Raw genomic sequence first — 55,418 nt, 5'->3', positions numbered from 1 at the left:
CCAAGCGCGCCTGGATGGGCGAGATCGCGGGCACCTACTCCGACCTGTGCGTCCTGACCTCGGACAACCCGCGCCACGAGGACCCCGAGACGATCATGGACCAGGTCGCCCAGGGCCTGCGGCGGACCGGCACGCCCTTCGAGCGGGTCGGCGACCGCCACCGGGCCATCGCCCTCGCACTGGCCGGCGCCCGCGCGGGGGACGTCGTCCTGGTCGCGGGCAAGGGCAGCGAGGCCTACCAGATCGTCGGCGACGACCTGCTGCCCTTCGATGACATGTCGACCGTGCGCGAGCTCTCCCCGGCCTGATCCCGGCGCCGCCGCCCGCCCCGGGCGCACCCGGGGCGGACCGCGGTCAGATCCGCGCGGCGGCGGCCTCGTCGACCCAGAACAGGGTGCGCTCCCGGCCCCGCGCCCCCGCCACGGGGGCCTCGTCCGTACTGCCTCCGGCCAGCCCCAGCCGGACCGGCTCGGCCTTGCCCTCGCCCGAGGCCAGGACCCACACCTCACGGGCGGACCGCAGGGCCGGCATGGTCAGCGTGACCCGGCGCGACGGCGGCTTGGGCGAGTCGCGTACCGCCGCCACCGACGCCTCGTCCTCACGCACCTCCGGCAGGCCCGGGAACAGCGACGCGACGTGCGCGTCGGGGCCCACGCCGAGCATGCACACGTCGAAGTCGGGGACCGACGCCTCACCGCGGGCGGCCCGCGTCAGCTCGCGCTTGTAGCGCGTGGCCGCGTGTTCCACGTGGTCGCCGTCCATCCCGTCCGAGGCGGGCATGGGGTGCACGTGGTCGGACGGGATGTCGATGTGGTCGATCAGCGCCTCGCACGCCTGCGTCTCGTTGCGCTCGGCGTCCTTGCTGGGCAGGAAGCGCTCGTCCCCCCACCACAGGTGCACGCGCGACCAGTCCAGGCCCTCGCGCTCGGCGGACCGGCGCAGCGACCGCAGCGCCGCGATCCCGATCCCGCCGCCCGTCAGCACCAGGTGGGCCACGTCCCGCTCCGCCAGCGCCGCGTTGGTCCGCTCCACCAGCGCGTCGGCGATCGCGTCGGCCAGGGTTCCGCCGTCGGGGTGGCGGACGACCTCCGGTTCAGTCATCCTTGTCCTCCGCTTGGGGTGAGCGAGGCCCCCAGGTGGCGGGCCGCGCTCTCGTAGGTCTCGTCGGCGTCCAGTCGGCGCAGCTCCTCGGCCAGGGCCTGGGAGGCGCTGCGCCGGGCCAGCGCCACGGTCTGGTCCGGCTGGCCGAACCGGGACAGGGTGGCCACCCGCCCGTCCACACGGGAGATGGTGATGTCCCCGTGCTCGGTGGTCAGCCGCACCTCGGTCAGGCCGGGACCGTGGGAGGACGCCCGCTCCACGGACACCTCCAGACGGTCCGACAGCCACGACGCCATGAGCTCCGCGCTCGGGTAGTAGTCCTCGGCCGTCACCCGGGCCGACGTGACCCACCCGCAGGGCTGGTCCATGGCGCTGGCCAGCAGCGAGCGCCAGGGGGTCAGCCGCGTCCAGGTCAGGTCGGTGTCACCCGGCCGGTAGTTGGCCACGCGGTCGGCGAGGTCGCGCACCGGGTCGGGAGCGCGCAGGGCGTCGGTGATCCGGCGCTGGGCCAGGCGGCCCACCGGGTCCTCGGCGGGGGCGACCGGGCCCACGCCCGGCCACCACGCCACGACCGGCGCGTCCGGCACCAGCAGCGGCGTGACCACGGAGTCGGCGTGCTGGCCCAACGGGCCGTACAGGCGCAGCAGCACGGCCTCGCCCGGACCGGACGTGCCCGGCCGGCGGATCTCGGCGTCGATCGCCGGCTCGGCGTCCGGGTCGCGCCGGATGAGCGCGACCACGCGCGAGGGGTGCTCGTGGCCGGCCTCGGTCGCGGCGCGCACGGCGTCGTAGTGGTCCGCCTCGTCGGTGACGATGACCAGGGTCAGGACCATGTTCATGGCGCCGCCGCCGACGCTGTGCCGCTCGGCCATGAGCGCCTCGGTGATCTGCGCCGTGGTGGTACGCGGCAGATAGAGCGTCATCGAACCCTCCGCAAGGCGATGGTGGTCACGGGCGCCGCCACTGGCGGCCGTCCCTGGCGAGCAGCGCGTGGGCGGACTCCGGCCCCCACGTGCCCGACCCGTACTGCTCGGGTCGTCCCTCCTTGGCCCAGAACTCCTCGACCGGGTCCAGGATGCGCCAGGACAGCTCGACCTCCTCCTGGCGCGGGAAGAGCGGCGGGTCGCCGATCAGCACGTCCAGGATGAGGCGCTCGTAGGCCTCGGGGCTGGCCTCGGTGAAGGACTGCCCGTAGGTGAAGTCCATGCTGACGTCGCGCACCTCCATGGTGGCGCCCGGCACCTTGGAACCGAACCGCAGCGTCACCCCCTCGTCGGGCTGGATGCGCAGGACCAGGGCGTTCTGCCCGAGCTCGCTGACGTCGGTGCGCGGGAACATCTGCTGCGGTGCCGCCTGGAACACCAGGGCCACCTCGGTGACGCGGCGGCCCAGCCGCTTGCCGGTGCGCAGGTAGAAGGGCACACCCGACCAGCGCCGGGTGTCCACCGCCAGCTTCAGCGCCGCGTAGGTCTCGGTGACCGAGTCGGACGGGATACCGTCCTCCTCCAGGTAGCCGCGGACCGAGGCGCCGCCCTGCCAGCCGGCCGCGTACTGGCCGCGCGCGGTCCCGCTCGCCAGATCGTCGGGCAGCGACACCGCGGAGAGCACCTTCTCCTTCTCCGCGCGGATCGCGTCGGCGCTGTAGGAGACCGGCTCCTCCATGGCCACCAGCGCCAGCAGCTGCAGCAGGTGGTTCTGGATGACGTCGCGTGCCGCACCGATGCCGTCGTAGTAGCCCGCGCGCCCGCCCACGCCGATGTCCTCGGCCATGGTGATCTGCACGTGGTCCACGTAGCTGCGGTTCCACAGCGGCTCGAACAGCGTGTTGGCGAAGCGCAGCGCCAGGATGTTCTGGACCGTCTCCTTGCCCAGGTAGTGGTCGATGCGGAACACCGACGACGGCGGGAACACGTCGTCCACCACCGCGTTGAGCTCCTGGGCGCTCTCCAGGTCGTGGCCGAACGGCTTCTCGATCACCACCCGCCGCCACGGCACGATGGAGCCGTTGGTGTCGCGCTCCCGGGGCTCGGCCAGGCCGCTGCGCTTGAGCTGGGTGACCACGGTCGGGAAGAGCTTGGGCGGCAGCGACAGGTAGAACGCGTAGTTGCCGCCCGTGCCGCGCGCGGAGTCGAGCTCGCGCACGGTCGCGGCCAGGCGGTCGAAGGCGTCGTCGTCGTCCAGGTCGCCCTGAACGAATCGGACGCCCTCACTGAGCTGGCGCCACACGTCCTCGCGGAAGGGTGTCCGGGCGTGCTCCCGGACCGCCTCGTAGGCCTGCGCGGCGAAGTCCTGGTGCTCCCAGTCGCGCCGCGCGAACCCCACCAGGCCGAAGCCCGGCGGCAGCATGCCGCGGTTGGCGAGGTCGTAGATGGCGGGCAGGAGCTTCTTGCGGGCCAGGTCGCCCGTCACGCCGAACAGCACCAGGACACTGGGGCCGGCGATGCGTGGCAGGCGTCGGTCCAGGGCGTTGCGGAGCGGGTTGGGTACCGCTCCCGGCATCACCGGTTCTTTCACAGCGGACTCTTCCTCGTCGAGAGCGGCCGGTGGATTCGTGGCTGGAGGCCGAGGGCGCAGAGCCGCGCCCGGGCCCGCTCCAGGGGCGCGGGCCCGGGCCGGTGCCGTGGACGCTCCGGGTCAGGAGAGCGCGTCGAGCTTGGCGGAGAGCCCCTTGAGCAGGCTCTCCCAGGAGTCGACGAACTTGGTGACGCCCTCCTCCTCCAGGAGCGCGAAGACCTCGGTGAGGTTCACGCCCGCGTTCTCCAGCGCGGCGAAGTCGGCCTGCGCCCGCTGGTAGGTGCCCAGGACGGTGTTGCCGGTGATCTCGCCGTGGTCGGCGGTCGCGTCCAGGGTCGCCTGCGGCATCGTGTTGACCGTGTCGCGGGCCACCAGCTCGGTGACGTAGCGGGTGTCCTCGAACGCGGGGTCCTTCACACCGGTGGACGCCCACAGCGGACGCTGCGGCGAGGCGCCGTGCGCGGCGAGGGCCTGCCACTCCTTGGAGGCGAAGACCTCCTCGTAGGCCTGGTAGGCCAGCCGCGCGTTGGCCACGGCGGCCCGGCCGACCAGGGCCTTGGCCTCGTCGGTGCCGATCGCCTTCAGGCGCTTGTCCACCTCGGAGTCCACGCGGCTGACGAAGAAGGACGCCACCGACTGGATCCGGGACAGGTCGTGGCCGTTGACACGGGCCAGCTCCATCCCCTCCAGGTAGGCGTCCATCACCTGGCGGTAGCGCTCCAGGGAGAAGATCAGCGTGACGTTGACGCTGATGCCCATGCCCAGGACCCGCGTGATCGCGGGCAGGCCCTCGGCGGTCGCGGGGATCTTGATCATCAGGTTGGGCCGGTCCACCAGCCACCACAGGGCCTTGGCCTCGGCGACGGTGCGCTCGGTCTCGCGGGCCAGGCGGGGGTCCACCTCCAGGGACACGCGGCCGTCGACGCGGTCGGTCGCGTCGTAGACCGGGCGCAGGGTGTCGGCGGCCCAGCGGATGTCGTAGGCGGTGAGCAGCCGGACGGCCTCGTCCACCGACACTCCGCGCACGCCCAGGTCGTGGACCTGGTCGTCGTAGGCGTCGCCCTCGGCGAGCGCCTTGTCGAAGATGGTCGGGTTGGAGGTGACGCCGACCACGTGGTGGGTCGACATCAGTTCGGCCAGGTTGCCCGTGCGCAGCCGCTCGCGGCTGATGTCGTCCAGCCAGACGGACACGCCCGCCTCGGACAGGGCCTTGAGTGCGTTGGTCATCTGATTCGCGCCTTCCTCACGGGGCGTTGCCGCCCTCTCGCACACAGGGGGCGGGCCCCGCCGGATGCTCCGGCGGGGCCCGCGACGTCAGCGTCCGGCTCGGGCCGCGCTGTCGTGGACGGCGGTCACGACGGCGTCGGCGGTGAGGCCGAACTTCTCGTACAGGGTCTGGTAGGGGGCGGAGGCACCGAAGTGCTCCAGGCTCACCGAGGCGCCGGCGTCGCCGACGTAGGAGCGCCACCCCATGGCGATACCGGCCTCGACCGAGACCCGGGTGCGCACCGAGGGGGGCAGGACCTGCTCCCGGTACTCCTGGCTCTGGGCCTCGAACCACTCCACGCACGGCATGGACACCACGCGGGTGGGCGTGCCGGCGGCCTCCAGCTCCCGGCGCGCCTCCAGGGCGATCGGCACCTCGCTGCCGGTGGCGATGATGATCGCCGCCGGGGTGCCGCCGTCGGCCTCGGCCAGGACGTAGCCGCCCTTGACCGCGTCCTCGGCCGGGGCGTATTCGCCGCGGTCCAGCACGGGCAGGTTCTGGCGGGTGAGGGCCAGCGCGGCCGGCCGGTCGGTGGTCTCCAGGACCTTGCGCCAGACCACGGCGGTCTCGTTGGCGTCGGCCGGCCGCACCACGTCCAGGCCGGGGATGGCGCGCAGCGACCACAGGTGCTCGACCGGCTGGTGCGTCGGGCCGTCCTCGCCCAGGCCGATGGAGTCGTGCGTCCACACGTAGGTGACCGGCAGCTTCATCAGCGCGGCCAGGCGCACGGCCGGGCGCATGTAGTCGCTGAAGACCAGGAAGGTGCCGCCGTAGGGCCGGGTGGGCCCGTGCAGGGCGATGCCGTTGAGGATCGAGCCCATGCCGTGCTCGCGGATGCCGAAGTGCAGCACGCGCCCGTACGGGTTGCCCGGGAACATGGTGCTGGCGCGGTCGAAGGGCAGGAAGGACGGCTCGCCCTTGGGCGTGGTGTTGTTGGAGCCGGCCAGGTCGGCCGATCCGCCCCACAGCTCAGGCAGCACCGGGGCGATGGAGCTGAGCACCTCGCCGCTGGCCTTGCGGGTGGCCATGCCCTTCTCGCTGGCTTCGAAGGACGGCAGCGACTCCTCCCAGCCGGCGGGCAGCTTGCCCGCCTGGAGGCGGTCGAACAGCTCGCCGTGCTCCTCCGCTCCGCGGCGCCAGGCCTGGAACGCCTTGTCCCACTCGGCGCGCGCCTCGCGGCCCCGGTCCAGGGCGCGGCGGGTGTGCTCGATCACCCGGTCCTCGACGGCGAAGGGCTCGTCGGGCAGGTCCAGGATCGCCTTGGTGGCGGAGATCTCGTCGGGGCCCATGGCCGCGCCGTGGATGGCGCCGGTGTTCTGCTTGTTCGGGGCGGGCCAGCCGATGACCGTGCGCAGCTTGATGAAGGTGGGGCGCTCGGTCTCGGCCTTGCCGCGCAGGATCGCCTGGTAGAGGGCGTCGATGTCCTCGGCGTACTCGCCGGTGGCGGTCCAGTCGACCTCCTCGACGTGCCAGCCGTAGGCGCGGTAGCGCTCCAGCACGTTCTCGGAGTGCGCGATCCGGGTGTCGTCCTCGATGGAGATCTGGTTGTCGTCCCAGATCATGATGAGGTTGCCCAGGTTCTGGGTGGCGGCCAGGGCGCTGGCCTCGTGGCTCACCCCCTCCTGGACGTCGCCGTCGGAGCAGAAGGCGAAGACGTGGTGGTCGAAGGGGCTCGCGCCGGGGCCGGCCTCGGGGTTGAACAGCCCGCGCTCGCGGCGCGCGGCCATGGCCATGCCGACGGCGTTGCCCACACCCTGGCCCAGGGGGCCGGTGGTGGTCTCGACGCCGGGGGTGTGGCCGACCTCGGGGTGGCCGGGCGTGAGGCTGTCCCACTGGCGCAGGGCCTTGAGGTCGTCCAGGGTCAGGCCGTACCCGGCCAGGTAGAGCTGGATGTACAGGGTGAGGCTGGAGTGGCCGATCGACAGCACGAACCGGTCCCGGCCGACCCAGTCGGGGGTGGCCGGGTCGTGCCGCATGACCTTCTGGAAGAGGAGGTAGGCGGCGGGAGCCAGGCTCATCGCGGTGCCGGGGTGTCCGTTACCCGACTTCTCGACGGCGTCCATCGCCAGGGCCCGAACGGTGTTGACGGCGCGGAGGTCGAGATCCGACCACTCCAGTGTCTGCGGGGTGTGGGCGTTCACGGACTTGCGTTCTCCTTCTCGGGCACCCGTCGTGCCCTGTGGGCGCGAGGGGCGGCTGTTGTGGGCTTTCGTCGTCGGCGCCGGAGTCCTCCGGCCCGGTGGCCGGACGGCCCCGCGAGGGGTGTGCGGGACACGTCACCGCCGACGCCGGATCCGGGACCCTGCGGTGCCTGCGTCATCAATCCGGACAACAGCCGCGGCGGTCTGGTAAGTCCCGACAGGGACGGCCAACCGCGAGCCTATCGTCCGAGGCTGATGATGTCGTTGCCCGACACCTCTCATTACCGCTGGGTAACCTCGTGGCCGCGGCCGACGGCGGCCCCGTCGGGGGCCCGCGCGGGCCCCCGTGCCCGCCCGGGCCGGGAGCGTGGCAGGCTGGAAGCACGGCGGGGCGTGTGCGAACCTTCTGCTGTGCCCGGCGGTCGAGGGCGGCACGGGGCCGCGGACCGGGCCCTCGCGTTGCGAGGGGGTTGGGGACCGGTTCGCGCGAGCTAGTACTACGATGTGTCGTTGACGGGGTTTTCGCTGATCCTGACGCACTGTCGGTCCGCTCGGCCCCGCGTGGCGAGTGTCGAGTTCCCTAGAGTCATCGAGGTATCCGCGTGTCAGATTCCGAGCCGGTACGCCCCACCCGGGCGCGAGCGAACCGTCCGGCCGAGGGGACGCGGGACTGATGGCCCTCGCAGACAGGGCCCCGCGCACGGACGCCGCCGAACAGACCGAAGCCCCCCGCAGGGCCACCCCGGGCCAGTACGTCCGCGCCTACGTCGCCCTCTCCAAGCCCCGCGTCATCGAGCTCCTGCTCATCACCACGATCCCGGTGATGTTCGTGGCCGCCGGAGGCGTGCCCCCGTTGTGGACCGCGGTCGCCACCCTGGTGTTCGGCACCATGTCGGCGGCCAGCGCCAACGCGATGAACTGCTACATCGACCGCGACATCGACCGTGAGATGCGTCGCACCCGCCAGCGCCCCGGCGCGATGGACCTGGTGACCCCGCGCGGTGCCCTCGCCTACGGCCTGGCCCTGGCGGTGGGGTCCACCCTCGGGTTCCTGCTGCTGGTCAACGTGCTCTCGGCCGTGCTGTCCGTCTTCGCGATCCTGTTCTACATCTTCGTCTACACCATGCTCCTCAAGCGGCGCACGGCGCAGAACGTGGTGTGGGGCGGCATCGCCGGGTGCATGCCGGTGCTGATCGGCTGGGCCGCGGTCACCAACAGCCTGGACTGGGCGCCCTTCGTGCTCTTCCTGGTCGTGTTCTTCTGGACGCCGCCGCACACCTGGACGCTGGCGATGCGCTACCGAGAGGACTACGCGGCCGCCAAGGTTCCGATGCTGCCCGTGGTCGCCAGCGACCGCCGCGTGCTGCTGGAGTGCGTGCTCTACAGCTGGGCCACCGCGATCGTCTCGCTCATCTTCTGGCCGGTCGCCGGGACGACGGTCTTCTACGGCGTGGTCGCGCTGGTCCTGGGCGCGCTGCTGGTCGTCCAGGCGCACCGGCTGCTCAGCCGCTCCCTCGCGGGGGTGAGCGGCGCCCGGCTCAAGACCATGGGCTTCTTCCACCTGTCCAACGCCTACCTGGCCCTGCTGTTCGTCGCGGTCACGGTCGACCCGCTCATCGCGGGCCTGCTGGCCTGAGCGCACGGAACGGACGGCGGCGGCACCCCACCTCGGGGCGCCGCCGCCGTCCGTTCGGGTCTCAGCGCAGTGGGCGGACCTCGGCCAGGAAGCAGCCGAAGACCACCGCGCGCACGTGGACCAGGGCCACCGCGGGATCGGCGAACACCTCCGCCAGGATCCCGTCGACCTCTCCGGCCCGCTCCTCGGGCAGTTCCACGGTGCGCCCGCCCAGGATCCGCCCCTGGGCGCTGTAGGCGCGCAGAACCCGCAGGGGCCCGTGCAGCCCCAGCGGATACCCGGTGCCCTGCGGCCCGTGGCACGGTTGCGCGTGGACGAAGACGGGGCCGACCTCGTCGTAGGGGCCGGGGTCCACGCCCCGCTCCCGGGCCCAGCCCCGCAGCGGGGCGTAGGAGACCAGCATGATGCGCTCGCCGGCCCGGCTCCCGCGCAGGCAGCAGCGCAGCGGGGCACCGCCCTCTCCGTCGGTGAAGCCCTTCCGGGCGCGTCCGGCGTCGTCGCCCGCGCGCAGCCGTTCCAGGACGCGCGGGGTGATCGGGTGTACCTCGTGCGATGCGGTCGTCGCCGTGTTCGTCGCCATGGGTCAAGCGTCGCGTGTTCGCGCCCGCGGTACCGGCGGTCATCGGACGTCGCGTTCCCGCGGCCCCCGGACGCCGGGGCGCGCCGGGGTCGCGGTCCGCACCCGGTGTCCCGGGGCGCGCCGGGGTCGCGGGGCGCGCCGGGGTCGCGGGCGTGGACGGAGGCCGTCCGCCGACGGGCCGGCCGGGTGGGGGACCGCACGGCCGGCCCGCCTCCGGCCGCGGGTCCGGGCCGCCGGCCCCGCTCAGGCGCGCGCCGCCGGGCGGGTCCAGGCCAGCGCGGCCGTCCAGCCGACCAGGCCCATCAGGACCACGGCCAGGGGCACATGGGCCTGCAGCGGCCCGTAGGTGCCCAGGGCCGCCTGGAGGAATCCCAGGGCGAACGCCACCAGGCTCAGCACCGCGAGCCCCAGTGCCGCGCGCCGTGCGCGCGTCCACAGCCACGCGGCCGCCAGCAGCTGCGCTCCGGCGGCCGCGTGGACGCCGAACGCGCCGAAGTAGTGGAACGGGAGCGCCTCGGTGTTGAAGGTCACCAGCTGGCCGGCGGTGGCGCCCTCCCACAGCAGGGCGGCGAGGTGCAGCAGGACGGTGACGCGCAGTGCCGTCAGGGGAGCCCCGGTGGCGGGGCCGGTCGAGGTGGTGTGCGCGGGTCGGTCCATGGAACGGCCTCCAGGTTTGGTTGAGATCTCAAGTATCAGATCCGATTCTGCCCTCCACCACGAGGACACACGACCCCAGTAAAGCGCGGACTCGTCCTGGACGGGGGAAGGCGCAGGCCGGGAGCGGTAGCCGCTACCATCGGTGCCCATGCCCCGACTCGACAGCAAGGCCATCCTCCAGGGCCGCCGTTCGCGCTACTCGATGACCCTCATCCTCGGCACGACCGTCAGCGTCGTGTGCTTGGTCGGGATGCTCGTCTACCTGTGGCTGCTCGCCCTCGCCGGCGGGGAGGCGGCCGGGATCGACGGAGCGACCGGCTTCGCGGTCGCCGTCGCGGCCGCGGTCGTGCCGGTCACCATCCTGGTGCCGTTGATCCTCATGCTCGACCGCATCGAGCCGGAGCCGGGGCAGGTCCTGTTCTTCGCCTTCGTCTGGGGCGCGGGCGTGGCCGTCCTGGTGTCCCTGGTGCTCAACACCTGGGGGCAGGTCAACGTCGCCGTGCCGCTCTTCGGCCAGGACTTGGGCGACTACCTGACCACCTCACTCGTGGCGCCGGTGGTCGAGGAGAGCGCCAAGGGCGTGGTCCTGCTGATCCTGCTGTGGCGCCGCCGCCAGGAGCTGGACAGTCTCACCGACGGGGTGATCTACGCGGGGATGGTGGCCACCGGCTTCGCCTTCACCGAGAACATCCTGTACTTCCTCACCGCGTTCTTCGACGGCACGCTGGTGGCGACGTTCGCCATCCGCGGCCTCGTCGCGCCCTTCGGCCACCCCATCTACACCGCGATGATCGGCATCGGCGTGGCCTACGCCGCGATGCGCACCGGGGCGCTGCGCATGGCCGCCCCCTTCGTCGGATGGGTGGTGGCCGTGGCGCTGCACGGTATGTGGAACGGGTCGACCTACTTCGGCTGGTACGGCCTGGGGGTGGCCTACCTGGTGCTGTTCGTCGTGCTGGTCGGCCTGCTGGTGACCGCCCGCAACGACCGGCGCTCGCAGATCGGGGCGATCAGCCGCTACCTGCCGCCCTACATCCCCACCGGCCTGGTCACCCCCGCCGACATCACCATGCTCAGCTCGATGCAGGGCCGGCGCCGGGCGCGCGACTGGGCGGCCCGCAACGCCGGCCGGCGCGGCCGCGCGGCGATGAAGGAGTACCAGCTCGCGGCCACCGAACTGGCCCTGCTGCACCGCAAGCTGGACACCGGCGTGCCCCGCGAGGACTGGAAGGTGCGCCGCGACTCCTTCCTCGCGCTGATGCACGTGGCCCGCGACGCCTTCCTCGGCCGGGCCCCTCAGCCGGTGGCGCCGGCGTGGACCGAGCGCCCCCACGACTCGGGGTTCCTGCGCCGGTCCGACTTCGCGCACGTCATAGCCCAGACGCGGGCTCAGCAGGACTACGTTCCCCGTCACGGCCAGCCGGGTCCTCCATGGCAGGGTCCGCGCTGAGCGGTGTGCCGGGCGGCACCAGGCGGCTGGTGGCGAAGTACAGGCGCGAGATCGCCACCCACGTGACGGTCGAGCCGAGCACGTGCAGGACCACGAGCGACTCGGGCAGGGCCAGGGCGTACTGCGCGTAGCCCACCACGCCCTGGAGCAGGACCACCGTGAGCAGGGCCACACTGCTCATCCGGACCGGGCGGCGGGTGCCGGTGCGGAAGGCGATCACGGTCGCCGCGAGGGCGCCCAGCAGGGTCAGCCAGGCCAGGGACGAGTGGACGCGCGTGACCATGGCCAGGTCCAGGCCCCAGCGCGGCGCCTCGGCGTCACCGCCGTGCGGCCCGGTGCCGGTGACCACCGTGCCCGCGATCAGCAGCAGGAAGCCGACCACGACCAGGCCGACGCTGAGGGTGTGCAGCATGGGGCCGACGGAGATCCTCGGGGTGCCCTCCGGCTCCTGGCAGCGCACGTACAGCGCCACGGCGAGGAACGTCACCACCATGGACAGCAGGAAGTGCGTGGCCACGGAGGCGGGGTGCAGGTCGGTCCACACGGTGATGCCGCCGACCACGCCCTGGCCCAGGACGCCGAACGGGATGATCACGGCCAGCCGGGTCAGGTCGCGGCGTCGCGGAGTCATCCGCAGGACCGCGATCAGGGTGATGACGCCGACCGCGAGCACGAGGAAGGTCAGTGTCCGGTTGCCGAACTCGATCGCGGCGTTGAGCGCGGCGTGCTCGGTGCCGATCGGGACGAAGCTGTCCGGCGTGCACTTGGGCCACTCGGAGCAGCCCAGACCGGAGGAGGTCACGCGCACGGTGGCGCCGGTGACGGCGATCCCGGCGTTGACGACGATGTTGCCCAGGGCCCAGGCCCGCAGCGAGCGGACGGTGGGGGTCCAGATCGTGCGCGCCAGCACGGCGAGCACCAGGACACCGAGGACGGCCAGGGCGATCTGCCAGCCCCACAGGGGCATACCGAGGAGGACGATGTCCTCGGCCGCGAGAGGGGGAACCGTGGTCGTGGCCGTCGACGCTGCGGCCGGGGATGCAAACATACGACACAGCGTAGTACACGCCACCGGCCGTTTCCGCGTACCCCCGCCGACCGCCGCGACCTGCGCCGACGGCCGAGTCCGAGCACTCGGCGACTCGGGTTCGGCGCCCGCGCCGATCGGGGCGCCGCCGAGGGGCGGCGGGTCGGGCCGGGCCGGGCCCGGGCCTCACCCGTCCCGGCGGGGGGTCCTCTCGGTCTCCTCGCCCTCGCGTGCGCGCTTGGCCGAAGTGCGCGTCGAACCGGCGCTGGCGGCGATGACGCACGCGACCGCGAGCCACTGCCACACCGTCAGCAGTTCGCCCAGCAGGACCAGGCCCACGAGCGCGGCGGCGGCCGGCTGCAGGCTCATCAGGACGCCGAACACGCGCGGCGGCATCCGGCGCAGCGCGCTCAGCTCCAGCGAGTAGGGGACCACCGACGACAGCACGCCCACCGCCAGTCCGAACAGCAGCAGTCGCGGGTCCAGCAATGACGCCCCGCCCTCGGCCACGCCCAGCGGTGCCAGGAGCACGACGCCCACGACACTCGCGATGGCCAGCCCCGACGCGCCGCTGAACCTGCTCCCGGTGGCGGCGCTGAGCATGATGTAGCCCGCCCAGGCGGCCGCGGCCAGGACCGCGAACAGGATGCCCAGCGGGTCCATCTCGCCCGACTCCAGCCCCAGCGCGACCACGCCCAGCCCGGCCAGGCCGGCCCACAGCAGGTCGATGCGGCGCCGCGAGCCCAGGATCGCGATGGCCAGCGGCCCCAGGTACTCGATGGTGACCGCGATGCCCAGCGGGATACGGGCGAAGGCCTGGTAGATGAAGAGGTTCATCGAGGCCAGCGCGACACCGTAGCCGATGACGACCATCCAGTCCCCACGTGTGCGCGCCCGTAGGGCGGGGCGTGCGACCAGGACCAGGAGCACCGCCGAGGTCAGCAGGCGCAGCCACACGACCGCGGCCGGGGGCAGGACCTCGAACAGGTTCTTGGCCACGCCCGCGCCGGTCTGCACCGAGAGGATGCCGACCATGACCAGCCAGGTCGGCGGGATCGCCTCGGCGGCCGTGCGCAGGGAGAACGTGGACGCGGGAGTGTCGCGGGGACTCATCCCGGTCATCCTATGTTTTCCGCGGCCCGGTCCGACTCACCGCCCCTGTCGCCGTTCGCGGCCGCCGCGGCGGGGCCCGCCTCGGGAGCCGTCGCGGCGGTTTCCGCCGGCCGCTGAGCCAGGACCGCCGCCAGCAGCAGGAGCCAGGCCACCACGACCGTGCCCGGTTGGAGCAGGGTCATCGCCAGCCCGTACACCGTCCGCTCGGCCTGGTCGGTGAGGATCTGCAGCGCCATCCACCCGTAGGGCAGTGCCGCGGCGACCAGATTGGTCACCAGCGCCGCCCACACCAGCCCCCGCCGCCGCGGCGGCCGCCACACCATGAGCGCGCCGCCGACAGCGAGCAGGAACAGCGGAGGCGCCAGGTGGCGGACCGCGATGAACCAGGGGACACCGATGAACTCCATGGCCGGACCGTACCCATTCGGTGCGCGGGAGCGGCTCCCGGGCCCCGCCGCCCGTCGCCATGCGCGCACCCCTGGCCGCGGTCCGGTCGTGGGTCCGAGGAATTCGAGGAAGAGGCAGCGGTCGCGCGGGCCCGGTCTGCGCGGAACCCCGACGGCCCTCCGGCCGCAACCGGACAAGACGGGTGCGACCCCCGTGAGCGGGGCCTTCGGGCACCCTCGGCGGCCGACATGCGGGAATCGGTCAAGTGGTGTGAAATAGTCCAGGGCCGCGGCGTACGCGGTCCCGGACCCGTCCCCGCTGGGAGTTCCCCTCATGTCCCGACGCCGCGCACGCGTCCCCCGCACGTACGACGAGGCGTTCGCGCCCCGGTGGCCGATGGTCGCCGGGGCGGCGGCTCTGCTGTTGATCGTGCTCATCGTCGGCTACGTCTCGGGCCGGTTCATGGCGGACGGGGCCGAGCCGGAGGATTCCGCGCTGACCGTGGAGTCCGGCATCCTGGTCGAGCCCCCCGGCGGCCCCGAGGAGGAGGCCGAACCCGAGGAGGAAGAGGAAGAGGAGCCGGAGCCCGCCCATCCGGCCGGGATCGACCCGGAAGTCGTCTACGTCCTGCAGAACGTGCACGGGGACCGCGTCCTGGACGTCGCGCAGGCCGCCACCGCCAACGGCGCCGCCACCCACCTGTGGGACCGCCACGACCAGGAGAACCAGCAGTGGAGGTTCGTCCCGGTGGAGGACGGCTACTACGAGATCGAGGGAGTGGGCAGCGGCAAGGTCCTGGAGATCGCCGCGGGCGGCGGCCCCGGGGCCACGCTCCTGTCCCGCACGGGCGACCCCCACCAGCACTGGGCGCCGGTCGAAGTCGGTGACGGCGTGGTCCGGCTCGTCAACCGGGCGACCTCACAGGCGCTGGAGGCCCAGGGCGGTTCGCCCGACAACGGTACGGCGGTCGTCCAGGCGCCCGACGGCGGCCACGCCCACCAGCAGTGGCGCCTGCTGCCCCTGGGCTGAGGTCCGGGCCGGGGTGCCTGTTCAGGTCAGGAGCGACCGGGCCGACTCCCAGGAGTCGGGGTCGGCGGCGTCGAGCAGGCCCACCCGGTCGTCGTCGGGCCGGTAGACCGAGCCGTCCGGGCGCCGCGCCACGCCGCCCGCCTCGGTGAGCAGCAGCGTCCCGGGGGCGTGGTCCCACGGCAGCGTCCGGTGGAACAGCACGAAGTCCAGACCGCCCTCGACCAGGCGCGGGTAGTCGACCCCCGCGCAGTGCGCCCCCGAGCCCAGCTCGGCGAACCGCGGCTCGGCGGCGGACACGCGCGCACGCGCGGCCGGGCCCAGGAACCGGCTGAGGACGGCGCCCCGCATCCGGGCGGGATCGGTGGGCGCGGGTGCGCGGCGCAGCCTCGTGCCGTCGCACCAGGCTCCGGAGCCGAGCTCGGCGACGTAGGTGCGGCCCTCGGTGGGGCGCACGATCCACGAGGCCACCGTCCGGCCCCGGCGCACCAGCGCGGCCATGACGGCGAAGTCGGTGCTGCCGCGCACGAAGTTCCGGGTCCCGTCCAGGGGATCGACGAGCCAGACCAGGGGCTCGGTGCGCAGCACCTCGACCAGGGAGGGGTCGGCGGACGCGGCCTCCTCGCCCACGACGGGGGCGTCGGCGATCGCACGCAGGCGCGGCGCGATCAGCTCCTCGGCCTCGCGGTCGGCCACCGTCACGATCTCGCCGGGGGACTTCTCCGCCACCTCGCCGTCGCTCAGGGAACGGAAGCGGGGCAGGACGGCCGTCTCGGCGGCCTCGCGCAGCACCTTGGTCACCGCGTCCATATCGATCGCCATGCGCCCCACCCTAGGCACCACCGCCGGGGGCCGGGTGCGCCGGGGCCATCAGTCCCAGCGGAACAGGCGGCCGGCCAGCAGGCCCGCCGCGAGCACCCACACGGCGAGGACCGCGTACACCCCCAGGCCGGGCAGGGAGCCGTCGGTCAGAGCGGTGCGCAGCCCCGAGCTCAGCGCGGTGATCGGCAGCAGCGCCACCGCGTTCTCCACGGGCCCGGGGAAGCTGCTGGTGGGGAAGAGCACCCCGCCCAGCCCCAGCATGAGCACGTACACCAGGTTCGCGCCCGCCAGCGTCGCCTCCGCCCGCAGGGTTCCCGCCATCAGCAGGGCCAGCGAGCTGAACGCGGCGGTGGCCAGCAGGACCAGGAGCAGGGACGCGGCCGCCGTGCCCGCACCGAGCGCGGGCGACCAGCCCAGTGCCAGCGCCACCGCGCACAGGACGGTGATCTGGATGGCCTGGACCGCCAGCACCGCCAGCGTCTTGGCGCCCAGCAGCCCGAACCGGGACAGCGGCGTCGCGCCCAGGCGCTTGAGCACGCCGTAGCGCCGCTCGAAGCCGGTGCCGATGGCCAGGCCGGTGAACGACGTCGACATGACCGCCAGCGCCAGCACGCCGGGGGTCAGGGCGTCCACCCGCGGGCCCTCGCCCACGTCCAGGACCGTGGTCAGGCTGAAGCCCACCAGGAGCAGGACGGGGATGACCATGGTCAGCAGGAACTGCTCGCCGTGGCGCAGCATCACCCGCAGTTCCAGGCCCGCCTGCGCGGCGACCATGCGCCACAGCGGAGCCGCTCCCGGAGCCGGAGTGAACAGCGCGACGTCGTCCGGCGGGGTGCCGCCGTCCGACGCGGGCGTCGGAATGGAGGTGCTGGAGGTGTGCTCGGTCATCAGTCCCGCAGTTCCCGGCCGGTGAGTTCGAGGAAGACGTCTTCGAGGGTACGCCGCCGGACGCGCAGGTCCTCGGCCAGCAGCCCGGCCGAGGCGCACCAGGCGGTGACCGTGGCCAGGAACTCCGGGCCCAGGTCGTCGGGGTCGTCGGTGGTGACCACGTACTCGCGCCGGCCGTCGGCCGCCTCGGTGGCGCCCACCCGGCTGCCCGCGGGCAGCGCGGCGCCCAGCGCCGCGGTGTCCACGGGGCCCGCCGCCCGGAAGCACACCTCGCGGCGGTCCTCGGTGAGTTCGGCCGGCGACCCCTGGGCGACGACGGCGCCGCGGTCGATGACCACCACGTGGTCGGCCAGGCGCTCGGCCTCCTCCATGTGGTGCGTGGACAGGATCACCGCCACGCCGGCCGCGCGCAGGGCCGCGACCAGGTCCCAGGTGGCCCTGCGGGCCTGCGGGTCGAGCCCGGCGGTCGGCTCGTCCAGGAAGACCAGTTCGGGTCGGCCCACGACCGCGCAGGCCAGGGACAGGCGCTGCTGCTGGCCGCCGGACAGGCGGCGGAAGGGGGTCGAGGACACGGAGGTCAGGCCGAGCCGCTCCATCAGCAGCCGGGGCTCGATCGGGCTGGCGTGGAAGGAGGCCATCAGGCGCAGCCACTCGGCGGCCCGGGCGCCCGTGGGCACTCCGCCGGACTGGGGCATCACACCGACCCGGGGCTTGAGCGCGGTGGCGTCGGCGACGGGGTCCAGGCCCAGCACGCGCACCTTCCCGCCGTTGCGGACGCGGAACCCCTCGCAGATCTCGATGGTGCTCGTCTTGCCCGCGCCGTTGGGGCCGAGCAGCGCCGTCACCGCGCCCCGGCGGGCGGTGAAGCTGAGCCCCGTCACGGCGGTGGTGGCGCCGTAGCGCTTGACCAGGTCGACGACCTCGACCGCGGCTGTGTCCATGGGCCCTGAGTGTACGTGCGCCGGGGAGGGCGGGCTCATCGCCCCGCGCGAACCGGTCGGCCGCGCTGCGGGACCACGTCCGGAATCCGTCCATTCCATGGGACGGTGGGTCCATCATGTGGACGTCGGGAATACGCGCGGGCCCTGTGCCCGTTCGACACCGTTGCCCGCCCGTCGCCCGCCGCCACCCTCAACGGACGCCTGTGGCGCAGTCCTGATCTGCGGGTGAATGCGCAGTTAGGCAAGGCTGACCTTCGTGACGAATGGCATGAAGTGGGTCACTGGCGCGGGTTTGCCTCCGCGGACTTATTTAGGCCACACTGATGTTGTCTAAACCAGGAACCGTGTCCGGAGAAGGGAGGGGAGCACTGTGCCGCACGCGACCAGTGTGCCCAGCCCGCTGTCCGGCCCCGAACGCGGTGCCGAGACCGGAACCCGTGCCCGGGTCGCCCGTCTGATCCTGGAGAAGGGGCCGATCACCGCCTCCGACCTCGGAGAACGGCTCGGCCTCACCCCGGCCGGCATCCGCCGCCACCTCGACAACCTGACCAGTGAGGGCCTGGTGGAGGCCCGCGACGCCCGGCCCCACGGCGGACGCCGCCGCAGGGGACGGCCGGCGCGCGTCTTCGCCATCACCGAGGCGGGGCGGGACCACTTCGTTCACGCCTACGACGATCTGGCCTCCAGCGCCCTGCGCTTCCTGGCGGACACCGTCGGGCCCGAGGCCGTCGCCGAGTTCGCGCGGAGCCAGGTCGCCGACCTGGAGCGGCGCTACAAGCCCCAGCTGGACGCCGTTCCCCAGGAACAGCGGGTCCGGTTGCTGGCCGAGGCGCTCTCCAACGACGGCTACGCCGCCACCGCGGGCCAGGCGCCCGCACCCGGGGGTGGCGACCAGCTGTGCCAGCACCACTGCCCTGTCGCGCACGTGGCCGCGGAGTTCCCGCAACTCTGTGAGGCCGAGGTCGAGGCCTTCGCGCGACTGTTGGGCACCCCGGTGCGCAGGTTGGCCACCATCGCCCACGGCGACGGTGTGTGCACCACGCACGTCACCCCTCGGGGAGACGGGGCGGGCGGGGAGACCGGCACCCCCGTGAGCAAGGCCATCCGCCAGGCGGCGGGTGGAGGATCGCAACACCAAACGGACGACTGAGTCCAGGAGGAGTCCGCGCATGACGTCTATCGCGCACCCCGAACTCGAGGGGATCGGAACATATGAGTACGGCTGGTCCGACTCCGACGCGGCCGGGTCGAACGCCCGCCGGGGGCTGAACGAGGACGTCGTCCTCGACATCTCTTCGAAGAAGAGCGAGCCGGAGTGGATGACCAAGCTCCGCCTCAAGTCGCTGAGGCTCTTCGACAAGAAGCCCATGCCCAACTGGGGCGCGGACCTGTCCAAGATCGACTTCGACAACATCAAGTACTTCGTGCGGTCCACGGAGAAGCAGGCCACCTCCTGGGAGGACCTGCCCGAGGACATCAAGAACACCTACGACCGGCTCGGCATCCCCGAGGCGGAGAAGCAGCGCCTGGTCGCCGGTGTCGCCGCGCAGTACGAGTCCGAGGTCGTCTACCACCAGATCCGTGAGGACCTGGAGGAGCAGGGCGTCCTCTTCCTGGACACCGACACCGCGCTCAAGGAGCACCCGGAGATCTTCGAGGAGTACTTCGGCTCGGTGATCCCGCCCGGCGACAACAAGTTCGCCGCGCTCAACACCGCCGTGTGGAGCGGTGGATCCTTCATCTACGTTCCCAAGAACGTGCACGTGGAGATCCCGCTCCAGGCCTACTTCCGGATCAACACCGAGAACATGGGCCAGTTCGAGCGGACGCTGATCATCGTCGACGAGGGCGCCTACGTCCACTACGTCGAGGGCTGCACCGCGCCGATCTACAAGTCGGACTCGCTGCACTCCGCGGTCGTCGAGATCATCGTCAAGAAGAACGCCCGCTGCCGGTACACGACCATCCAGAACTGGTCGAACAACGTCTTCAACCTGGTCACCAAGCGCGCCGTCGCCGAAGAGGGCGCGACCATGGAGTGGATCGACGGCAACATCGGTTCCCAGGTCACCATGAAGTACCCGGCCGTCTACCTGATGGGCGAGCACGCCAAGGGCGAGACCCTGTCGATCGCCTTCGCGGGCGAGGGCCAGCACCAGGACACCGGTTCCAAGATGGTGCACTGCGCGCCCAACACCTCCTCCACCATCGTCTCCAAGTCGGTGGCACGCGGCGGGGGCCGGGCCTCCTACCGGGGACTGGTCCAGGTCCAGGAAGGGGCCGACCACGCCAAGTCGTCGGTCAAGTGCGACGCGCTGCTGATCGACACGATCAGCCGTTCGGACACCTACCCCTACAACGACCTGCGCGAGGACGACGCCGAGCTCGCCCACGAGGCGACCGTCTCCAAGGTCAGCGAGGACCAGCTCTTCTACCTGATGAGCCGGGGCATGGACGAGGACGAGGCCATGGCCATGATCGTGCGCGGGTTCGTCGAGCCCATCGCGCGCGAGCTGCCCATGGAGTACGCGCTGGAACTGAACCGGCTGATCGAGCTGCAGATGGAAGGAGCGGTTGGTTAAGTTGACCAGCCCCAACACCGAACCCAAGGCCCACAGCCACGGCCTCGGGGAGATCCCGTTCTCCAAGTTGGCGACCCACGGGTCCTTCGACGTGAACGACTTCCCCGTCCCGGGCGGCCGTGAGGAGGTGTGGCGGTTCACCCCGCTGCGCCGCCTCAAGGGCCTGCACGACGGCACCGCCGTCGCCGACGGCACCGACAAGGTCGACATCGACGCCCCTGAGGGCGTCACCGTCGAGCAGGTCGGCCGCGACGACGCGCGCCTGGGCACGGCCGGCTTCCCCGCCGACCGCGTCACGGCGCAGGCCTACACCTCCTTCGAGCAGGCCACGGTCATCACGGTCGCGCAGAGCACCGCGCTCGAGCGCCCCGTCGTGATCAACCGGGAGGCCCAGGGCGGCACCCGCTACGACCAGTTCGTCATCGACGTCAAGCCGCTGGCCGAGGCCGTCGTGGTCCTCAACCAGACCGGCGGCGGTGTGCGCGCGGGCAGCGTGGACGTCCACGTCGGCGAGGGCGCGCGGCTGACCCTGGTCAGCGTGCAGGACTGGGACCGCGACGCCGTCGACGTCTCCCAGCACAACACGCAGGTCGACAAGGACGGCACGTACAAGTCGATCGTGATCACGCTCGGCGGCGACCTGGTCCGGCTCTCCCCGAAGGTGGCCTACAAGGGGCGCGGCGCCAACGCCGAGCTCCACGGCCTGTACTTCACCGGCGACGGCCAGCACCACGAGCACCGTTCGCTCATCGACCACAACATGTCGCACACCCGCTCGCGCGTGGAGTACAAGGGCGCGCTCAGCGGCAAGGGCGCGCACGGCGTGTGGATCGGTGACGTGATCATCGGCGAGGGCACGACCGGGACCGACTCCTACGAGCACAACCGGAACCTCCAGCTCACCGACGACACCCGTGTCGACTCGGTGCCGAACCTGGAGATCTTCACCGGCGAGGTGGAGGGTGCCGGGCACGCCGCCGCCAGCGGACGGCTCGACGACATCCACCTGTTCTACCTCCGCTCGCGCGGCATCCCGGAGGACGAGGCCCGCCGCCTGGTCATCCGCGGCTACTTCCTGGAGCTCATCAACCGGATCCCGGTCGAGGAACTGCGTGAGGAGATCATGGCCAAGGTCGAGCAGAAGCTGGCCGCGCATGAGTGAGGGCGCGCGCTGGGTGAAGGTCGCGGCTCTCGACGAGATCCCCGACGACGGGGCGCTCGCCGTCGAGGTCGACGACGCCACTCCGATCGCCCTGGTCCGTACCGAGGGCGAGGTGTTCGCCGTGCGGGACGTGTGCTCGCACGCCGAGGTCCGCCTGTCCGAGGGCGAGGTCGAGGACGGCACCATCGAGTGCTGGCTGCACGGCTCCTGCTTCGACCTGCGCTCGGGCGCGGCGATCAACCCGCCCGCGACCCAGCCGGTCCCCACCTATGACGTGAAGATCGACGGCGACGACGTGCTCGTGTCGTTGGATGAGAAGAATTCCTGAGGCTGAAATGACGAAGTTCGAAATCCGCGGTCTGCGTGCCGACGTCCTGATCAGTGAGGACGAGCGGCAGGAGATCCTCAAGGGCGTCGACCTCACCATCAACTCCGGTGAGACCCACGCCATCATGGGCCCCAACGGCTCCGGCAAGTCCACCCTCGCCTACGCGATCGCGGGCCACCCCCGCTACGAGGTCACCGAGGGCGAGGTCCTCGTCGACGGCGAGAACATCCTGGAGATGAGCGTCGACGAGCGCGCCCGCGCCGGCGTGTTCCTGGCCATGCAGTACCCGGTCGAGGTTCCGGGTGTGTCCATGTCCAACTTCCTGCGCAGCTCGGTGACGGCGGTGCGCGGCGAGGCCCCCAAGCTCCGCCAGTTCTCCAAGGAACTGCAGGGCGCGATGAAGGACCTGTCCATCAGCTCCGACTTCGCCGCCCGCGGCGTGAACGAGGGCTTCTCCGGCGGTGAGAAGAAGCGCCACGAGATCCTCCAGATGGAGCTGCTCAAGCCGAAGGTCGCCATCCTGGACGAGACCGACTCCGGCCTGGACGTCGACGCGCTCAAGGTGGTCTCCGAGGGCGTCAACCGCGCCAAGGCGGGCGGCGAGATGGGCGTCATGCTCATCACGCACTACACGCGCATCCTCAACTACGTGAAGCCCGACTTCGTGCACGTCTTCGCCCAGGGCCGCATCGCCGAGTCCGGCGGTGCCGAGCTGGCCGACGTCCTCGAGGCCGACGGCTACGAGCGTTTCGTGAAGGCGGGCGCATAACGTGACTGACCGCGAGTTCGGTGGGCCCGGCACGGTCCCGCTCGACGCCTTGGCGATCCGGGAGGACTTCACCATCCTCTCCCGGACCGTCCGTGACGGGCGCCCGATGGTGTACCTGGACTCCGGGGCGACCTCACAGAAGCCCCGGCAGGTGCTCGACGCCGAGCGTGAGTTCTACGAGCGCCACAACGCGGCGGTGCACCGGGGAGCGCACCAGCTCGCGGAGGAGGCGACCGACGCCTACGAGTCGGCCCGGGAGACCATCGCCGGGTTCATCGGGGCGGACGCCGGCGAGGTGGTGTTCACCAAGAACGCCACCGAGGCGATCAACCTGGTGACCTACGCGATGAGCAACGCGGCCACCGCCGAGGAGGGGCTCCGCCGCTTCCAGGTGGGGCCCGGCGACGAGATCGTCGTCACCGAGATGGAGCACCACGCCAACCTGGTGCCCTGGCAGCAGCTCTGCCAGCGCACCGGTGCGACGCTGCGGTGGTTCCCGGTGACCGAGGAGGGCCGTCTGGACCTGTCCGACCTCGGCGGGCTGGTCAACGAGCGCACGCGCGTGGTGGCCTTCGCCCACCAGTCGAACGTGCTGGGCACCGTCAACCCGGTGGCGCCCATCGTGGCCCGGGCCCGCGAGGTCGGCGCCCTGGTCGTGCTGGACGCCTGCCAGTCCGTTCCGCACATGCCGGTGGACGTCGCCGACCTGGACGTGGACTTCCTGGCCTTCTCCGGGCACAAGATGCTCGGCCCCAACGGGATCGGGGTGCTCTGGGGCCGCCGGGAGCTGCTGGAGGCCATGCCGCCGTTCATCTCCGGTGGTTCCATGATCGGTGTGGTCCACATGGAGCACTCCACGTGGGCCGACCCGCCGCAGCGCTTCGAGGCCGGAGTGCCGATGGCCCCGCAGGCCGTCGGCCTGGCCGCCGCCTGCGACTACCTCACCGGGGTGGGGATGGACCGGGTCGCCGCGCACGAGCACGAGCTCGTGGAGTACGCGCTCAAGCGCGTCGGCGAGCTGGAGGGTGTGCGGATCGTCGGACCGACCGAGGCCGTGGACCGAGGCGGGGCGGTGTCGTTCGTCGTGGACGACATCCACCCGCACGACGTGGGCCAGGTCCTGGACGACAGGGGCGTGGAGGTCCGAGTGGGCCACCACTGCGCCTGGCCGCTGCACCGGAAGCTGGGTATCGTCGCGACCACGCGGGCGTCCTTCTACCTCTACAACACCCTGGAGGACGTGGACGCGCTCGTGGAGGCGATCCGGGACGCGCAGAAGTTCTTCGGAACCCGGCCCTAGAACGAGGAACAGCCAGACCATGCAGTTGGACGCGATGTACCAGGAGATCATCCTGGACCACTACCGGAACCCGCACCACAAGGGGCTGCGGGATCCGCACGACGCGGAGGCGCACCACATCAACCCCACGTGTGGGGACGAGGTGACGCTCCGGGTGGCGCTGACCCCCGCGCAGGGGTCGGTGCTCGACGAGAAGGCCGTCATCAGCGACGTCTCCTACGAGGGCATGGGCTGCTCGATCAGCCAGGCCAGCACCTCGGTGCTGACCGACCTCCTCATCGGCCACACGGTCGCGGAGGGCATGGCGACCCTGGACGCCTTCACGGAGATGATGCAGTCCAAGGGCAAGGGCGAGCCCGATGAGGACGTGCTGGAGGACGCGGTCGCCTTCGTCGGGGTGTCCAAGTACCCCGCGCGGATCAAGTGCGCCCTGTTGGGTTGGATGGCGTGGAAGGACGCGGTGTCGCAGTCCTTGGAGAAGGAAGGCGCCTGATGAGCGAGAACGAGACGACAACGACCGAGGCGGCCGACAGCGCCGCCCCCGAGCAGGCCCCCCTGTCGCCCGAGGCCCAGGAGCTGGTCGAGGAGATCGGCGAGGCGCTCAAGGACGTGATCGACCCCGAGTTGGGCGTGAACGTCGTCGACCTGGGGCTGCTGTACGGGGTGAACGCCGACAAGGACGTGATCACCCTGGACATGACGCTGACCAGTGCGGCGTGCCCGCTGACCGACGTGATCGAGGACCAGGCGGTCAGCGCCCTCGACGAGTTCGAGCGCGAGGTCAAGATCAACTGGGTCTGGATGCCGCCGTGGGGTCCGGACAAGATCACCGACGACGGCCGGGACCAGCTGCGGATGCTGGGCTTCAACGTCTGAGGGATGTCGGGGGCACCCCGTGGGGGTGTCCTCCCGTGTGGGCCGGGACCGTCGGGTCCCGGCCCACACGTGTGTCCGGCGTGTGAGTGGGCGTACTCGTCCGGCACCGGGGCGGCCGGGCTCCGTGTTCAGGTCAGGTCGGATCCGAAGGGGGCCGGGCCCGCCAGTCCGTGCACCTCGGTGGCGACGTCGTGGGCGGTGCGCGCCGGCCTGCGGAAGGCCAGCCGGACGTCGTGGTCTCCGTCGGTGCCCTCGACGCGCAGCCGCAGGCCGAAGCGGTCCACACCCAGGGGGCGCGGCGTTCCGGTACGCAGGTGCGGCGGGATGCGCTCGGTCAGCGCTTCGAGCAGGTCGGGATGGTCGGAGTCCACATGGCGCAGCCACGGCGCCTCCCACCGGCTGAAGGGGTCGGTGCGCGCCGCGGCGAACTCCTGGGGGTGCAGCAGATGGGCGCCGTCGGGGTCGGAGTAGACCAGCAGCGTGGGGTGCAGCAGCGCCATCGTCCGGCCGTGGCCGATCGCCAGGAGCCGGTCGTCGGGGTCGGACCGGACCACGTCCAGCGCCCGCTCCCGGGCGGTGGGGGCGTCCAGAACGGTCAGCGCGCCGCTGAGCCAGAGCATGGCCCGGACGGGGTCGCGCAGTTCGACGGGGGCGAGGTCGGTGAACTCCACCATGACGACGGAGCCGTCGGAGGCGGCGCCGGCCTCGGCGTCCAGCAGCGGGTGCCCGTCGGGCAGCAGCAGGCTCACCTCGCCGCCGGGGTGGACGTGGCAGACGGTGTCGGGCAGCTGGAACGGTTCGGTCGCCGAGGGCCAGGCGGAGGAGGCCACGGTCGCGGGGCCGCCCGAGACGAGGGTCGAGCGCGCCCGGTCGGCGGGTGAGGGCTGGGGAACGGAAGACGGCATAGGGACCACCTCGGGCTGATTAGGTAAGCCTAACCTACATCATGGGCCGGGTGATGTGCCAGGCTCCCGGCGCGGCCGGTCGGGCAGCGGCACGGCCAGTCCGGCCTTGACCGCCTCGAAGGACGGCAGGGTCTCGTAGCGGGCGACCCGGCCGTGCTGGACGAACAGGCGGTTCGACAGCGCGCGGTTCCCGGCGATGTCCGAGCTCAGCAGGATCACGACGTAGTCCCACTGGCCCACGATCCCGAAGCACTGCTGGACCCGTGGCTCGGCGCGCATGCGCTCCCTGAACGCGGCGTGGTGGTCGGGATCGTCGTCGGCCAGCGCGACCAGCACGACACAGGTCAGCCCGACGCCCACCGACGGCGGGTCCACGACCGCCACCTGCGCCCGGATCACCCCGGCGGTCTTCAGCCGGGTCAGGCGGCGCTGGACGGCGCTGGGGGAGAGGCCCACCCGGTCGCCCAGCTCGTGGAGCGGGCGTGTCGCGTCGGTCTGGACCAGGCCGAGCAGCAGGTGGTCGATCTCGTCGAGGAACGGTGAGGTGCGCACGCAAGGATTGTGCGCGAACGCGGGAGAATCCACAATCGGTGCCACCGGCTCGGGCCCTAGCGTGAGAGCAGACCGCCGCCGTACCGAAGGGGAGCGCACCCGATGACCATGGACACCACCGGTGCCGAGGACCTGAGCCTGGACCGGATCGCCGAGGCCGCCGCGACCGTGGACCCCGTCTTCCTCGGCACCCCCCAGTACGTGGACGAGCAGCTCGCCGCCGCACTCGGGCGGCCCGTACTGACCAAGGTCGAAACCCTCAACCCCCTGCGCAGCTTCAAGGGCCGTGGTGCCGACTACCTGGTCAGCGGCCTGCCCGCGGGAGAGACCGTGGTGTGCGGGTCGGGCGGAGCCAACTTCGGGCAGGCGATCGCCTACGCCGCCCGGCGCCACGGACTGAGCGCCGACGTCTTCGTCTCCGCCGACGCCTCACCCGTGAAGCTGCGCCGCATACGGACCTTCGGCGCCGACGTCCACCCCGTCGAGGGCGATCCCAAGGCCGCCGCGGAGGAGTACGCCGCCCGGGAACGCGACCGCCACTACGTGGTCGACGGCCGCGAGGCCGCGATCTCCGAGGGCGCGGGCACCATCGGTGTCGAACTCGCACGGAACGAGGACGTCGACACGCTCCTGCTCCCCGTCGGCGACGGTGCCCTGGTCACCGGGGTGGCGCGGTGGCTGCGCGCGCACCGGCCCGCCGTCCGGATCGTCGGGGTCGGTGCCGCGGCGGCACCTGCCATGGCGCACAGCTGGCGCGAGGGCCGTGCCGTGCCCATGGAGCGGCGCAGCGCCTTCGCCGCCGGGATCGCCGTCAGCGCGCCGGTGCCCGAGGCGGTGCGCCGGGTCCGCGCCCTGGTGGACGACATGCTGTTGGTCGAGGACCGGGAGCTGGCGGAGGCCATGCACCTGGCCGCCCGCACCCTCGGCGTCCTGCCCGAACCCGCCGCCGTGGCCGGCCTGGCCGCGCTCACCGCGCACGACGTCCCCGGCGACCTGGTGGCCACCGTGCTGACCGGGGCCAACGCCGACCTGGACGTCTACGCCGAGCTGGGCGCCGCCCCGGCCGACCTCGTGTCCGGAGGTGTCAGCGGGCCCGCTGAGTGACCACCACGCACGTGAGCACCACGGCCGCCGTCAGCGGCGCGGCGGCGGTCAGGTGCTCGCCGAGCAGCAGGACCGCCCACACCAGCGTCAACAGGGGTTGGGCCAGTTGGAGCTGGCTGGCCCGCACCACGCCGATCAGGCCCATCCCGCCGTACCAGACCACGAATCCGCCGAACTGGCTGACCAGGGCCAGGTAGGCCAGACCCGCCAGGGCCGTGGTGGTGATGTGCGCGGGTTCCAGGGCGAGCGCGAGGACCGACAGGGGCGCCGTCAACGGCAGGGCGAGCAGCAGGGCCCACGAGATCACCTTCCGGCCCGGCAGGAGGCCCGCGAGCCGCCCGCCCTCGGCGTACCCGGCGGCGGCGCCGGCCAGGGCCAGGAACAGGTACAGGTCCCCCGGTCCGGGAGCTCCGCCGGTGCGCAGGAGGGTGAAGCCGACGACGGCGAGGGCGCCGGTGACCGCCGCCGCCCAGAACAGGGGCGAGTGGCGCGCTCCCGTGCGGACCGAGGCGTAGGAGGCCGTGGCGAGCGGCAGTGCGCCGATGACCACGGCGGCGTTCCCGGCCGAGGTGGTCTGCAGAGCCAGGGCCGTGAACAGGGGGAAGGCGATCACGCACCCGGCGGCGACCACGAACAGGGCCGGGAGGTGGCGGCGCGGGGGGACCAGGTCCGAGGGCGTCCCCCGTTCGGCGTACAGCAGGGCGGCGGCGGCCAGACCCGCCAGCGCGCAGCGCAGGGCCGTCGACGTCCACGGGCCGAAGCCCTCCAGCGACCACAGGGTCGCGGGGAAGGTGAAGGAGAACGCCAGGACGCCCAGAGCCGCCAGCAGGGTTCCGCTACGCACCGCTACCCGGCCAGGGACAGTAGCGCTATTCTCTAGTCTCATGAAGAAGAGTAGCAGTGTGGCCGATCTCCGGGACCGACTGCGCCGCGAGTTTGACCGCTACTCCCCAGGCGAGAAGCTCCCCTCCAGTCGGGACCTGGTCGAGCGGTACGGGGTCAGCCCGGTCACGGTCTCGCGCGCGATCGCCCGGCTCGCGGCCGAGGGGTTCCTCGTCACCCGACCCGGCGCCGGCTCCTTCCGTGCCTCCCGCCACCGGCCGCCCCGCCTGGAGGACACCTCCTGGCAGGAGGTCGCCCTGAGCGCCGAGGCGGCCCCGGACGGCCCCCGGCGCACCGTCGACGACTCCGGCGTGCTGGCCACCCTCGCCGCGCCGCTGCCCGGCGTGATCGGCCTGCACGGCGGCTACCCGCACGCCGACCTGCGCCCCGAACGGGCGCTCACCGCGGCACTGGTCGGGGCGGCGCGCCGGCCGGGTGCGTGGGACCTGCCGCCGGTCGAAGGGCTGGCCGAGCTGCGCGGCTGGTTCGCCGCGGAGATCGGCGGCCCCTCCGGACCCCTGACCGCCGCCGACGTCCTGGTCACCGGTGGCGGCCAGAGCTCCCTGACCACGGCCCTGCGCGCCCTCGCGCCCCCGGGCGCATCGGTCCTGGTGGAGTCGCCCACCTACCCGGGCCTGTTGGCCGCCGCACGCGCCTGCGGGGTCCGCCCGGTCCCCGTGCCGGTGGACGCCGACGGACTGCGCACCGGACTGCTGGCGGACGCCTTCGCCGCCACCGGGGCACGCCTGCTCGTGTGCCAGCCGCTCTTCCACAACCCGACCGGCGCCGTGCTCGCCCCCGAGCGGCGCCGGGAGGTACTGGGCATCGCCCGGGAGGCGGGGGCCTTCGTCGTGGAGGACGACTTCGCCCGCCGCCTCGCCCACACCGACGCCGGGCCCCTCCCGCCCACCCTGGCCTCGCAGGACGACCACGGCACGGTCGTGCACGTGTGCTCACTGACCAAGGCCACGTCACCGAACCTGCGGGTGGGGGCGCTCAGCGCCCGCGGGCCCGTCCTGCGCCGGTTGCGCGCCCTGCAGGTGGTGGACAGCTTCTTCGTTCCGCGACCGCTCCAGGAGGCCACTCTGGAGCTCGTCGGTGCCCCGGCCTGGCCGCGGCACCTGCGCGCCATGGCCGCCGGTCTGACCGAGCGGCGCGTCGCCATGGCCGAGGCCCTGGTGCGCGATCTGCCCTGGCTGGAGCAGCCGGTCTCCCGGCGCGGCGGCTACCACCTGTGGCTGCGCCTGCCCGAGGGGGTCGAGGAGGCCGCGGCCGTGGCGGGGGCGCTGCGCGAGGGCGTGGCGGTGGCGCCGGGGCGGGCCTACTTCGCGGCCGAGTCCCCAGCACCGTACGTGCGGCTCTCCTTCGCGGGGACCTCCGGTGCCCGCGAGGTCACCGAGGGCGTACGCCGCCTGGCGCGCGCCCTGGACGGGGAGTGACCGGAGCGCCCGTGCTCCGGTCGGCCACCGGCGACCGGAGCACGGCCGCTTCCGGCGGCCCGGCCTGACCACGAGCGGCACGGCGTGAAGGGCGCTTCGAGTGAACCGGGCGGGGTCGGCGGGCGTGCCCTGGTTCCGAACCCCCGGTGGGGCGCGGTCAGCGGGTGGCGAACAGGCCCGCGCGCAGCTCCCCGGCGATGTCGTGGTCCCCGCGTGCCTCCAGCAGGTCCACCAGCGAGCGAGGGTCGGCCATGGAGTCGTCGTCGCTGTCGGTGATCCGGCGGGAGAGGATCCGCAGGGCGTCCTCGGTGGAGGCCGGGGCCGTGTACCCGCTCAGGTGCAGGGCCCGCGCCGCGGGAGCGTAGTTGCTCAGGTCGGTGGCCGGGAGCTTGCGGGCGTCGAGGCGGTCACCGGCCACGGTGATGAACATGCGGTCGCCCGGCTGGGCCGCCTGGCGGCGCAGCAGCGGCCGCAGCGAGTCGAAGGCCGGCTGGTCGCGCCACACCAGCACGAGCAGGTCCGCGCCCGGGGCGGTCAGGCACAGCAGGCGCCCGGGCTGCAGGCCCAGATGGGTGGCGTAGCCGTTGGGGACTGCCACCGGGGCGCCGTTGAGGTGGTCGGCGGTGATGTCGATGCGGTGCCACCAGCGTCCGTCCGGGGCGCGGAAGCAGCGGGTGGCCATGGCCGGGTCGCTGGCGCCGCGGAGCGGGTACTGGGTGTGCGCGGCGGGGGGTGCGAAAGGCGCCTGGGCCGGAGGAGCGTGGTGCGGTGCCGGAACGTGCACCGGGTCCGGGCCGTGCTCGTAGGCCGCGTAGCCCCGGTCGTACTCCGGTCTGTCCTGGTACCCGTGCCGCTCGTCCGCGGCGGGCTCGCCCGACGCGGGGTAGGGCAGGTCGGGGCGGCGCCGTATGGGCAGCCCGTTCTCCGTGGTCGTCCCGGCGTCCTCGGGCGCGATGTGACCGGGATGGGCGCCGGCGGGCGCCTCGATGGGTACGGAGGGGTCCACGTGTACCTGGCCGTCCCGCAGGCTCACGCCGGGTGTGCTCAGCAGCCACGCGCGCAGCTCCTGCTGGCGGATGCCGATCCGGCCCAGCCGGATGCCGGCGTCGGTCAGGCTGGGGGAGTCGCTCATGAGCTCGCGGGTCTGCCAGCGCAGGGTGGCGGGGTCGTCCGCGATCAGCCAGCCGTTGTGCATCCGGCGGTCGGTGAAGAGCGTGATGACCACGCGCCACAGCGGGGTGTTGAGGGTGGGCACGTCCACGGGGTGGTCGGCGTGGGCGTTGATCAGCCGGTCGATGGTCGTCGCCGCCCCCAGCTGCTCGGAGAGGTCGCGCAGGTGTTTGGTGATGGTCGCGCCCTCGGGGGAGTTGAGCCAGCGCAGCAGGCGCTCCTCCACGCGGCGCTGGGCCGCGCGTATCTCGGTGACGTCGACCGCGATCTGCTCCGACAGGACGCGGATGCTGATCGGATCGGTGGCGAAGAGCCGTTCGGCGGCGACCGTGCGTTCCAGGTCGGGCCAGGACCGGAACATCTCCTCCAACAGGTCCACCAGCGGGTGCTCGCCCAGGGCGGGCCCGCAGGGCCGTTCCTCGGTGTGGTCCGGACGCATGGCCTTGGGCGGTCCGAAGCTGGGGCGGCGCAGGGTCCGCCCGGGGCCCAGCAGCGAACTGCGGAACTGCGAGCGCAGGTCGCCGACGGTGTCGGCGGGCGCGGGGGCGGCGGCCTCCTCCAGGGCCGAGCCCGGGATCATCGCGGCCGAGCTGACCATGCCGTCGGCGACACCGGACGGGGGCTCGGCGGCGGGCGCCGCGGCGGCCTGGTCGCCGTCGACCTCCTCCGCGCGCTGGGCGCGCAGGGCCCTGAGCGTGCGGATGGCGCGTGTGGCGGGGGACTGGGGCGGGGCGGGCGAGCCCGGTCCGGTCTCCTGCCCGGAGGCGCCGGTGGCGGCGTCGAGGTACTCCAGCGCGCTGCGCACGTGGTCGGGGGCGGAGTCGGGCATCCAGTTGGCGATGGTCCGCACCGCCTCCAGCATCAGGGCGGGGGAGGGGGTCGGTCCGCCGGGAAGCTCACAGCAGGGCTGGAGGGCCCGCCAGGCCACCGTGCTGACGACGTCGACGGCCGCGCAGCCCGAGAGCGACCATTCGAGGATCTCCTGGGGGGAGGCGGAGATGAGGTGTTCCCAGTCCCCGGCGGTGGCGGTGACCGCGCCGCGGACGGGCTCGGAGAGGTCGGAGCAGTCCACAGGCTGCGTGCGCAGGCTCGGGAGGAACTCGGCCAGGGGCACGTGTGACCACTGTTCCATCGCCAGGCGCGCGATGCCGTGGGCGAGCCACGGCGGGCCGGCGATGTCGAGTACGCGGGCGACGGGCAGCGAGTGCCACCAGCCGTCGATCAACCGGTCGTGGTGGAGCAGGGGTGCCACGTCCGGCGACTTCGACCACCGCAGGGCGGGAGCAAGGTCGACGAGGCAGATCGGAGAGACGGCGTTCATCCGCTGGGGACCTCGACCTCCTGGTGCTGCACGTGAATTCGGGAGGAACCGCACGGGCCTTCGGTTCGGTGCACCACAGTACGCGCCCCTGGGTCGGGAGGGGGACCGGTCCGCCGGAGGGGGTGCCGAGCCTTGGCACGGCGGGCCGGGGAGCAGGGGAGCCGTGAGCACTTGTCCGTGATCGTACGTGCCCGGGGGCCACATGGGTACCCCCAGGACGAGCAGGTGCGCCGCGACCACTCCGTCACCGGCCCGAGTGATCTCCGTGACACGGGCCTTTCCTCGTGAAGCCCCCGCATTCTATGTGACCTACGTCATAGTGGATCTTTGCCCGATCGGCTGACATACCGGTGTGATTGACTGCGGCGCCGGTCGTGTCAACCTGAGGCGAGGTGACACACCGGGTTGTCGAGGGCCCGGCCACAGGCGGCCAGGAGGGGTCCGATTGGCCCCTATTCCGGCACTCCGACGCCGGTCGCGGGTATGCTGGTCGGGCACTGTCCTCGCCCGAACGTCCTTCGGCCGGGTGGCCGTTCCGCGGCCGACCAGGGGTCGACGGTGTTCGGACACGGGTCGGCGTCCCACCGCGGCCCGTACCAGGATTCCGTTCCCGCGCACCCTCGGCGCTCGTCGGCGTGGGACGGCCGAGCCGGATGATTGGTTGACGTGACAGACCTAGAGACGAATCCCCCAGCGGCCGCGCGCGCGAACAGACCGGACACCATCCGGTCCTTCGTCGCGATCGGCGACAGCATCACCGAAGGGATGGAGGACGACAGCGGTCCGGGGGGCGAGTACCGCGGGTTCGCGGACCGGCTCGCCGAGCACCTGGGCTCGGACGTCCCGGACTTCCGTTACGCCAACCTCGGCGTACGCGGTCGCCGTATGGCCCACATCTTCGGTGAGCAGCTGGAGCAGACCGTCGCGTGGCGCCCCGACCTCGTCACCGTCCTGGCCGGCGGCAACGACGTCCTGCGGCCCGGCAACGACCTCGACAAGCTCGCCGAGCAGTTCGAGGCGGGCATCCGGCTCCTGTGCGAGGCGGGCATCCGGGTTGTGATCATCTCCGGCCACGACACCGGCTGGATCCCGGTCCTGCGCTACTACCGCGGCCGCATCGCCGTGTTCAGCATGCACATGCGGGCCGTCGCCGAGCGCACCGGTACCGAGATCGTCGACATGTGGGCGCTCAACGCCCTCACCGACCCCCGGGCCTGGAGCGAGGACCGCCTGCACCTCAACGGCGCCGGCCACCAGATCGTCGCCGCCAGGATCGCCGACCTCCTCGGCGTTCCCATGGGACCGCGCGAGTCCTGGACCGACCCCTGGAGCACCCCGCCCCAGCAGCTGCCCGCCATCCTGCGCCGCCGGGAGAACCGGCGCTGGGCGCGCAAGTACGGTGTCCCCTGGCTGCGCCGCCGCCTCATGGGGCGCTCCTCGGGCGACGGCCGTCTGCCCAGGCGCCCCGAACTCGACTACCTGCACGACGAGGCCACCCGCGCCGAGATGACCCGTGCCCAGCAACAGAGGCGGGAGGGGGAACCGCACTACAACGGGTACGCGCCCGCCGACGGTTCCGCCGCCACCAGCAGCCCCTCGGGCACCAGGGGCCCCGGGCCCCAGCGCTGACCCCGAAAGCGTGTTCGGCGGGTACACGCCCTGCTCCAACACCGCCCCGGCCCCGGCGAGGGTACGGGGCGCCGTCCTGTCCGGGGCCGGTCCCGCTCAGCTGAGGGAGAGCGACCGCACCAAATCGGACACGTGCACCACGCCGAACACCTGGGCGTAGGAGTTGGTCACGATGAGGTCGTCGTAGACGCGTTCGTTGTCCTGGCCGGCCACCCGCAGCGCCGCGATCGCCGACATCCACGCCGGAACCGTGCGGGGTGCCTCGGCCATCCGCAGCGCCGGACGCTTGGCGTGCAGCGCGTGGCCGTACCGGCCCGTCACCGAGAGCAGGAACCGCGTCCGGTCGATCACGCCCAGGGGGCGGTCCCGGTGGTCGATGAGGATGACGCTGTTGAGCGCGGGGTCGTCGGTGAAGGCCGTGAGCACCTGGTCGGCCGTGGAGTCGGCGTCCAGGCCCACCGGGGGAACCATGTACTCCGTCACCGGGGGACCGGTGTCCTGCCCGTCCCCCTGCCCCTCCGTGGCCGGTTCCGGGACCGGGGCGACGCGCTCGCCCGGCCGCCAGGTCTCGTCCGCGAAGAACGGGCCCGTGGCCACGCGCAGGCCGCAGCGCCGCAGCCGCACGACCTCCTCGGCCGTGGACACCCCGGAGGCCATCGCGAACACGCCGCTGCCCCGGCCGATGCGCGCCAGACCCTCCACCACGGTCACGTGGCGCTGGTCGGTGGCCAGCCCCGACACGATCTGGGGATCGATGCGCACCAGGAAGGGCGTCGCGTCGATCATGAGGTCGGGCCGGACCATCGCCGTGCCGAACCCGCACCGGAACCCGGCCGCCCGCAGCCGGGCCACCCCGGACACCACCGTCTGGCGGTCGAGCTCGGCCAGGTCGGCACTGAGCATGAAGGTGACGTCGCGCGGACGCCGGCCCGCCCGCCGCATCCGGGACTCCACGGCCGTCACGAACGTGTCGCCGCCCGACAGCGTGCGCGCGGGCAGCGGCAGCACGAGCGGCAGCAGGCTCTCCGTCCCGGCCGAGTCGTGGACCAGCGCCAGGAGCCACTCGGCCACGGCCTCGCACTCCTGCCCGGTCACCGCGGCGAAGCCGCCCCGGGCGGTGGGCGGCGGGGGAGCGACGGTCTCGATGGCCACCACGGAGCCCGAGTCCAGGTCCACGATGGGCAGGTAGCGGGGACCCGAGCCCGGACGCCGGTGCGTCGCGACAGGCAGGGGCGCCGTGGTCGTCGTGGGTGCGTGATGGGAAGTCAGGGGAGACACGGATCCATGGTGACTCCGCACCGGGCCGGCCTGAAAGACCTGTTCTCGGGTGTTCAGCTCACCTTCACGGCGCGTTCCTCGGTGGATCGGCCCCGCGTCGCCGACGCGGGCCAGGAGGGTGACGGGTGTCACGGTACCCGCAGATCATACCGGTTCGTCCTGTTCACGACGATTCCTGGGCGGTCACACGGCTCGTGTCGGCCACGCGGCGCCACCCCCGGTGGAAGAGCCCCAGACGCCGCCGGCGGGCACCGCCGATCATGGCGGCACCCGCCGGGGTGCGGTGCGGACGCGGGGTCAGACGCGTTGGAACACCAGAGCGATGTTGTGACCGCCGAACCCGAAGGACTCGTTGATCGCCGCCACGTCGCCGGTGGGCATGTCCCGGGGCTTGTCGCGGACGATGTCCACCACCACGTCGGGGTCCAGCTCGTGGATGTTGATCGTCGGCGGGATCCGGCCCTCGTGCAGGGCCAGGACCGTGGCGATCGACTCCACCGCGCCCGCGCCGCCCAGCAGGTGGCCGGTCATGGACTTGGTGGAGGTCACCGCCACGCGGTCGGCGTCGGCGTCGCCCAGGGCGGTGCGGATCGCACGTGTCTCACCGACGTCGCCGGCCGGGGTGGACGTGGCGTGCGCGTTGACGTGCACGATGTCGCTCGTCCGGAGGTCGGCGTCGGTCAGGGCCTCGGTGATGGCGCGCGCCTGGCCGGTGCCCTCGGGGTCGGGCTGGACGATGTCGTAGGCGTCGTTGGTGTAACCGACACCGGCGGCGCGGGCGTACACCCGGGCGCCGCGGCGGGCCGCGTGCTCGGCCGACTCCAGGACCACGATGCCGGCGCCCTCGCCCATGACGAAGCCGTCACGGTCCTTGTCCCAGGGACGGGAGGCGGTCTGCGGGTCGTCGTTGCGCGTGGACAGCGCGCGCATCGAGGCGAAGGAGGCGATGTTGAGCGGGTGGATGGCCGCCTCGGTGCCGCCGGCGATGACGATGTCGGCGCGCCCGGCGCGGATCATGTCGACACCGTTGGCGATGGCCTCGGCGCTGGAGGCGCAGGCGCTGACGGGGGCGTGCGCCCCGGCCCGGGCGGTGAACTCCAGGCTGACCGCGGCCGCGGGGCTGTTGGGCATGAGCATGGGCACGGTGAACGGGGAGACCCGCTTCCAGCCCTTCTCACGGAAGGTGTCGTACTGCTCGAGGATGGTGAGGATGCCACCGATCCCGCTGGAGACGACCACGCCGAGGCGCAGCGGGTCGATCTCGGGAGTGCCGGCGTCGGCCCAGGCCTCCTGGGCCGCGATCAGGGCGAACTGCTGGGTCCGGTCGAGCCGGCGCAGGCGCGGACGCGGCAGCTTCTCCGAGGGCTCCTGGGCGATGCGCCCGGCGAAGTGCACGGGGAGCTTCTCGTGCCAGGACTCGTCCAGCATGGAGATGCCGGAGCGGCCGTCGAGGAGCGCGGACCATGTGGTCGCGACGTCACCCCCGAGGGGGGTGGTGGCGCCGAGGCCGGTGATGACGACATCGGTCTTGGACATGATCCGATCGCCCTTCTCGTGGATCGTTCCCGGTTGCGGATCCGGAAGACGTGTGCGGATGGTGCTGGGTTCGGTCGGGGCGCCGCGGGAGCCGTCGCCGTGGTGGGCCGTCTCGCACGCGGGCGGGGCCGCCGGTGCCGGTGGGGGGGCTCCGGCGGCCCGGGCGCGCCTACTTCTGGATGAAGGTGATGACGTCCTGGACCGTCTTGAGGTCCTTGAGCTGGTCGTCGGGGATCTCCACGCCGAACTTGTCCTGGGCGGCGATGGCGATCTCCACCATGGACAGCGAGTCGATGTCGAGGTCGTCGACGAAGCTTTTCTCCGGGCTGACCTCGGAGGCGTCGGTACCGACGATCTCCTCGATGATCTCGCCGAGGCCGCTCAGGATCTCCTGCTCGGTGTGAGCCATGTCGTGATTCTCCTTGTTCGCTGATTCTGTGTCTGGTTCGAGGTCACCGTGCGACGACGGGTCGGACCGTCTCGCGCGGGACACCTCAGGTCCGTGCGGTGCGGGTCAGGGGATACGGATCACCTGTGCGGCATAGACCAGCCCCGCGCCGAAGCCCAGGGTGAGGACGGTGCTCCCCGACGGCAGCTCCCCGCGTTCCACCATGCGCGAGAGCGCGAGCGGAACGGACGCGGAGGAGGTGTTGCCAGCGGTGACGATATCGCGCGCCACGAGTGCCTGTGGCGCCCCCAGCTTGCGGGCGATGGACTCCACGATGCGCAGATTCGCCTGGTGGGGAACGAACGCGGTGAGCTCGGAGGGGTCCACCCCGGCCCTGTCCAGGGCCTCCAGGGCGACCTCGTACAGCTCCGTGGTGGTCCAGCGGAAGACCGCCTGGCCCTCCTGGTAGAGGTACTTGTGGTCGCGCAGGTAGATCTTGTCGGCGCGCTCCCCGGAGGAGCCCCACACCACCGGCCCCACACCGTGCTCCTCGGAGGCCGAGACCACCGCGGCGCCGGCGCCGTCGGCGAAGATCACGCAGGTGGAGCGGTCGTCCCAGTCCACCCAGTCGCTGAGCTTCTCCGACCCGATCACCAGCACGTTGCGCGCGCTGCCGCCGCGGACCGAGTCCGAGGCGATGGCCAGCGCGTAGCAGAAGCCCGCGCAGGCGGCGTTGACGTCGAAGGCGCCCGGGGCGACGATGCCCAGCTTGGCGGCGACCGAGGCGGCCGCGTTGGGGATCTGGTCCTGCGCGGTGCAGGTGGCCACGATCACCAGGTCGATGTCCTCGGGGGCCAGCCCGCCGGCCGCCAGCGCCTTGCCGCCGGCCACCACGGCCATGCTCTCGACGGTGTCGCCCGGTCCCGCGATGCGGCGCTCCTGGATGCCCACGCGGCTCTGGATCCACTCGTCGGTGGTGTCCACGCGGGCCGTCAGGTCGGCGTTGGTGACGACCTGGGCCGGCTGGTAGTCGCCGAAGGCGACGATCGCCGCGCCCGGGGGAGTGCTCGGGGAGCTGAACATGGTCAACCTTCCTGGGCGGGGCTCGCGTGGGGGGTGGTACCCGCGTGCTCCTTGATGAGGGCGGCGGCGCGGTCGAGGTCGTCGGGCGTCTTCACCGCGAGGAGGTCGACGCCGCGCAGCGCGCGCTTGGCCAGGCCGGTCAGCGTGCCGGCCGGCGTGAGTTCGATGAGGCCGGTCACACCCAGGTCGGCGAGCGTCTTCGTGCAGGCGTCCCACCGCACGGGAGAGGAGATCTGGGTGACCAGGCGCTCCAGGTAGTCCGCTCCCCCGCTGACGACCGCGCCGTCGGCGTTGGAGAGCAGCCGCACCGTGGGATCGGAGGTGGTCAGGTGGGCCGCGCCCGCCCGGACCCGCTCCACGGCCGGGGCCATGTGCTCGGTGTGGAAGGCGCCCGCGACCGACAGCGAGCGCAGGCGGGCCCGTCCCGGCGGGTTCTCGGCGAACGCCGCGAGCTGCTCGGTGGTGCCGGCGGCCACGATCTGCCCGGAACCGTTGTCGTTGGCGGGAGTGAGGCCGGCGGCCTCGATCCCGGCCAGGACCTCCTCGCGGTCACCGCCCAGGACCGCAGTCATGCCGGTCTCGGTGCGGGCCGCGGCGTCGGCCATGCCCCGCCCGCGCTCGGCGACCAGGGCCAGCGCGTCGTGCGGGGACAGGACGCCGGCGATGGCGGCGGCGGTGAACTCACCGACGCTGTGGCCCGCCACGGCGTCCACGACGGAGGGATCCGCCGGCAGCGCCGGACCGGGGTGGGACGCGGGCCCGAGCATGGCGGAGGCCGCGACGAGGCCGGCGCTGACCAGCAGGGGCTGGGCGACGGCGGTGTCGCGGATCTCGTCCGCGTCCGCGGTCGTGCCGAAGCGCACGAGGTCGAGCCCGGTCACCTCGGACCACGCGGCGAACTGTTCGGCGACGCCGGGCAGCTCGAGCCACGGGGTGAGGAATCCGGGAACCTGGGCACCTTGGCCGGGAGCAACGATTACAAGCACGACATCAACCTTGCCCTGTAGGAGTTCACCAGTTGGATGGGGAGAGACACGAAGTTCGGTCGACGTCGTTTGTAGACTCCCGACAAAACGCGTCCGATCCCGCTGCGGCCAGCCCAAAAGCGGTGGGACTGGTCACCTTTCGACGCTACGCGCACCGCTGGAAAGCCGGTGGAACCGGGCCCGCGACCCCTTCGGCGCGACCGTCCGGGCGAGGGCGGTCCGACCGCCGGTCCGGCGGGGATGCGAACCTAGTGGTGTGAACACCGAATCCCACCCGACACCGGACGAGGGCCCCACGGAACAGGATGCCACGGACCAGGACCGCGTCCGGGCCGAGACCGTACGCCGCCTGGAGCGCTCGATGGGCACCATCGGCACGGCCGCCGTGGCGCGCATGGAGGAGCGGCTGGGCTGGTTCCGCCGGATGTCGGCCGAGGACCGGTCATGGATCGGCCTGGTCGCGCAGTCGGGCGTGGCCGCCTTCGTCGACTGGTTCCGCAACCCGGTGCGGGGACGCCCGGCGATCACCGTGGAGGTGTTCGGCACCGCGCCGCGGGAGCTGACCCGCTCGGTCTCCCTCCAGCAGACCGTCGACATGATCCGCGTGGTCATCGACGTGGTCGAGGTCCAGGTGGAGGAGTTGGCCGCGCCGGGTGGAGCCCAGCAGTTGCGCGAGGCCGTGCTGCGCTACACACGCGAGGTGGCCTTCAGCTCCGCGAAGGTCTACGCGCGCGCCGCCGAGGCGCGGGGGGCGTGGGACGCCCGGCTGGAGGCGCTGATCGTCGACGCCCTCCTGCACGGGGACCGGGAGGAGGGCCTGCAGACCTGGGGATCGGCCCTGGGGTGGTCGCACACCCCTGTCATCGCGGTGGCGGGCGACGCGGGCGAGGAGGGCGGCACCAAGGTCCTCGACGACATCCGCGCGGCCGCGCGGCGCCTGGGCCACGACGTGCTCGCGGGACGGCAGGGCCGGCGCGTGGTGGTCGTCGTCGGGGTGGGGGACCGCTACGCGGCCGACGAGCTTCCCGTGGCCGCCGCCGAGCCCCTGTCCGGGCTGTTCGGCCCCGGTCCGGTGGTCGTGGGGCCGGCCGTACCCGACCTGCGCGCGGCCGGCGCCTCGGCGCGGGCCGCGGTCAACGGCCTGCGCGCCGCGGTCGCCTGGCCCGACGCTCCGCGCCCGGTCCTCGCCGACGACCTGCTGCCCGAGCGGGCCCTGCGGGGCGACACCGACGCTCGGCGCCAACTGGTGGAGGAGGTCTACGTCCCGTTGCAGGGCGCGGGCTCCCCCCTGCTGGACACGCTCTCGGTCTACCTGGAGCACGCCTCCTCGCTGGAGGCCACGGCGCGCATGCTGTTCGTCCACCCCAACACCGTGCGCTACCGGCTCAGCCGCATCGGCGAGCTCACCGGACGCATCCCCTCCGACGGCCGGGGTTCGTTCGTGCTGCGGGTGGCGGTCGCCCTGGGCCGGCTCGCCGAGCACGGCGAGGACTGAGCGGCGGGGCTCGGCCGCGGGGCCGGGGCGGTGGGGAGTGAGTAGTGGGGGCCGGGTGGCGGTGATCGACCGTATCCGGTCAGTTCGTCTGGGTTTTTACGGTGGTTTCACGACTGTGGGGTACGACTGTGACTAGGGCGTGTGCGGTGGATGCCGCCCGTCGCGAGCGGCGCATCCAGTGGTGCTCTCACAGGGCCGAAGGGTGAGACAGGTGGTTCCCCTGTCGACCGATGAGAACGCGGTGAGAGTGCCGCTGGGGCGACGCGCAGCGGGGCGGGTATCCGCCGCACACGCCCTGGCGGAGTGTCTCAGGCGCACGCGAAGCTGGTAGCGGCTCCGGGGCGGGCGCGGCCCGCTCCGGTTCACACGGCCGGAAACGAATTGGACGTGACTGCCCGTGTGTGCCCGGGGACCACACGATTAGGGATAGCTTTGACATGGGCGGGTCGCAGCCGCGAGCCCCGGCGGGGACATTCCCCGCCCGGTGGCCGGCGCCCCGTCCCGTCTCGACGTTCTTGGGGGGTCACGCAGTGGTCGAGCGACCGAGGAAGAGGTTCCGGATACCGGCACCGGTGACCGACTTCGTTCTCCAGCCCACGCAGGAGGGCGAGCTGCGCAGACGGGTGCTCTTCTGGGTTCCCGCTCCGCTGCCGGTGCTCGGTGTGGTCGCCATCGCGGTCGGCGGCACGCTGGCCGCCGCGGGATGGACGATCCTGCTGGCGGCGTGCGTGGGGGTCGGGTCCCTGCTCCTGGCGACGGTGGTCCAGCCCACGCCCCTGCCCGAGGGGCTCACGCCGCAGGTCTCGGCCCGGCGCTCCCTGCACCGCTTCCGCCAGTTCACCAACCTGCGGGTGGTCCTGGCCCTGGTCCCCGTCGTCGTCGGCGCGATGGCCTCGATCATGGGCGGCGGCCTCTACCCGCTGCTGGCCTGCCTGGTCCTGGCCTGGCCGCAGCTGCTCCTGGCCCTGCCCACCTTCTTCACCATCACCCGCGCACGGCGCGCCATGGAGGCGTGGGGGACCACCGCCTACCTCTGGCACGCGCTGTCGCGTCCGGCCAGGGTGACCTGGCCGGTGGTCACACCGATGGCCCGGCTCTGGCGCGAGTGGCGCAAGGACCGCGAGCGCCTCGTGCGCGCCCGCACGGCCGAGGACCGGCGCCAGCGGGACCGGGACCAGGAGTGGAAGCGGGTCGTGGACGAGGAGAGCCGCGACGCGGAGGGCGACGCGTCGCCCTCCTCCGACCTCGAGCCCACCCGCCCGGTCCGCCCGCTGCCCGGGCACCGGTCCGCGGACCACGAGCGCACGGACGTCGTCCCGCACCTGGGTGACCGGCAGGACGGGGACCGCCAGGACTCCGACCGGACCGACCAGGAGGAGACGGACCTGCTGCCGCACCTGGGCGCCGCCCAGGAGACCGACCCGACGCGCGTCATGCCGCACCTGGACGGCGCCGACGCCGAGAACGCCGACCCCGCGCCCCCGGGCGGCCGTTCGTCCGTGCACCGCGCGGCCCTGCAGTTCCTGGAGCGGGGCAGCGACCTGGGCATGGCCGTCCGCCGTCGGCGGCGCGGCGCCCCGTCCACGCGTCGTCCGCGCTCCCACAAGCCGTAACGGCACCTCTCGTACCGACGCCACCGCGTGCGGGCTCCCCATCGGGGGCCCGCACGCGGCGTCCGGGCCTGCGCGGCGTGTGCGGTCCGGACCGGCGGTTCAGACCGGGGTCCGGCTCTGCACCCTGGGCAGGGCGTCCGGGCCCCCGTCGGGGTGGTGGTACCAGAGCGCCTCGGCCGAGCGCCCCTCGAAGGACACCTCGCCGATGGTGTTGCCGAAGTAGGGCGGTCCCTCCAGGCTCCAGCGCAGGCCGCTCCCCGGGACGCCGGTCATCCGCGTCAGCACCCGTCCCGCCAGACGGAACGGCCAGCTGATGGACAGCCGTGCCAGACGCCGCAGGTTGACCGGAAGCTGGTTGCACAGCGGTGAGGACACCAGCTGGGTGACCCGGGCGGCGCCCTCCGGCCCGCCCAGGCCCCTGGCCCGCGCGAGGTAGGAGAAGTGGACGTCGCCGCTGAGCAGCAGCACGGTGGCGGGAGTCGGACCGCGTTCGCCCCGGGCGAGCTCCCCGACGCCCGTGGCCAGGCGGCGCAGCGAGTACTGGAAGGCGCCCCAGTGCTCCAGGTCGAGCGCCTGGCGCAGCCGCTCGGCCGGGCCCCGGGCGGCCCGTCCCCAGGCCCCCGCGCACACGGCCTCGTTCCAGGCCTCCAGGTACTGCACGGCCGGGGGCAGCAGGACGGGCACCGTCGAGGCCACGACCACGTGGTCGGGTCCGCCCGCGAGCTGCTCGTCGAGCCATGCGTGCCCCTCGGGCCCCAGGATCGAGCGTGAGCCGTCCTCGAGCGCGTCCTCGCCCAGGGCACGGGCACAGCGGGTGTCGGCCATGAGGATCCGAACCGGCCCCACGTCGTGCCGGTGGCTCCAGCGGTAGGAGGAGGGGTCGTCGTGGGCGCGCCGGGCCAGGTCGTCGACCGCCTCGGCGGCGTCGCCGCGCGCTTCCCGCACGCGGGCCCAGAGCGGGTCCTTGTCGCGTTCGGCGGGGGAGAGATTGCCCACGTGCTGATAGACCCAGTAGGCGCCCAGGCCGTTGGTCACCCGGGCCCGCCACCACGGCCGGGAGTCCATGGCGCCGCGCCAGGCGGCCGAGGTGTTCCAGTCGTCGCGCACGTCGTGGTCGTCGAACACCATCAGCGTGGGCACGGTGGACAGCAGCCAGCGCACCTGGGGGTCGCTCCAGGCCTGCCGGTACAGCTCGGCGTACTCGTCGTAGTGGACGACCTCGTCGGCGGGCGCGCCGTCGTCGGGGAGCGCGCTCCTGCTCTGGGAGAGGAAGGCGCGCATGGGCTCCTGGATCTCGTCGGCGTAGACCTGGTCGCCGATGAGCAGGAGCAGCAGGTTGCCGTCGACCGAATCGTCGACCAGGCGGCGCGCGGTCGCGCGGAGCATGTCGGGGCCGTACCGGACGACGCCCTCGGGCGCGTCGCCGGTGGGCGTGCGGCAGGAGCCGTAGAGCAGGCGTGTGGGCGCCTGGGGGTCGACCGTGCGCACGACGCTGGGAGGGAAGGCGCTGTGGGGCTCTGGCCAGACCCGGTCGTCGTCGAGGTAGACCTCGTAGGGGAGGGCCGCGCCGGGCGGCAGGCCCTCGATTTCGCACACGGCGTAGTGGTGGCCGTGGACGGTGAAGGTCCCGGCCGACGCGGTGACGTCCCCGTCGACGCGGATCCGCACGTGGCAGGGGGCGTCCGTCTCCACCCACACCGTCGCGGCGGTCTCACCCACGTGACGGAGCAGGGGGCCCAAACGTAACGACACGGTCACCGTTTCCCCTCCTTTCGTCCGGGTTCACGGCTGTCGGGGTCGAGTATGGACCCTGCGGGCGCACTCCGCCATCCGATCGCGGGCCAGCATGGTTGCACGAGCGCTCCGGCTGCGCGAAGGTGTCGCTATGCGGACACAGATCCTTGAGCTGCACACCGGCGGATCGGAGAGCATCACCGACATCACGCGGGAGTGCGGCGACTTCGTCTCCGAGTCCGGAGGAGGAGACGGTCTCCTCAACGTGTTCGTCCCGCACGCGACCGCGGGCGTGGCGATCATCGAACTCGGGGCGGGGTCGGACGACGACCTGCTCGCCTCCCTGGACGACCTGCTGCCGGCGGACGACCGCTGGCGCCACCAGCACGGATCCAGGGGACACGGCCGGTCGCACGTGATGCCGGCCTTCGTCGCCCCGCAGACCACCGTTCCCGTCCTGGGCGGAAGGCTCGAACTGGGAACATGGCAGTCCATCGCCGTGGTCGATCTGAACGTGGACAACCCCGAGCGCAGGGTACGGCTGTCGTACCTGTCGTCGGCATGATCGGCAGCGCGTTGACGGCACATGCCAGTAGCGTGTGAACTAGGCCATCAGCGATGGTGAAGAACACGAGCGACGGGGACCGCGAGGACCCGGCATCGTTGTGACAACTGCTTCGTGCAGGCAAGATTGAGAAAAACCATCTGTGGAGGAGAACTTTCGTGAGCGCGACCGCGGGCCAGGCACAAAGCGAACGCGGCTTGGCTGACCGACTCGGATTCAAGCCGGGTCAGGTGGTGCAGGAATTCGGTTTCGACGATGACGTCGACGAGGGACTGCGCGCATCCATCGCCGAACTCACGGGCGAGGCGCTGGTCGACGAGGATTTCGACGGTGACGTCGATGCGGCACTGCTGTGGTGGCGGTCGGACGAGGAGGAGGACCTGGCCGACGCGCTGATGGACACCGTGACGCTCATCGCCGACGGGGGCACCATCCTGGTGCTGACCCCGAAGGCGGGACGTGAGCTGCACGTGTCCCCCAACGACGTCGCCGAGGCGGCCAACACGTCGGGTCTGTCGCAGACCAGCGCTGTGAGCATTGGATCGGAGTGGTCGGGTACGCGCCTGGTCGTTCCCAAGCGGTGACGGGCACCACCCGCACAGGGTGAGGCATCCGGTGCCGCGCGTCCGACCACGGGACGCGCGGCGCTGAGGGGCGTCCGTCGAACGACGGCCGCCGTCAACGGCCTGCCCCGACGAACACGGACCGAGGATGACCCACCCGATCCCCGAGGGCGCCACCGCGCCCGACTTCTCGCTGCGCGACCAGCACGGAAGCCCCGCCGTCCTCTCGGAGCTGCGCGGCGGCCCGGTGCTGCTCGTCTTCTACCCGCTGGCCTTCTCCGGGGTCTGCGCGGGCGAACTGGCCGATCTGCGACGGCACCACGCGGAGTTCGCCGCCCTGGGCACCACGGTCCTGGCGGTGTCGGTGGACTCGGTGTTCTCGCTGCGGACCTGGTCCGACGCCGAGGACTTCCCCTTCCGGCTGCTGTCGGACTTCTGGCCGCACGGACGTGTGGCGCAGGACTACGGGGTCTTCGACGCCGACCGCGGCGTCGCCCGCCGCGGCACCTTCCTGGTCGGCCCCGAGGGGACCGTGCGCTGGAGCGTGCTCACCGGCGCGGCCGAGCCGCGCGACGTGCGCGCGTACCTCGCCCGGTCCCGTGCCCTGGCGGAGGAAACCGGGACGCGCCGACCGCCGCGAGACGGTATGATCATCCGCGACGCAGGGGCGCGTAGCTCAGCTGGTTAGAGCAATTGCCTTACAAGCAATAGGTCAGGGGTTCGAGTCCCTTCGCGCCCACCCCACTCCGGAACGACCCTGCTCGCGCGTGACCGCGCTCGCCGGGTCGTTCCGTCGTTTCTTCTGGGGGAACGCGGGATTGCTCCGGCGTGACGGTCTCACCTGTAACGCATCGCGGCTTCTGCTCGCTTGGTGAAGTCGGCGGGAGAGATGATGCCTCGCCCCTTCCACCCCTTCGGGCGCCCCAGGACGAGCAGGTCGCTGTCGTTGCTGACGATCAGAGATGCATCGGCGAAGGCGGCCACATCGAGGATGAGATTGTCCTCGGGGTCCTCGCAGTCATGCTGCGTCCGCGGGACGTCGCTGTAGTAGCCACCTCCGGACAGCTCAGCCAGGTCGCAGATGAGATCGATATAGGTGTCCGCATCCGATTCCGCCCACCCCGTGTCGATCAGCTTGTGGTCGACCATGGCAAGGATGTGCTCACTGACTTCCAAGGCATACCCCCGTCCCAGGACCCCTCCGTCACGGATGACTCCAAGGACGTGCAGGCTTGGGTGCACCCGCCGGGGAGGAAGTGACGGTATGCCGTCGAACCCCAGCGGGTCCCCGAGGACCTCCAGGTTGTTGCCACTCACAGCGTCGATATAGACGTTGGCGTCCAGTACGACACCGAGCAGGGAGCCTCCATCGTTCACCTACTCCGGCTCCTCGTCCTGCGACGTACCCGTTCCAGAGAGGCTTCTTTCTGCTCGGCAGTGGCTGCACGCCAGCTCTCCTTCGCCCCATCACTGGCTGAGGTTCCCTGGTCGGAGGAGGCCATCGACTGAGCAACGTGGTCGAGCCCGGTGTCAACACTGTCGGCGAGTCGCGTTCGACGCTCCGCCAGCGCGAGCACGTCCGCCGTCTGCAGCCGCCAGTGCGTGCCCACACGTGTTGCGGGCAGATCGCCGCGCTCAATGAAGCGGTACACCATGGGCCGGGACACACCCAGTAGTTCGGCCGCCTGCTGTGGGCTGAGCATCACATCGTGGCTGATGACGGAGACGCGCTGGCCGTTCGCCCTGGCAAGGGCGATCGCCAGAAGGGCCCGCAGCTCGTCTCTGTCGAGTCGGTACTCCACTCCGCCAGGCAGTCTCAGCATCACCCGTGCCGTGTCGCTGAGGATCTCGCTGACGGCTGTTCGAGCGGCTTCTCTCTGCTCTTCCGAAGCTGGCGGAGCGATCTCCTCCACCACTCTGTTCAGTGTTGCGGCCATGTCATCCTCCTCATCAACTGTAATAAGTGTAACCTCCTGACGGCGTCGGTGTACAAGGATCGGTAGAGGTCTCGCGCTTAGGTACAGGCCAAGAGCGGTCACGTCCCCTGGAGGAGAGCAACTTTCGCGCGGCTGCGTCCTTGCCGGTCATCGTGGTACTTGGCCGATGCCGGGCGGCCCTCGAGTGCTGGCGGCCCGCTGGCCGGGATGAATGAGCCGCCGAAGGCGGCAGGACACCAACCCAGCGGACGTCGGCACGCGCATCTGTGAGGAGAGGGCGGGAGGATGGCGCTCACCGTCTGCCGGGTGGTACCGAAGCGTTCTCCTGGCTCGCAGACGTTCGACTGGTAGGCGGCGATCAGCTCGTCGATCTCCCGGGGCTTGAGTCGCTTCGCGGTGCCCGGCTTCTTCGCGGGCTTCCTGGGCTCGGGGAGGGGCGTTGTCGCTGTGGGCAGCTCACGAAGGACGGCTTCGAGCTTGGCGGCGAGCCATGCAGGGTTGTAGTTGGCTTGCCCCGCGCCCACCCCACTCCGGAACGACCCTGCTCGCGCGTGACCGCGCTCGCCGGGTCGTTCCGTCGTTTCTTCGGGGGCGGCCCCAGGCGCCCGGTGTGGGGCTTCGCCCCCCCCAGGTTGCAGTCGGCTCGCCCAGGGGCCACTCGATCCCCGGTTCTTGCCCTGTGCGAACAGGTGCCCGTCAGGGCTTGTGGGAGCGGTTCTCCGGGGTGGGGGAGGCCATGTCGACCCGCTCCGGGGGAGCCGTGCCCGGGCGCACGCCCCGGACCAGCAGGTAGGCGATCATCCACAGTTCGCCGATCGCCGCCGGGACCAGGAGGACGTTCGTCACCGCGGTGGCGTCCGGCGCGAGGTGGCCGGCGAAGGAGTTGAGCACGTAGCCGGCTCCGCCCGCCATCACGAACCAGCCGAGCGGCCGGGGCATCCACCGGGAGCGGTGGGCGAGCCAGCCCATCGGCAGGAGCCACAGGCCGAAGAACAACGCCGCCACGGCCCACATGTGCTCGCTCATGACGTACATGAGCTGCACGGTGGCGGCGGCTCCTCCCGCCGCGTCGAAGGCGACGGCGTTCGCGGTGCCCAGGAGGCCGGCGCTGACGAGGATCATGGTCGCGTTGACCAGGCCGAAGGCCGCTACGGCTCCGGCGGCGAAGCCGTCCACGGAGCGGAAGAGCCGGTAGAACAGCACCGCGACGAGTGCCTGGGTGAGGGAGACGCCGATCTCCAGGGCGACGACGCCCCGGGCGGTCGCCTGATGGGCCAGGAGGTTGGCGAGGGTGGCGGAGGGGTCTCCGGCCACGTAGAGGCCGGGGCGGAGCACCAGGGAGCCGATGACCGCGGTCAGGGCCAGGCCCAGGTAGGCCAGCCCGGTGAGCCGGGCGGTGCGGACCGAGGGGGCCATCGCTCGTCACCGTCCTCTGGATGTCTGTGACGCGAAGCGGATCCGGGTGTGCGGCGGTGTGCCGCCGCGGCGCGCGATGTAAAGCATCTTTGACATACCAGGGAATGTAAAACAAGCATGACTCCATGTCAATGATTCTCTACATCGGGGCCCTGGCTCGGGGCGGCACGACCTGTGCGGTCCCGCCGGGGATCAGCGGGTCCGCGTGCGGCGCCCCTCCGTGCCGTCCGGGCCGGAGGCCGCGGGGCCCGTGGACGCTCGCACGACCAGGCGCGGTGCCAGGACCTCGTGGCGGTCCCCGGTGCGCCCGCCCATCCGCTCCAGCAGCAGGCGCACGGCGAGCCGCCCCATCACCAGTCGGGGCTGGTCCACGCTGGTCAGGCGGGGCCGCACGGTCTCGGCGAGGGCGGTGTTGTCGTAGCCGACCACGGACAGCTCCTCCGGGACGGGCACCCCCGAGGCGTGGGCCTGGTCCAGCAGCGCCAGGGCGGCCAGGTCGTTGACGGCCAGGACCGCGCTCGGCCGGGCCGATTCCAGCAGCTCCGCCGCCGCCCGCGCGCGCTGCTGGGGGTCGTCGCCGATCGGGCGCACCACCGTCCGGCCTCCCAGGCCGAGTTCGCGCATGGTGGCGCGGTAGCCCTCATCCCGTGCGCGCGAGGCCGGGCGCCCGGTGCCGGCCAGGTGGGCGACGCGCTCGTGGCCCAGCTCCGCCAGGTGCAGGACGGCGGCCCGGGCGCCGGCCTCGTCGTCGTTGGCGACGGTGTCCACCCCGGGGGAGAAGGTGGTGGGGCGCCCCACCATCACCACGGGTGCGCGCTTGGCGGCCTCGGTCAGCGCGGCCGGGTCCAGCCAGGAGCTGATCACCACCACACCGTCCACGTTGAGCTGGAGCAGGGATTCCAGCTGCCGTCCCAGCCTGCGCCGGTCCCGCTGCCCGTGGGCCATCAGCACGGTGAAGCCCTCCGCGTCGGCGGACTCCTCCACTCCCGCCACGACCTCCGTGTGATACGGGTTGGCCAGGTCGGTGAGCAGGACGCCCAGGATCATGGTGCGGCCCTGCACGAGGCTGCGGGCGAGTGTGTTGGAGCGGTAGCCCAGGCGTTCGGCGGCCGTCAGGATGCGCTCCCGCGCCGATGCGCCGACCCTGTCGTCGCCGCGCAGTGCCAGGGACACCAGGGACTTGGACACCCCCGCCTCCGCCGCGACGTCCACGATCGTCGGTCGCCTGTCCCGCCGCCCGGTCCCGGATGCGCGGCCCGTCCGTTGTGTGCTCACCCCGTCATTGTGCCGTGCCCGGGAGGGGTCTCCGGGACGAACGGTCCCGATGTTGGAACGTTCCAAGCTCGTTTGCCCGCAGGTCACCCCACTGTCCCCCGGCGTCCGGACCCCGTGTCTAGCGTCAGACCTGACACCGACCTCCACCGATGACAGGGGAACCCTTGGACACGGCCGTCTCCGCACTACGCCACCGCCCCGAAGCCCTGCTGCTGGACTTCGGCGGCGTGGTCTTCCAGACGCGCAAACGCCCGGAGGGCCGCGCCGACGTCGCCCGCCACCTGGAAACGGTCCTCGCCCGCGCCGGACACACCGTGGGCGCCGACACCCTCCTCGTTTCGCTCAACGCCGGGCTCGCGGCACTCAAGGACTGGAAGAACGCCGCTGGGCGCCGTCTCACACCGGTCGAACTCGACCACCGCACCATCTGGACGGACTTCCTGGCCTCGGACCTGGACGCCCCGGTCCGCGAGGTGTTGGCGGGCAGCGCCTCGGAACTGCTCGCCCGGATGTCGACACTGCTGTCCGAGCACGAGGTGCGCCCCGGCGTGCGCGAGCTGCTGGCCACCGCCGACGAGCTGGGAGTGCGGGTGGGCATGGTCTCCAACGCCCACTCCGGCCGCTCCCACCGCACGCTCCTGCGGGAGGCCGGGCTCGAGGACCACTTCGGCGTGCAGGTGTACTCCGACGAGGTCGGCATCCGCAAGCCGCACCCCGAGATGATCGCCCTGGCCGCACGGGCCCTGGGTACCGACCCCGAGCGCTGCTGGTACGTGGGCGACACTCAGGACCGCGACGTGGTCGCCGGGCGTCGGGCCGGGGTGGCCGCGGTCCTGCTCACCCGCCACCACCACACCGACACCCCGCCCTACCCCGTGCGGGTGAGGGCCGACGCCGTCTACGACACCCCCGAAGGACTGGTCGCGCCCCTGCGCGAGAGCCTCCCGGCGGTCGGTGCCGTCCCGGCGGAGCAGGCCGGAGCACCCGAACCGGACGGGCAGGAGGGCGCCACCGGGGGCGCGCGACCCCGCGCCGCCGGATCCGGGCCGCGCGCGGTCCGGACCATCGGCTCCGAGGCCCCGCGGCTCCCCGCCGCGCTCCTGCTCGACCAGGGCGGGGTCATCGCGGACTCCACCCCCACACCCGACGCCCAACGCGCCTTCGCCGAACGGCTCGCCGCCCGCCTGCGCCGGGCCGGGCACGAACTCACACCCGACACCGTGTTGGAGGCGGTCCTCACCGGACGCGACCGCTACCGCGCGTGGAAGGGCGAGCACCCCGAGGACGCCGCGGTTCCGGAGACCTCGCCCCGCCGGTTCTGGTGCGAGTTCGTCGGGCGCGACCTCTCCCCGCGGGTCAGGGACTTCCTGTACGCCGAGTCCGCGCAGCTCATGGTCGAGTACGCCCGTGCCAAGAGCCACGCCCGCATGCGCCGGGGCGTGCCCGAGGTTCTGCGCTTCTGCGAGGACAACGCGATCCCGGTGGCCATCGTGTCCAACACCGTCTGCGGACGGGCCGTACGCGAGGAGCTCGACCGCTTCGGCGTCGACCACCTCGTCGGGGCGCACGTGTACTCCGACGAGCTGGGCCGCCGCAAGCCCGACCCCGCCACCGTCGCCTCGGCGCTCACCGCGCTGGACGCGGATCCCGCGCACAGCTGGTTCGTCGGCGACAAGCCCTGGCGCGACACCGCCGCCGCCCATCGCGGAGGGATCGGCACGACCGTCATCGTGCGCGGCGGTTCCGCCAGTGACGAGCGCGTCGACGCCGCCCTGACCGGTGTCGAGCACGAGCGCCCCACCCACGTCATCGACGAGATGGACGACCTGCTGGAGCTGTGGGTCCCCGTCGGCCTGCCCCAGCACTCCTGAACTCCCCGCCCCGACCGTATCCCCCGACCCCTGAGAGGTCCGCCATGTCCACGTCGACGCCACCGTCCCGAAACCTGGGCACCCGCCGCCCCCCGGAACTGTCCTCCGGCCAGAAGCTGATGGTCTTCGTCCTGTCGATGACCCTGTTCGGCCTCGCCAACATCGTCACCGAGGTCCTCCCCGAGATCTCCATCGGGCCCGTCGAACTGTCGGTCTCCTACCTGGCGTTCGTCCCCGTCGTCATGGTCGCCCTGTTCAACCCGCTCTACGCCGCGCTCGGAGCCCCGCTCGGCGAGATCGTCTTCGTCGACCTGCTGATGGGGGACTTCTCCGGGATCGGTGAGCTGGAGGGCTACCTCCAGATGTTCCTCGGCCTCTACATCGGCGGCTGCCTGGTCCGCGACCCCCGCCGCAGGCCGCAGCTGCTGCTGGCGGCCCTGACCACGGTGACCGTGGACAAGATGCTCTCCGCGGTGGTGGACATCGGCAAGGTGTGGGTGGGCGTCGACGACGCCGAGTACGTGGAGGGCCTGCCCCAGTCCATCCTGCTCCTGGAGGGCATCGGGTTCACCACGGACCTGCTCATCAGCGGCCTGCTGTTCGGTGCCCTGCCCGCCATGGCGCTCGCGCCCCGCCTGTACGGCAGGATCGAGCCGCTGCTGGGCCTGGCGCCGCGCGACCCCCGGCACCCGGTCCCGCTCGCCCAACGCGGCACCGCCGCCTTCGCCCTGCTCGCGATCGTGCTGTCGTTCGTCTCGATGATCGCGGCCTTCACCTCCGAGATCGTGGACAACTTCGGTGTCTGGGAGCCCGGATTCGTCGACGAGTACGGTCAGCGCTTCCTGTGGATCGGCGTCTCCGCGGCGCTGATCGTGCTCGTGGCGTCGGTCGCGGCGACGAGGTTCGTGCTCCGTTCGCGCCGCGAGCGCACCGCCCAGGACGCGGGAGCCGACACGGAGGCCGCCGAGAAGGCGCCCGAGGGGAGTGATCCCCGATGAGCGGACCCGACGGCACACCGGCCATCGAGGTGACGGGGCTGACGTTCCGCTACCCCGGGGCCGACGACGACAGCCTGCGCGGTGTGGACCTGCGGATCGAGCGCGGCGACTTCGCGGCGGTCATCGGAGGGAACGGCTCGGGCAAGACCACTCTGTGCAAGTCCTTCAACGGGTTGGTCCCGCACTACTGGTCGGGCACCTTCGACGGGTCGGTGACGGTCCTGGGCCAGGACACCCGCGACCTGACGGTGGGGGCCCTCTCCCACCTGGTCGGCTACGTCTACCAGGACTTCGGCAACCAGCTCGTGCGGCCCACGGTGCGCGACGAGGTGGCCTTCGCCCCCGTCAACTTCGGGCGGCCCGACCACCGCGAGCGCACCGAGGAGGCCATGGAGCTGCTCGGTGTGGCGCACCTGGCCGACCGGTTCACCTGGCAGCTCTCCGGCGGTCAGCAGCACCTGGTGGCCCTGGCCAGTGTCATGGCGCTGCGCCCCGGGGTGATCGTCGTGGACGAACCGGTGGCCGAACTCGACCCGGCCAGGGCTGAGCTCATCTACGCCGCGCTGGCCGACCTCAACACCCGGCTCGGCACCACGGTCGTGGTCATCGAGCACCACGCCGAGTACGTGGCCCGCTACGCCCGATCCGTCGTGCTGATGGCGGACGGGGCACCCGTGTGGCACCTGCCCACCCGCGAGGCCTTGGCCCGTGCGGAGGAACTGGACGCGCACGGCATCCCCGCGCCGCAGGTCGTGCGGATCGCCCAGGCACTGGACCGGTCGGCCCCGGTGCCGCTGACCGTCACCGAGGCCGTGGACCGCCTGCGGGGGAGCGGCCTCACCACGGCGGAGCCCGAGCCCCCGCGGGCGGGGCCGGATCCGTCGGCCTGCGGTCCGGGGCCCGTCACGGCACCCGCCGCCCCGCCGGTCGCGCAACTCACCGGCGTGACCCACGGCTACCGGGAGGTGAGCGGGGACCTGTCCCTCGTGCTCGACGGGTTGGACCTGACCCTGTACGAGGGTGACAGGGTCGCCCTGGTGGGCGGCAACGGGGCGGGGAAGTCCACCCTGCTGCGGCTGCTCACCGGACTGAAGGTACCGCGTGCGGGGACCGTGCGGGTGGGCGGCACGGACACCCGCACCACCGGCGCCGCCGCCCTGGCCGACCGGGTCTGCTACCTCTACCAGCGCCCGGAGCAGATGTTCCTCAAGGACAGCGTGCGCGAGGACGTGGCCATGTTCCCCGCCGGGCGCGGAGCGGCCGACGCCGCCGAACTGGTGGATGAGGTGCTGGAGCACGTGCGCCTGGCCGACCTCGCCCACCGGGACGGCCGCCTGCTCTCCGGCGGTCAGCAGCGCCGTGCCACCCTCGGGATCGGCCTGGCCATGCGGCCGTCGCTGCTCCTGCTGGACGAACCCACCTCCAGCCTGGACACGGCCAGCCGGGACGCGGTCACCGCGATGCTGGCCGCCCTGTCTGGGAGGATCCGCTGCACGGTGGTGGCCACCCACGACATGCACCTGGTCGCGGAGTGGGCCGACCGGGTCGTCGTGCTCCAGGGCGGGCGCGTGGCGGCCGACACCGACCCCGCCGGGCTCTTCGCCGACGAGGAGCTGATGGCCGCGGTCGGCCTGGTGCCGCCCCAGGTGGTCCAGGTGGGCACACGGCTCGGACTGCGTCCGGTGCCCTTGTCGGTGGCCGAGATGCTCGCACGACTGCCATCCCCGGCGGTCGCCGCCGGAGGGGTGCCGTCCGGTCACGGAAGGAGTGACGGTGCGTAAGGAACGCGACAGGCTGTCCGTGGAGTGGGTCAAGCTCGAACTGCTGCGGACCGCATACGCGACCCGGGGCGGGCTGCTGTCCCGGCGCGATCCCCGGGTCGTCATCGGCTGGTACGGGATCTTCGCGGTCGTGCCCTGGCTGACCCACAACATCACCGTGCTGGCGGGGCTCTTCGCGGTCTGTGCGGTCTTCGTGGTGCTCAGCCGGGTCGGCCCGCTGGTCCTCGGCCTCTTCGTGATCGGCTTCGTCCTGGAGAGCGTCTACGTCCTGATCGCCGCGTGGATGTTCGGCGGTGACCTGGGCACGGTCCTGGCGCTGGTGGAACTGACCCTGAAACTGGCGACCGTGAGCCTGGCGAGCATGGCGGCCTTCGTCTCCCTGGATCCGGAGAAGCTCTCCGACGCGCTGCTGAGCCTGCACGCGCCGGCCATGGTCAGCTTCGGGGTCAGCTACGGCTACCGCATGCTGCCCATCCTGATGGAGGAGTTCCACACGGTCATCGACGGCCACCGGCTGCGTGCCGCCCCGCTGCCCTCCAAGGGCCTGTTGGGGTGGCGGGTGGTGGCGCGGACGGCGACCACCGTGGTGGCCGCGTTCTACCCGCTGATGCTCAACACCGCCAAGCGGACGCGCACCACGGTGGAGGCCCTGGAGACCAGGGGATTCACCTTCGCCGCGGAGCACACCGACGGCCGCCGGATCCGACTCGCCCACCTCAGGGCGACCTGGGAGGACGGTCTCCTCATCGCCGTCAGCCTCCTGCTCGTCGCCGCCGCGTTCGCGGCCGGCCACTCCTACCCCCTCTACGGCGCCGTCCAGTAGCGGCGTCCCGTTCCCCGCCCCGTTCCGGGGCCCATGTGGCGCTCCCTCCGACCGGAGGGAGCGCCGCCGTCGACACCGAGGCGGGGAGCCCGGCCGCCGGGGCCGACGGCGACCGGCCGGTTCGGGCCGGGGCGGCGCTTCGCCCCCTCCGCCGGGCACCGAGGGCAGCGGCCTCCCGTCGCGGAGGCGGGTGCGCCCGCGTCCGTGCTCACCGGCCCTCGGCCCGGTTCCACCGCCGTTCCAGCTCCGGCGCCAGCGTGCGCATGAACGTCGCACCGATGTGGCTGTCGTCCCAGTAGACGAGGACGTTGCCGATCACGGGGCGGCACACGTCCGGTCCGCAGAAGAGGTCGGTCAGGTCCAGCACCGTGACGTTCGGCGGCAGGTCGAGCCCGCCCAGCGGCGAGACCGGGGCCAGGGACCCCTCCGGTTGCACCGTGCACTCCCCGGGTCCGGAGGCGGCCAGGCAGCCGGGCACGTCGAAGCCGAACCTCGGGGTGTCGCGCA

Annotated in this window: 52 protein-coding genes and 1 tRNA gene (2 of these 53 cut by a window edge); 25 read left to right on the top strand and 28 right to left on the bottom strand. The window is 72.4% G+C overall.

Features of this window, described 5'->3' with window-relative positions:
• On the top strand, window positions 1-308 hold the 3' portion of the coding sequence (locus tag M1P99_RS01735; RefSeq protein ID WP_304450942.1) for a UDP-N-acetylmuramoyl-L-alanyl-D-glutamate--2,6-diaminopimelate ligase. The gene continues 1,168 nt to the left of window position 1, outside the view; only the last 308 of its 1,476 coding nucleotides appear in the window; the start codon falls outside the window, past its left edge; it ends in the stop codon at window positions 306-308.
• A gap of 46 nt (window positions 309-354) precedes the next feature.
• Here M1P99_RS01735 and pgl read toward each other — a convergent pair whose 3' ends face one another.
• The 5 genes from pgl to tkt all read right to left on the bottom strand — a co-directional run bounded on the left by pgl (window position 355) and on the right by tkt (window position 7,023).
• A complete protein-coding gene (gene pgl, locus M1P99_RS01730; RefSeq protein ID WP_304450941.1) occupies window positions 355-1,101 on the bottom strand; it encodes a 6-phosphogluconolactonase in 747 nt (248 codons plus the stop codon).
• Entirely contained in the window at window positions 1,098-2,024 is a 927-nt protein-coding gene (locus M1P99_RS01725) for a glucose-6-phosphate dehydrogenase assembly protein OpcA (RefSeq protein ID WP_304450940.1), read from the bottom strand. The genes pgl and M1P99_RS01725 overlap by 4 nt, the downstream gene beginning before the upstream one ends.
• A 25-nt stretch (window positions 2,025-2,049) precedes the next feature.
• Window positions 2,050-3,600, bottom strand: a complete 1,551-nt coding sequence (gene zwf / locus M1P99_RS01720; protein WP_304450939.1) for a glucose-6-phosphate dehydrogenase — start codon at window positions 3,598-3,600, stop codon at window positions 2,050-2,052.
• A 135-nt stretch (window positions 3,601-3,735) separates the two neighbouring features.
• A complete protein-coding gene (gene tal / locus M1P99_RS01715; protein WP_304450938.1) occupies window positions 3,736-4,842 on the bottom strand; it encodes a transaldolase in 1,107 nt (368 codons plus the stop codon).
• A gap of 87 nt (window positions 4,843-4,929) precedes the next feature.
• Window positions 4,930-7,023 carry a transketolase gene (tkt, locus tag M1P99_RS01710; RefSeq protein ID WP_304450937.1) on the bottom strand — a complete coding sequence of 698 codons (2,094 nt, stop codon included), beginning with the start codon at window positions 7,021-7,023 and terminating at the stop codon, window positions 4,930-4,932.
• 673 nt (window positions 7,024-7,696) lie between these two features.
• Here tkt and M1P99_RS01705 point away from each other — a divergent pair.
• A complete protein-coding gene (locus M1P99_RS01705) occupies window positions 7,697-8,659 on the top strand; it encodes a heme o synthase (protein ID WP_304450936.1) in 963 nt (320 codons plus the stop codon).
• A gap of 61 nt (window positions 8,660-8,720) precedes the next feature.
• Here the strand turns inward: M1P99_RS01705 and M1P99_RS01700 are convergent, their stop codons facing one another.
• Window positions 8,721-9,239: a DUF1203 domain-containing protein gene (locus M1P99_RS01700; protein ID WP_304450935.1), complete on the bottom strand. Its 519-nt coding sequence runs from the start codon at window positions 9,237-9,239 to the stop codon at window positions 8,721-8,723.
• A 243-nt stretch (window positions 9,240-9,482) separates the two neighbouring features.
• The gene (locus M1P99_RS01695; protein WP_304450934.1) at window positions 9,483-9,896 is read right to left on the bottom strand and encodes a hypothetical protein; all 414 of its coding nucleotides are present in this window, start codon (window positions 9,894-9,896) and stop codon (window positions 9,483-9,485) included.
• A 148-nt stretch (window positions 9,897-10,044) separates the two neighbouring features.
• Between M1P99_RS01695 and M1P99_RS01690 the strand changes: the two genes are divergently transcribed.
• Window positions 10,045-11,346 (top strand): PrsW family intramembrane metalloprotease, encoded by a 1,302-nt coding sequence (locus M1P99_RS01690; RefSeq protein ID WP_304450933.1) that lies wholly within the window; start codon window positions 10,045-10,047, stop codon window positions 11,344-11,346.
• Here M1P99_RS01690 and M1P99_RS01685 read toward each other — a convergent pair.
• The 3 genes from M1P99_RS01685 to M1P99_RS01675 all read right to left on the bottom strand — a co-directional run bounded on the left by M1P99_RS01685 (window position 11,267) and on the right by M1P99_RS01675 (window position 13,893).
• A complete protein-coding gene (locus M1P99_RS01685) occupies window positions 11,267-12,394 on the bottom strand; it encodes a heme A synthase (RefSeq protein ID WP_304450932.1) in 1,128 nt (375 codons plus the stop codon). The genes M1P99_RS01690 and M1P99_RS01685 overlap by 80 nt on opposite strands.
• A 165-nt stretch (window positions 12,395-12,559) precedes the next feature.
• The gene (locus tag M1P99_RS01680) at window positions 12,560-13,486 is read right to left on the bottom strand and encodes a DMT family transporter (RefSeq protein WP_304450931.1); all 927 of its coding nucleotides are present in this window, start codon (window positions 13,484-13,486) and stop codon (window positions 12,560-12,562) included.
• A 5-nt stretch (window positions 13,487-13,491) separates the two neighbouring features.
• Window positions 13,492-13,893, bottom strand: coding sequence for a hypothetical protein (locus tag M1P99_RS01675; protein ID WP_304450930.1), 402 nt, complete (start codon window positions 13,891-13,893; stop codon window positions 13,492-13,494).
• 313 nt (window positions 13,894-14,206) lie between these two features.
• On the opposite strand from M1P99_RS01675, the gene M1P99_RS01670 reads away from it, so the two are divergent.
• Complete coding sequence (locus tag M1P99_RS01670) at window positions 14,207-14,902, top strand: RICIN domain-containing protein (RefSeq protein WP_304450929.1); 696 nt, start codon at window positions 14,207-14,209, stop codon at window positions 14,900-14,902.
• A gap of 21 nt (window positions 14,903-14,923) precedes the next feature.
• On the opposite strand, the gene M1P99_RS01665 is transcribed toward M1P99_RS01670, so the two are convergent.
• Genes M1P99_RS01665 through M1P99_RS01655 form a run of 3 tightly spaced genes read right to left on the bottom strand, consistent with a single transcriptional unit; the run spans window position 14,924 to window position 17,550 of the window.
• Window positions 14,924-15,721 (bottom strand): inositol monophosphatase family protein, encoded by a 798-nt coding sequence (locus M1P99_RS01665; protein ID WP_304450928.1) that lies wholly within the window; start codon window positions 15,719-15,721, stop codon window positions 14,924-14,926.
• 48 nt (window positions 15,722-15,769) lie between these two features.
• Window positions 15,770-16,609 carry an ABC transporter permease gene (locus tag M1P99_RS01660; protein WP_304450927.1) on the bottom strand — a complete coding sequence of 280 codons (840 nt, stop codon included), beginning with the start codon at window positions 16,607-16,609 and terminating at the stop codon, window positions 15,770-15,772.
• Window positions 16,609-17,550: an ABC transporter ATP-binding protein gene (locus M1P99_RS01655; protein ID WP_304450926.1), complete on the bottom strand. Its 942-nt coding sequence runs from the start codon at window positions 17,548-17,550 to the stop codon at window positions 16,609-16,611. Before M1P99_RS01655 ends, M1P99_RS01660 begins: the two co-directional genes overlap by 1 nt.
• 370 nt (window positions 17,551-17,920) lie before the next feature.
• Here M1P99_RS01655 and M1P99_RS01650 point away from each other — a divergent pair, with 370 nt between their 5' ends.
• Genes M1P99_RS01650 through M1P99_RS01615 form a run of 8 tightly spaced genes read left to right on the top strand, consistent with a single transcriptional unit; the run spans window position 17,921 to window position 24,567 of the window.
• The gene (locus M1P99_RS01650) at window positions 17,921-18,700 is read left to right on the top strand and encodes a metalloregulator ArsR/SmtB family transcription factor (RefSeq protein ID WP_304450925.1); all 780 of its coding nucleotides are present in this window, start codon (window positions 17,921-17,923) and stop codon (window positions 18,698-18,700) included.
• Between the two features lie 19 nt (window positions 18,701-18,719).
• On the top strand, window positions 18,720-20,132 hold the full coding sequence (sufB, locus tag M1P99_RS01645; protein ID WP_053615919.1) for a Fe-S cluster assembly protein SufB: 1,413 nt from the start codon (window positions 18,720-18,722) through the stop codon (window positions 20,130-20,132).
• Between the two features lies 1 nt (window position 20,133).
• A complete protein-coding gene (gene sufD / locus M1P99_RS01640; protein WP_304450924.1) occupies window positions 20,134-21,294 on the top strand; it encodes a Fe-S cluster assembly protein SufD in 1,161 nt (386 codons plus the stop codon).
• A complete protein-coding gene (locus M1P99_RS01635; RefSeq protein WP_304450923.1) occupies window positions 21,287-21,622 on the top strand; it encodes a non-heme iron oxygenase ferredoxin subunit in 336 nt (111 codons plus the stop codon). The genes sufD and M1P99_RS01635 overlap by 8 nt, the downstream gene beginning before the upstream one ends.
• A gap of 7 nt (window positions 21,623-21,629) precedes the next feature.
• Window positions 21,630-22,391 carry a Fe-S cluster assembly ATPase SufC gene (gene sufC / locus M1P99_RS01630; protein WP_304450922.1) on the top strand — a complete coding sequence of 254 codons (762 nt, stop codon included), beginning with the start codon at window positions 21,630-21,632 and terminating at the stop codon, window positions 22,389-22,391.
• 1 nt (window position 22,392) lies between these two features.
• Window positions 22,393-23,691: a cysteine desulfurase gene (locus M1P99_RS01625; protein ID WP_304450921.1), complete on the top strand. Its 1,299-nt coding sequence runs from the start codon at window positions 22,393-22,395 to the stop codon at window positions 23,689-23,691.
• A 19-nt stretch (window positions 23,692-23,710) separates the two neighbouring features.
• Complete coding sequence (gene sufU / locus M1P99_RS01620; protein WP_304450920.1) at window positions 23,711-24,184, top strand: Fe-S cluster assembly sulfur transfer protein SufU; 474 nt, start codon at window positions 23,711-23,713, stop codon at window positions 24,182-24,184.
• Window positions 24,184-24,567 carry a metal-sulfur cluster assembly factor gene (locus M1P99_RS01615; protein WP_304450919.1) on the top strand — a complete coding sequence of 128 codons (384 nt, stop codon included), beginning with the start codon at window positions 24,184-24,186 and terminating at the stop codon, window positions 24,565-24,567. Before sufU ends, M1P99_RS01615 begins: the two co-directional genes overlap by 1 nt.
• A gap of 128 nt (window positions 24,568-24,695) precedes the next feature.
• On the opposite strand, the gene M1P99_RS01610 is transcribed toward M1P99_RS01615, so the two are convergent.
• Together M1P99_RS01610 and M1P99_RS01605 are read right to left on the bottom strand one after the other, a co-directional pair.
• Window positions 24,696-25,472: a DUF2470 domain-containing protein gene (locus tag M1P99_RS01610; protein WP_304450918.1), complete on the bottom strand. Its 777-nt coding sequence runs from the start codon at window positions 25,470-25,472 to the stop codon at window positions 24,696-24,698.
• 39 nt (window positions 25,473-25,511) lie between these two features.
• Window positions 25,512-26,024 (bottom strand): Lrp/AsnC family transcriptional regulator, encoded by a 513-nt coding sequence (locus M1P99_RS01605; protein ID WP_304450917.1) that lies wholly within the window; start codon window positions 26,022-26,024, stop codon window positions 25,512-25,514.
• Between the two features lie 102 nt (window positions 26,025-26,126).
• Between M1P99_RS01605 and M1P99_RS01600 the strand changes: the two genes are divergently transcribed.
• A complete protein-coding gene (locus tag M1P99_RS01600; protein WP_304450916.1) occupies window positions 26,127-27,128 on the top strand; it encodes a threonine/serine dehydratase in 1,002 nt (333 codons plus the stop codon).
• On the opposite strand, the gene M1P99_RS01595 is transcribed toward M1P99_RS01600, so the two are convergent.
• A complete protein-coding gene (locus tag M1P99_RS01595; RefSeq protein ID WP_304450915.1) occupies window positions 27,109-28,014 on the bottom strand; it encodes a DMT family transporter in 906 nt (301 codons plus the stop codon). The two genes, M1P99_RS01600 and M1P99_RS01595, sit on opposite strands and share 20 nt — an antisense overlap.
• Here M1P99_RS01595 and M1P99_RS01590 point away from each other — a divergent pair.
• Window positions 28,013-29,449, top strand: a complete 1,437-nt coding sequence (locus M1P99_RS01590) for a PLP-dependent aminotransferase family protein (RefSeq protein ID WP_304450914.1) — start codon at window positions 28,013-28,015, stop codon at window positions 29,447-29,449. The two genes, M1P99_RS01595 and M1P99_RS01590, sit on opposite strands and share 2 nt — an antisense overlap.
• A gap of 157 nt (window positions 29,450-29,606) precedes the next feature.
• Here M1P99_RS01590 and M1P99_RS01585 read toward each other — a convergent pair whose 3' ends face one another.
• Window positions 29,607-31,940: a hypothetical protein gene (locus tag M1P99_RS01585; protein WP_304450913.1), complete on the bottom strand. Its 2,334-nt coding sequence runs from the start codon at window positions 31,938-31,940 to the stop codon at window positions 29,607-29,609.
• Between the two features lie 666 nt (window positions 31,941-32,606).
• Between M1P99_RS01585 and M1P99_RS01580 the strand changes: the two genes are divergently transcribed.
• A complete protein-coding gene (locus M1P99_RS01580) occupies window positions 32,607-33,569 on the top strand; it encodes an SGNH/GDSL hydrolase family protein (protein WP_304450912.1) in 963 nt (320 codons plus the stop codon).
• Between the two features lie 96 nt (window positions 33,570-33,665).
• Here M1P99_RS01580 and M1P99_RS01575 read toward each other — a convergent pair whose 3' ends face one another.
• The 5 genes from M1P99_RS01575 to M1P99_RS01555 all read right to left on the bottom strand — a co-directional run bounded on the left by M1P99_RS01575 (window position 33,666) and on the right by M1P99_RS01555 (window position 38,840).
• Window positions 33,666-34,799, bottom strand: a complete 1,134-nt coding sequence (locus tag M1P99_RS01575) for an EAL domain-containing protein (protein WP_304455527.1) — start codon at window positions 34,797-34,799, stop codon at window positions 33,666-33,668.
• A gap of 345 nt (window positions 34,800-35,144) precedes the next feature.
• Window positions 35,145-36,383 carry a beta-ketoacyl-ACP synthase II gene (gene fabF / locus M1P99_RS01570; protein WP_304450911.1) on the bottom strand — a complete coding sequence of 413 codons (1,239 nt, stop codon included), beginning with the start codon at window positions 36,381-36,383 and terminating at the stop codon, window positions 35,145-35,147.
• A 169-nt stretch (window positions 36,384-36,552) separates the two neighbouring features.
• Window positions 36,553-36,792, bottom strand: coding sequence for an acyl carrier protein (locus M1P99_RS01565; protein WP_053615904.1), 240 nt, complete (start codon window positions 36,790-36,792; stop codon window positions 36,553-36,555).
• Between the two features lie 105 nt (window positions 36,793-36,897).
• Window positions 36,898-37,854: a beta-ketoacyl-ACP synthase III gene (locus M1P99_RS01560; protein ID WP_304450910.1), complete on the bottom strand. Its 957-nt coding sequence runs from the start codon at window positions 37,852-37,854 to the stop codon at window positions 36,898-36,900.
• A 2-nt stretch (window positions 37,855-37,856) separates the two neighbouring features.
• Complete coding sequence (locus M1P99_RS01555; RefSeq protein ID WP_304450909.1) at window positions 37,857-38,840, bottom strand: ACP S-malonyltransferase; 984 nt, start codon at window positions 38,838-38,840, stop codon at window positions 37,857-37,859.
• Between the two features lie 256 nt (window positions 38,841-39,096).
• Here M1P99_RS01555 and M1P99_RS01550 point away from each other — a divergent pair, with 256 nt between their 5' ends.
• Entirely contained in the window at window positions 39,097-40,335 is a 1,239-nt protein-coding gene (locus M1P99_RS01550) for a CdaR family transcriptional regulator (protein ID WP_304450908.1), read from the top strand.
• A 572-nt stretch (window positions 40,336-40,907) separates the two neighbouring features.
• Window positions 40,908-41,948 carry a hypothetical protein gene (locus M1P99_RS01545; protein WP_304450907.1) on the top strand — a complete coding sequence of 347 codons (1,041 nt, stop codon included), beginning with the start codon at window positions 40,908-40,910 and terminating at the stop codon, window positions 41,946-41,948.
• A 99-nt stretch (window positions 41,949-42,047) separates the two neighbouring features.
• On the opposite strand, the gene M1P99_RS01540 is transcribed toward M1P99_RS01545, so the two are convergent.
• Window positions 42,048-43,706 (bottom strand): alkaline phosphatase D family protein, encoded by a 1,659-nt coding sequence (locus M1P99_RS01540; protein ID WP_304450906.1) that lies wholly within the window; start codon window positions 43,704-43,706, stop codon window positions 42,048-42,050.
• 127 nt (window positions 43,707-43,833) lie between these two features.
• On the opposite strand from M1P99_RS01540, the gene M1P99_RS01535 reads away from it, so the two are divergent.
• The 4 genes from M1P99_RS01535 (at window position 43,834) to M1P99_RS01520 (ending at window position 45,549) form a co-directional block, all read left to right on the top strand.
• Entirely contained in the window at window positions 43,834-44,247 is a 414-nt protein-coding gene (locus tag M1P99_RS01535; protein WP_304450905.1) for a secondary thiamine-phosphate synthase enzyme YjbQ, read from the top strand.
• Window positions 44,248-44,405: 158 nt separating this feature from the next.
• Window positions 44,406-44,831, top strand: a complete 426-nt coding sequence (locus M1P99_RS01530) for a DUF3052 domain-containing protein (protein WP_304450904.1) — start codon at window positions 44,406-44,408, stop codon at window positions 44,829-44,831.
• 127 nt (window positions 44,832-44,958) lie between these two features.
• Window positions 44,959-45,498: a peroxiredoxin gene (locus M1P99_RS01525; protein WP_304450903.1), complete on the top strand. Its 540-nt coding sequence runs from the start codon at window positions 44,959-44,961 to the stop codon at window positions 45,496-45,498.
• A tRNA-Val gene (locus M1P99_RS01520) sits at window positions 45,476-45,549 on the top strand. The genes M1P99_RS01525 and M1P99_RS01520 overlap by 23 nt, the downstream gene beginning before the upstream one ends.
• A 98-nt stretch (window positions 45,550-45,647) precedes the next feature.
• On the opposite strand, the gene M1P99_RS01515 is transcribed toward M1P99_RS01520, so the two are convergent.
• The 4 genes from M1P99_RS01515 to M1P99_RS01500 all read right to left on the bottom strand — a co-directional run bounded on the left by M1P99_RS01515 (window position 45,648) and on the right by M1P99_RS01500 (window position 49,438).
• Complete coding sequence (locus M1P99_RS01515; RefSeq protein WP_304450902.1) at window positions 45,648-46,187, bottom strand: hypothetical protein; 540 nt, start codon at window positions 46,185-46,187, stop codon at window positions 45,648-45,650.
• Window positions 46,184-46,747, bottom strand: coding sequence for a helix-turn-helix domain-containing protein (locus M1P99_RS01510; RefSeq protein WP_304450901.1), 564 nt, complete (start codon window positions 46,745-46,747; stop codon window positions 46,184-46,186). The genes M1P99_RS01515 and M1P99_RS01510 overlap by 4 nt, the downstream gene beginning before the upstream one ends.
• 696 nt (window positions 46,748-47,443) lie before the next feature.
• On the bottom strand, window positions 47,444-48,163 hold the full coding sequence (locus tag M1P99_RS01505) for a DUF4386 domain-containing protein (RefSeq protein ID WP_304450900.1): 720 nt from the start codon (window positions 48,161-48,163) through the stop codon (window positions 47,444-47,446).
• A gap of 192 nt (window positions 48,164-48,355) precedes the next feature.
• Window positions 48,356-49,438, bottom strand: coding sequence for a LacI family DNA-binding transcriptional regulator (locus tag M1P99_RS01500; RefSeq protein ID WP_304450899.1), 1,083 nt, complete (start codon window positions 49,436-49,438; stop codon window positions 48,356-48,358).
• Window positions 49,439-49,587: 149 nt separating this feature from the next.
• Between M1P99_RS01500 and M1P99_RS01495 the strand changes: the two genes are divergently transcribed.
• Genes M1P99_RS01495 through M1P99_RS01480 form a run of 4 tightly spaced genes read left to right on the top strand, consistent with a single transcriptional unit; the run spans window position 49,588 to window position 54,911 of the window.
• A complete protein-coding gene (locus tag M1P99_RS01495; protein ID WP_304450898.1) occupies window positions 49,588-51,309 on the top strand; it encodes an HAD family hydrolase in 1,722 nt (573 codons plus the stop codon).
• A gap of 44 nt (window positions 51,310-51,353) precedes the next feature.
• Window positions 51,354-52,307: a cell division protein FtsQ gene (locus tag M1P99_RS01490; protein WP_304450897.1), complete on the top strand. Its 954-nt coding sequence runs from the start codon at window positions 51,354-51,356 to the stop codon at window positions 52,305-52,307.
• Entirely contained in the window at window positions 52,304-54,088 is a 1,785-nt protein-coding gene (locus tag M1P99_RS01485; protein ID WP_304450896.1) for an ABC transporter ATP-binding protein, read from the top strand. The genes M1P99_RS01490 and M1P99_RS01485 overlap by 4 nt, the downstream gene beginning before the upstream one ends.
• Entirely contained in the window at window positions 54,081-54,911 is an 831-nt protein-coding gene (locus M1P99_RS01480) for an energy-coupling factor transporter transmembrane protein EcfT (protein ID WP_304450895.1), read from the top strand. Before M1P99_RS01485 ends, M1P99_RS01480 begins: the two co-directional genes overlap by 8 nt.
• Window positions 54,912-55,119: 208 nt before the next feature.
• Here M1P99_RS01480 and M1P99_RS01475 read toward each other — a convergent pair whose 3' ends face one another.
• Window positions 55,120-55,418, bottom strand: partial view of an acyltransferase family protein gene (locus M1P99_RS01475; protein ID WP_304450894.1) — the end only. Its footprint extends 1,741 nt past the window's final position; only the last 299 of its 2,040 coding nucleotides appear in the window; its start codon lies off the right edge, out of view — the gene reads right to left on this strand; its stop codon occupies window positions 55,120-55,122.

Source organism: Nocardiopsis sp. YSL2, from assembly GCF_030555055.1.
Classification (GTDB): Bacteria; Actinomycetota; Actinomycetes; order Streptosporangiales; family Streptosporangiaceae; genus Nocardiopsis.
The sequence above is the reverse complement of the archived record's forward strand: the minus strand, read 5'-3'. Positions and strand labels throughout refer to the sequence as shown.

Excerpts from the sequence above, each read along its gene's own strand:
- M1P99_RS01485 (WP_304450896.1), top strand. The coding sequence starts at position 52,304 with ATGAGCGGACCCGACGGCACACCGGCCATCGAGGTGACGGGGCTGACG.
- M1P99_RS01600 (WP_304450916.1), top strand. The coding sequence starts at position 26,127 with ATGACCATGGACACCACCGGTGCCGAGGACCTGAGCCTGGACCGGATC.
- M1P99_RS01655 (WP_304450926.1), bottom strand. The coding sequence starts at position 17,550 with ATGGACACAGCCGCGGTCGAGGTCGTCGACCTGGTCAAGCGCTACGGC.
- M1P99_RS01700 (WP_304450935.1), bottom strand. The coding sequence starts at position 9,239 with ATGGCGACGAACACGGCGACGACCGCATCGCACGAGGTACACCCGATC.
- M1P99_RS01675 (WP_304450930.1), bottom strand. The coding sequence starts at position 13,893 with ATGGAGTTCATCGGTGTCCCCTGGTTCATCGCGGTCCGCCACCTGGCG.
- M1P99_RS01495 (WP_304450898.1), top strand. The coding sequence starts at position 49,588 with ATGACAGGGGAACCCTTGGACACGGCCGTCTCCGCACTACGCCACCGC.
- M1P99_RS01595 (WP_304450915.1), bottom strand. The coding sequence starts at position 28,014 with ATGAGACTAGAGAATAGCGCTACTGTCCCTGGCCGGGTAGCGGTGCGT.
- M1P99_RS01560 (WP_304450910.1), bottom strand. The coding sequence starts at position 37,854 with ATGTTCAGCTCCCCGAGCACTCCCCCGGGCGCGGCGATCGTCGCCTTC.
- pgl (WP_304450941.1), bottom strand. The coding sequence starts at position 1,101 with ATGACTGAACCGGAGGTCGTCCGCCACCCCGACGGCGGAACCCTGGCC.
- fabF (WP_304450911.1), bottom strand. The coding sequence starts at position 36,383 with ATGTCCAAGACCGATGTCGTCATCACCGGCCTCGGCGCCACCACCCCC.
- sufU (WP_304450920.1), top strand. The coding sequence starts at position 23,711 with ATGCAGTTGGACGCGATGTACCAGGAGATCATCCTGGACCACTACCGG.
- sufC (WP_304450922.1), top strand. The coding sequence starts at position 21,630 with ATGACGAAGTTCGAAATCCGCGGTCTGCGTGCCGACGTCCTGATCAGT.
- M1P99_RS01635 (WP_304450923.1), top strand. The coding sequence starts at position 21,287 with ATGAGTGAGGGCGCGCGCTGGGTGAAGGTCGCGGCTCTCGACGAGATC.
- M1P99_RS01615 (WP_304450919.1), top strand. The coding sequence starts at position 24,184 with ATGAGCGAGAACGAGACGACAACGACCGAGGCGGCCGACAGCGCCGCC.
- M1P99_RS01685 (WP_304450932.1), bottom strand. The coding sequence starts at position 12,394 with ATGTTTGCATCCCCGGCCGCAGCGTCGACGGCCACGACCACGGTTCCC.
- M1P99_RS01670 (WP_304450929.1), top strand. The coding sequence starts at position 14,207 with ATGTCCCGACGCCGCGCACGCGTCCCCCGCACGTACGACGAGGCGTTC.
- zwf (WP_304450939.1), bottom strand. The coding sequence starts at position 3,600 with ATGCCGGGAGCGGTACCCAACCCGCTCCGCAACGCCCTGGACCGACGC.
- sufB (WP_053615919.1), top strand. The coding sequence starts at position 18,720 with ATGACGTCTATCGCGCACCCCGAACTCGAGGGGATCGGAACATATGAG.
- M1P99_RS01660 (WP_304450927.1), bottom strand. The coding sequence starts at position 16,609 with ATGACCGAGCACACCTCCAGCACCTCCATTCCGACGCCCGCGTCGGAC.
- M1P99_RS01690 (WP_304450933.1), top strand. The coding sequence starts at position 10,045 with ATGCCCCGACTCGACAGCAAGGCCATCCTCCAGGGCCGCCGTTCGCGC.
- M1P99_RS01585 (WP_304450913.1), bottom strand. The coding sequence starts at position 31,940 with ATGAACGCCGTCTCTCCGATCTGCCTCGTCGACCTTGCTCCCGCCCTG.
- M1P99_RS01695 (WP_304450934.1), bottom strand. The coding sequence starts at position 9,896 with ATGGACCGACCCGCGCACACCACCTCGACCGGCCCCGCCACCGGGGCT.
- M1P99_RS01535 (WP_304450905.1), top strand. The coding sequence starts at position 43,834 with ATGCGGACACAGATCCTTGAGCTGCACACCGGCGGATCGGAGAGCATC.
- M1P99_RS01725 (WP_304450940.1), bottom strand. The coding sequence starts at position 2,024 with ATGACGCTCTATCTGCCGCGTACCACCACGGCGCAGATCACCGAGGCG.
- M1P99_RS01510 (WP_304450901.1), bottom strand. The coding sequence starts at position 46,747 with ATGGCCGCAACACTGAACAGAGTGGTGGAGGAGATCGCTCCGCCAGCT.
- M1P99_RS01490 (WP_304450897.1), top strand. The coding sequence starts at position 51,354 with ATGTCCACGTCGACGCCACCGTCCCGAAACCTGGGCACCCGCCGCCCC.
- M1P99_RS01565 (WP_053615904.1), bottom strand. The coding sequence starts at position 36,792 with ATGGCTCACACCGAGCAGGAGATCCTGAGCGGCCTCGGCGAGATCATC.
- tal (WP_304450938.1), bottom strand. The coding sequence starts at position 4,842 with ATGACCAACGCACTCAAGGCCCTGTCCGAGGCGGGCGTGTCCGTCTGG.
- M1P99_RS01590 (WP_304450914.1), top strand. The coding sequence starts at position 28,013 with ATGAAGAAGAGTAGCAGTGTGGCCGATCTCCGGGACCGACTGCGCCGC.
- M1P99_RS01525 (WP_304450903.1), top strand. The coding sequence starts at position 44,959 with ATGACCCACCCGATCCCCGAGGGCGCCACCGCGCCCGACTTCTCGCTG.
- M1P99_RS01505 (WP_304450900.1), bottom strand. The coding sequence starts at position 48,163 with ATGGCCCCCTCGGTCCGCACCGCCCGGCTCACCGGGCTGGCCTACCTG.
- M1P99_RS01705 (WP_304450936.1), top strand. The coding sequence starts at position 7,697 with ATGGCCCTCGCAGACAGGGCCCCGCGCACGGACGCCGCCGAACAGACC.
- M1P99_RS01680 (WP_304450931.1), bottom strand. The coding sequence starts at position 13,486 with ATGAGTCCCCGCGACACTCCCGCGTCCACGTTCTCCCTGCGCACGGCC.
- M1P99_RS01665 (WP_304450928.1), bottom strand. The coding sequence starts at position 15,721 with ATGGCGATCGATATGGACGCGGTGACCAAGGTGCTGCGCGAGGCCGCC.
- M1P99_RS01610 (WP_304450918.1), bottom strand. The coding sequence starts at position 25,472 with ATGCCGTCTTCCGTTCCCCAGCCCTCACCCGCCGACCGGGCGCGCTCG.